Genomic DNA, 55458 nt, shown 5'->3' on the forward strand with positions numbered 1-55458 from the left:
CGGGTGTCGACCGGACGCGGACGCTCGGCCAGGGCGACGATCTTGGGGTGGATCTGGTCGCCTAGGCTTTTCAGGAACTCGGCCTCGGTCGGCAGGCTCTCAGGATCGGGCGCGTCGGGGCGTTCGAACTGGTGCTCGAAGCCGTCTTCCGGCGTCTGGAACGAGGCGGCCAGGTTGAAGATCTGCTCGCCATGCTGGATGGCGGCCACCCGGCGGGTGGTGAAGGTGCCGCCGTCGCGGGCCCGCTCGACCTCGTAGAGCACGGGGGCGTTCACGTCGCCGGGGCGGATGAAATAGGCGTGCAGCGAGTGGCAGACCCGGTCGGGCACGGTCTTGTAGGCCGCCAGCAGGGCCTGGGCGATCACCAGCCCGCCGAAGATGCGCGGGAAGCCGTCGTTCGGGCTGACGCCGCGGAACAGGTTCACCTCGATCGGTTCGAGGTCGAGGATGTCGGACAGGGTCTCGGTCGTCTGCATGGTGCAGTGCGATAGGCCTGTCGGGGCGGGCCTGCAAGTCGTCACCTTGCGTCAGGCGAGCCGGCTCCCCATCGTGGGGCGATGTCGCTTTCTCCGCCCGTGATCCACCACCCTGCGTTCCGCGCCGAGATGCCGGCCGGGCATCGCTTCCCGATGGATAAGTTCTCGCGCCTAGCCAGCGTGCTGGAGGCCGAGGGCGTTCCGGGGTCGGAGGGGTTCGTGAAGCCGGAATTCATCGACGTCGAGACCCTGAAGCTGGCCCACACCGAGGACTATGTCCGGGGCGTGATCGAGCTGTCGCTGCCCGCCGATGTGATCCGGCGGATCGGCATGCCCAATACCGACAGTGTCGCGACCCGCGCCAGGGCGGCGACCGGCGGCACCTTGCTGGCGGCGCGGCTGGCGCTGGAGCACGGGATCGCCTGCAACACGGCCGGCGGCAGCCATCACGCCTCGGCCGAGAGCGGCGCGGGGTTCTGTGTGTTCAACGACGTGGCGGTGGCGGCGCGCCGGCTCTTGGCTGAAGGGGCGATCGGCCAGGCCCTGGTCGTCGATCTCGACGTCCACCAGGGCGACGGCACGGCGCGGATCTTCGAGGGGGATCCCAGCGTCTTCACGTTCTCGATGCACGCCGAGAAGAACTTCCCGCATCGTAAGGCGGTCAGCGACCTGGACGTCGAGCTGGCCGACGGGACCGGTGATCAGGCTTATCTGGAAAAGCTGGAAGAGATCCTGCCGGCGCTGCTGGGCAGCGTCCGGCCGGACATCGTCTTCTTCAATGCGGGGGTGGATCCGCATGCGGACGACAAGCTGGGCCGTCTGTCGCTGACCGATGATGGTCTGGCGCGACGAGAGGCCTATGTCCTGGGCGCTTGTCTTTCTCTTGAGATCCCCGTGGTCGGGGTCATCGGTGGCGGCTACGACGCGGATATCGACCGCTTGGCTGCGCGCCACGCCATCCTGCATCGGACGGCCAAGTCTTTGTATTCTCGTTAGGTCTTGTTCGCCATCTCCGTCGAAGCGGCCCCGAAAGGGCGGCCCGACGGAGTTTACGCGGCGATCACTTACAGGCTCGAAGCGAGCGAACCGGCGATGACGACGAGCGGCAGAACCGCGAGAACGAGCGAGGCGAGGCCGGCGACGGCGTTGGTCTTCATGGTCATGGTCTTGATCCCTGTTTTTGTTGCCCGGCGCCCTCTCGGCGTCCGGTGATCAGGGATATAGGCGCTGACTCCGGTTAATGCACGTTACTCATGCTTCATGACGCCGATTTAAGAAACTTTGTCGCACCTAATCGGCATTACAGAGGATTAATGTCGTCGCCAAATTTAGTTTCCTGGGAAACTTTATCCTTTGAGACGATTGTTCCGGGTCCGGACCGTTAATCCTCGCTGGGCGCCACCAAAAAGAGTCCACGCATCGTCGCGATGGGGGCCGATCGTGTCTCCTGCCAGGCCTCGACATGGACGTTGGCGATGCGGCGACCCAGCTTCTTGATGCTAGCGCGGGCGTAGGTGGTCAGCGGCCGGCCCGAGCGCAGATATTCGATCGAGACATCGATGGTGCGCGGCTGGCGCTTCATCGGCGCGGCCACCGACAGCTGGGCCAGGGCGGTCATCTCCATGAAGGCTCCCAGCACCCCGCCGTGGATAGCGGGCAGCATCGGATTGCCGACGATGTGGTGGGCGAAGGGCAGGATGGCGGTCATCTCGTCGCCAGCCAGCTCGGCCTTGATCCCCAGGAAGCGGGCATAGGGGATGGCGTCCAGCATCGAGACCAGGCGGGTGTCGGCGTCGCTCATTGGTCGGCGCTCCCGGTCTTGGCGCGCCGTTCGCGCGGCGGCTTGAGGTTGGCGCCCGGCTTCTTGCCGGCGCTGCTATCCAGCATGAAGGTCGCCTGGGCGGTGGCCACGGGGTCTTCCGGGTCGCGGTCATAGGCCACCGCGCGAACAAAGGCGACCGAGCGGGTCAGCTTGTAGCAGTGGGCGCGGGCTAGCACGTCCAGGCCCGGCTCGGCGGCGCGCATATAGTCGATGCGCAGGTCGAGCGTGGCGATCGAGGTCCAGGTCTCCATCGACGCATGCACGGCCTGGCCGCTGGCGTGGTCCAGCAGGGTGGTGACCACGCCGCCGGCGATGACCCCGGTCTCGGGATCGCCGATGATCTCGGGCCGGTAGGGGACCTTCAGGATCGCGACGCTGTCGCCGATCTCCAGGGTGGTGAAGCCCAGGGCCTTGGCCTGCGGACTGCCCTCGTTCATCGCCGTGGCGATCATGCGGCTCTGTTCGTTGTCGCTCATGCCTGCTCCTCGTCGGGGATAGGCTTAGCGTCTTCCGCGTTGTCATATCCAGCCGTGATCAAGCCCGAAGACCTTCTGTGTCCCCGGCCGGATGGCCTCTACTGCCCGCCGGGAGACTTCTATATCGACCCTGTCCGCCCCGTGGACCGGGCCGTGATCACCCACGGCCATGCCGACCATGCCCGCGCCGGGCACGGGACGGTCGCCGCCACGCCCGAGACTCTGGCGATCATGGCCACGCGTTATGGCGAGGATTTCACCGGGCGCCGGCAGGCTGTCCCCTACGGCGAGACCATCACCCACAACGGTGTCGAGGTGACCCTGGTCCCGGCCGGCCACGTGCTGGGCTCGGCCCAGGCGGTGGTGCGCTGGAAGGGCCTGACCATGGTGGTCTCGGGCGACTACAAGCGCCGCCGCGACCCGACCTGCACGCGGTTCGAGCCCGTGCCGTGCGATGTCTTCATCACCGAGGCGACCTTCGGCCTGCCGGTCTTCCGCCATCCCGACGACGCGGGCGAGATCCGGAGCCTGCTGGCCTCGGTCGAGCAGTTCCCCGAGCGTTGCCACATCGTCGGGGCCTATGCCCTGGGCAAGGCGCAACGGGTGATCAAGCTGTTGCGGGAGGCGGGGTGGGGAAAGCCTATCTTCGTGCATGGGGCGCTGGAGAGGCTGAACGCTCTGTACGAAGCCCACGGCGTGGAGCTCGGGCCGCTGGCGCCGGCCACCGCCTCGGGACCCAAGGAAGCCTTCGCCGGCCAGATCGTCATCGCCCCGCCCAGCGCCGTGGCCGACCGCTGGTCGCGGCGGTTTCCGGATCCGGTCGACTGCTTCGCTTCGGGCTGGATGCGGGTGCGGGCGAGGGCGAGACAGCGTGGTGTCGAGTTGCCGCTGATCCTGTCCGATCACGCGGATTGGGATGAGCTGACCGCGACCCTCTCGGAGCTGCGTCCCGGCGAGGTCTGGATCACCCACGGCCGCGAGGAGGCCCTGGAGCGGTGGTGCGAACTGGAAGGCTTGCCGGCGCGGGCGCTGCGGCTGGTCGGCTACGACGAGGAGGAGGGCGAGTAGCCTTCCGGGGCGACGCCGACATACCGCGCTCGGGGCCGGATCAGCCGCCCCGTCTGCAGCTGCTCGATCGCATGTGCGGCCCAGCCCGCGCTCCTGGCCGTGGCGAACAGGATGAACGGCGCGTCGGGCGGCAGTTTTAGGGTTCGCGCCAGGGTGACCAAGGCGAAGTCGATATTGGGCGCGAGGCCCGTAGCCGTCTCGGTCGCCGTGCGCAGTTCGGCCAGCAGGGGCGGGGCCTCGAAGGCCGCCAGCAGCGCTGCGGCGCGGGGATCGCCGTCGGGGTAGAGCGGATGGTCGAAGCCCGGCATCGACGCGCCTCGGGCCAGTCTCGCGGAGACGGCATGGACGGCGTCGCGGCGTTCGGCCTCCTCGACAAAGGCCTCGACCCGCGCGGCCATGCCGCCGTGCAGGGGGCCGGACAGCGCCGATAGCCCCGCCAGGCAGGCCGCCGACAGCGACGCGCCGGTCGAGGCCGCCACTCGCGCGGCGAAGGTCGAGGCGTTCAGCTCATGGTCGGCCAGCAACACCAGGGTTCGGCGGACGAGATCGGCGCCGGCGGTGTCCAAGCCCCAGGCGGCGGCGAAGCGGGCGTGGGCCGGGCCTTCGCCGGCCTGGCCTGTCGCGGCGTCGACGACGGCCTCCAGCAGGTCGGCGGCTTCCATGGCGAGCGCCAGCGGCGCGCGGCCTCGGGCGGGGGGCTCGCGGCCGGCGCGGGCCGCCAGGGTCAGGAACAGGCGAGCTCTGGCGCTGTCGGCGACCGGTGGCTCGGGACGGCGCGAGGACTTCAACGCCGCGCCATGACCGCCGCGTAGAAGGCGGCCGACGTTCTCAAGCGTCAGGCCTTGCTCGGCCAGCTCCACGGCGTCGCGGCCTCGGTACCAGAGCCTGCCGCCAGCCACGGTGGTGATCGCCGAGGGCAGCACCGGTTCACCCCAGGCGATGGCCTCCGCGGCCACGTCGGCGGCGCGGCGACCTCGGGCCTTCTTCTGGGCCAGGGCGGCGACGTCCGAGGCACGATAGAGGCTGCGGCGCGGGTCGTGCGGATGGGCGGCGGCCTCGATCCGGCCCCGGCTGACATAGGCGTAGAGCGTCTGCGGCCTGATCCCCAGCCGTTCCAGAACCTGATCCGCGTCGAGCCAATCCGCCATATAGATTGATTATATTGATCAAGATTGACGATCAAGGCTCGCAGGCGCTTTTCATCGGGCGATGAAAGGAGACCTCACATGTTCGATGGTCTTGAGGGCGTCATCGCCGCCCGCACCGTTCTGTCCGATGTCGACGGGGCCAAGGGCCGCCTGGTGATCCGGGGCTACGCCGTCGAGGACCTCTCGGGCCGCACCCGCTACGAGGAGGCCGCTCACCTGCTGTTCGACGGCTTCTTCGAGGATGCGCCCAGCGATCTGGCCCCCGCGTTGGGCGAGGCCCGCGTCCGCGCCTTCGCCGAGGTCGCCGCCCTTGACGAAGCCCTGGCCCGCCGCGATCCGGTCGAGGCCATGCGCGCCCTGCTGGCCCGCCTGCCCGACGGCGACGACCTGCCGACCGCCCTGCTGCTGATCGCCGCCCCGGCCGTGTTCACGCCCGCCGTGCTGCGCGTGGCCAAGGGCGAGAGCCCCGTCGCGCCCGATCCCGCCCTATCGCACGCCGCCGACATCCTGCGCATGACCCGCGGCGCGCCCGCCACCGACGCCGAGGCCGCCGCGCTGGACGCCTACCTCGTCACGGTCTGCGACCACGGCCTCAACGCCTCGACCTTCGCCGCCCGGGTGGTCGCCTCGACCCGTGCGGGTCTGACCTCGGCGGTGCTGGCCGGGCTGTCGGCGCTGAAAGGCCCGCTGCACGGCGGCGCGCCAGGGCCGGTGATCGAGATGCTGGACGCGATCGGCACGCCCGAGAACGCTCGTCCGTGGCTGGAGAAGGCCCTGGCGCGCGGCGATCGGCTGATGGGTTTCGGCCACCGCATCTACCGTGTCCGCGATCCGCGCGCCGACGCCCTGAAGGCGGCTGTGCGCAAGTTGTCGGCGGCCTCGCCCAGCCTGCCGGGCCGCGTGGCCTTCGCCGAGGCCGTCGAGCAGGCGGCGCTGGAGATCCTGCGTGAGCACAAGCCCGACCGGCCGCTGGACACCAATGTCGAGTTCTACACGGCGCTGCTACTGGAGGCCCTGGGCCTGCCGCCGTCCAGCTTCACCTGCGTCTTCGCCATGGGCCGCGTCGCCGGCTGGCTGGCTCACGCCCGCGAGCAGTTGGCCGGCGGGCGGCTGATCCGGCCGCAGTCGGTCTATGTCGGACCCGAGGTGCGCGCGGCGGCTTAGGTTTCCGGGTGGGTTGCGGTAGATAGGGCTCATGTCCCTGTCCGCCGCCGCCGACCCGAAGGCCACCCGCAACGTCGCCCTGCTGTCCGTGGCGACGGCGACCGTTCTGATCATCGTCAAGGCGATCGCCTGGCGGGCCAGCGACAGCGTGGCGATCCTGGCCTCGCTGTCGGACTCGGCCCTGGACCTGGTGGCCTCTCTGGTGACGCTGTTCGCGGTCCGCTACGCCGCCGCCCCGCCGGACGCCGAGCACCGTTTCGGCCACGGCAAGGCCGAGGCCTTCTCCAGTCTGATGCAGGGCGGTCTGGTGTTCGCGTCCGGGGCGCTGATCGGGCGCGAGGCTTTCCACGCTTTTTTCAATCCGCGTCCGGTCGAGCACGGCCTGGCGGGGGTGATCGTGATGATCATCTCGATCGTCCTGACCCTGGGTTTGATCACCGCCCAGACGCGGGTGCTGAAGGCCAGCGGCTCGATCGCCATCGCCGGGGACCGCGCCCACTACGCCGCCGACCTGGGTTCGAACGCCGTGGCCCTGGTCGGGGTGGCGGCCGCTTCGTGGCTGGGCCTGTCCTGGGTCGACGCAGCGGCCGGCCTAGTCGTGGCGCTGTGGCTGATCTGGGGCGCGATCGGCGTCTTCCGCGAGGCCTCGGGCCAGCTGATGGACACCGAGCTGCCGGAGGAAGACCGCGCCAAGATCCTGGCCCTGGCCACGGCGGATCCGCGCATCTTAGGGATTCACCAGCTGCGCACCCGCGCTTCGGGACCTTACGTTCACATGCAGATGCATGCGGATCTGGCCGCCGACATCTCGCTGGCCGAGGCGCACACCATCATGGTCGACGCCGAGAACCGGTTGCTGGCGGCCTTCCCGGCGGCGGATATCCTGATCCACCCGGACCCGCGCGGTAAGGCCGAGCCCCACGGCGGCCTTTTCGCCCAGAGCGTCGAGGGTTGAGTTTTCGGGGCGTGAGGGTACGGAACTGCGCATGAACGACGCCCTCTCCCATCTCCCCCGCGCCTTCGCCGGCAAGACCGTGCTGGTCCTTGGCGACGTGATGCTGGACCGCTTCATCTATGGCGCGGTCGACCGCATCTCGCCCGAGGCGCCGGTGCCGGTGATCGCGGTCGAGAAGGAGACGGCCATGCTGGGCGGGGCGGGCAATGTCGCCCGCAATGTCGCGGCCCTGGGCGCCAAGGCGGTGCTGATCGGCCTGGCTGGCCAGGACGACGCCGGCGCGGCCCTGCGCGGCATGATCGACGCCGAGCATGGTCTGGAAGCGGAGCTGGTCACCGACGCCAAGCGCCGCACGACCGAGAAGGTTCGCTATATCTCCGGCTCGCACCAGATGTTGCGCGTCGACCGTGAGGATCGTGGCCCCGGCGACGCCCCTACGCTGCTCGCCGCCTTTAAGGCGCGCCTGGCCTCGGCCGACGTCGTGGTGCTGTCCGACTACGCCAAGGGCGTGCTGACGCCCGAGGTTGTGCGCGGCGCCATCGACGCGGCCCGCGCCGCCGGCAAGCCGGTGATCGTCGACCCCAAGAGCCGCGACTTCGCCCGTTATGACGGAGCCACCCTGATCAAGCCCAACCGTAAGGAGGCCGCCGAGGCCACGGGCATCACCGAAAACTCCGACGAGGCCTCGGAAGACGCCGGCGCGGCGATCTTGGCCATGGCCCCGGGCCTGGAAGCCGCCCTGATCACCCGCGGCGGCGCTGGGATGACCCTGTCGGTGCGTGGCCAGCCGCATGTCCATCTGCCGGCCACCGCCATCGAGGTGTTCGACGTCTCGGGCGCCGGCGACACCGTGGCCGCCACCCTGGCCCTGGCCGTCGCGGCCGGCGCGAGCCTCCCCGACGCTGCGCACCTGGCCAACCTTGCCGGCGGGCTGGTGGTGGCCAAGCTGGGCACCGACGTCGTCACCGCCGCCGAACTGACCGCCGTCGCGGCGTCCGCCCAGGGCGAGCCGGGCGAGATCAAAATCGCCGACCGCGAGCAGGCGAAGGCGATCGTCGAAGGCTGGCGCGCGCGGGGCTTGAAGGTTGGCTTCACCAACGGCTGCTTCGATCTCCTGCACCCCGGCCATGTCTCGCTGCTCAGCCAGGCCAAGGCCGCCTGCGACAGGCTGATCGTCGGCCTCAACACCGACGCCTCGGTCTCCAAGCTGAAGGGTCCGACCCGGCCGGTGCAGAAGGAGACGGGCCGCGCCACGGTGCTGGCCTCGCTGTCGTCGGTCGACTTGGTGGTGCTGTTTGGCGAAGACACCCCGCTGGAGCTGATCAAGGCCTTCCGCCCCGACGTGCTGGTCAAGGGCGCCGACTACACGGTCGAGACGGTGGTCGGGTCGGACGTGGTGCTGGGCTATGGCGGCAAGGTCGTCTTGGCCGAGTTGAAGCAGGGCCAGAGCACGACCAACCTGATTGCGCGGATGAACAGCTAAGCGAGCGCGTCAGGCGAAGTGTGGACGGTTCGCCGCCCGGACGCGCGTCCAAGGACAATGAGTCAAAGCGCCGCACAAAGGCCTGCTTTTCTTGGATAAACCCCGTTCGGCAACTTCTTGTTAAGCAAAGCGGCGCATCGCTCTTTCGATGCAGCCTGAGCGCACCTGGGCATGAGCGTCGAACGCACCCTTCACCACTTCCCCCTCGACCCCGCCTCGCGACAAGTGCGTCTGGCGCTGGGCGAGAAGCGGCTTCCGTTCGTCGAGATTCAGGTCCGCTATTGGGAGATGCCGCCGGAGTTCACCTCGCTGAACCCGTCGGGCATGCCGCCGGTGCTGGTCGAGACCCGCAACCAGCGCAACCTGGTGGTCTGCGAGACGCGGGCCATTCTCGAACATATCGAGGAGACGGAGAGCGAGCCGCCGCTGCTGGGCCGCGACGCCGGCGAGCGCGCCGAGGCCCGCCGCCTGCTGCAGTGGTTCGACCGCAAGTTCGACAACGAGGTCAACGGCTTCCTGCTGCACGAGAAGATGGAAAAGCGCCTGCTGCGCATGGGCGCACCGGACCTGGCCGCCCTGCGCCAGGGCCGCGAGGCGCTGCGCCATCACCTCGGTTATATCGACGGCCTGCTGCAGACCCGCGACTGGTTGGCTGGTCGCCGCATGAGCCTGGCCGACTTCGCCGCCGCCGCGCACCTGTCGGTGATCGACTATTTCGGCGACGTGCCGTGGAAGGACTTCACCACGGCCAAGACCTGGTACATGAAGCTGAAGTCGAGGCCGGCCTTCCGTCCGATCCTGGCCGACCGCTGGCCCGGCCTCGCGCCGGCCGCGCACTATGACGACCTCGATTTCTGAGCTTAGCCCTCAAGCCATCAAGGACGAGATCCGCGCCGAGGCCCTGAAGCTGGGGTTCTCGGCCTGCGGCTTCGCGGATGCGGCGGCCGGCTGGCCGAACGGCGAGTGGCTGAAGGCCTTCGTCGACGCGCAGCGTCACGGCGACATGGGCTGGATGGAAGAGACGCTGGAACGGCGCTCGCACCCCACGGCCATGTGGACCGACGCCAAGTCGGCGGTGGTGCTGGGGGTCAACTACGGCCCTGACATCGACCCGCTGGAGCAGCTCAAGTCCACGAGCGACGCGGCGATCTCGGTCTACGCCCAGGGCGACGACTATCACGACGTCATCAAGAAGCGCCTGAAGGTGCTGGCCGGCTGGATGCACCGCCGCTTCGGCAATGACGTGAAGGTCTTCGTCGACACCGCGCCCCTGATGGAAAAGCCCCTGGCCCAGCGCGCCGGCCTGGGCTGGCAGGGCAAGCACACCAACCTAGTCTCGCGCCAGTTCGGCTCATGGCTGTTCCTGGGCAGCGTGCTGACCACGCTCGATTTGCCGCCCGACGAGGCCGAGGTTGATCACTGCGGCCGGTGCAGCGCCTGCCTGGACATCTGCCCGACGCAGGCCTTCCCGGCCCCGCGCCAGCTGGATGCGCGGCGGTGCATCTCGTACCTGACCATCGAGCTGGCCGGCCCGATCCCAGCGGAGTTCCGGCCCGCGATGGGCAACCGGATCTATGGCTGCGACGACTGCCTGGCGATCTGCCCGTGGAACAAGTTCGCATCGCTGTCGAGCGAGGCGAAGCTGCGGGCCCGCGAGGCGCTGAAGCAGCCGTCACTCGCCGAGCTGGCGGTGCTGGACGATGCTGAGTTCCGGACGCTGTTCTCGAAGAACCCGATCAAGCGCATCGGCCGCGACCGCTTCGTGCGCAACGTGCTCTACGCGATCGGCAACAGCGGCGACGCCAGCCTGATGGCGGTGGTAGAGCCGTTGCTGGCTGACCCCGCGCCAGTCGTGCGCGGCGCGGCGGTCTGGGCTGCCCGCCGACTTGTCGGCGAGGCCGCGGCGGCCTTCAGGGCGGCGGAGGACGACGAGGCCGTCCTCGCCGAGTGGACTTAGGCGGGCTTGTTCGGCAGCAGTTTGCGGACGCCCAGCCAGAGGCCCGCGCCGAGGGCCGACATCCCGGCATTCATGACGAGAAACACGGCCAGCAGGAAGATCAGGACGCCGACGGCCTGAACCGGATTGTTGGCCGCCTCGCCGTTCATCTTGAAGATCCCAGGCGCCATGAACGCGGCGATCAGGCCAAACAGGGTCAGAGCCACCTGACAGCTGGCCGCCACCGTGAACGTCACGCCAAACAGGCCGCCGAAAGAGGCGGTTTTCAGATACTGCATCGGATCCCCCAACTGGACGGCGCCAGATTGTCGGCGCCGCCCAAGGTTGTCGAGAGGATTTCCCGGTCTCGCAGGTGGCGCCTAGGCCTTCAACGCCGCTTCCACGGCCGCGCGGGCCGCGGCGCCCAGGTCCGAACGCTTCAGGGCCAGGGCGACGTTCGCCTTCAAGAGGCCGATCTTGTCGCCGCAGTCGTGGGTGACGCCTTCGTAGACATAGGCGTGGAAGTCCTGGGCCTTCATCAGCTTGGCCATCGAGTCCGTCAGTTGGATCTCGTTGCCCGCGCCCTTTTCCTGCTCGGCCAGCAGGTCGAAGATCTCGGGCTGCAGGATGTAGCGGCCGGCGATCGACCAGTTCGAGGGGGCGGTGCCCTGGGCGGGCTTTTCGACCATGCCGGTCATGGTGGCCAGGCGACCGTTCACTTCGCCCGGGGCGACGATGCCGTACTTGTGGGTCTCGCTGGCGGGGACTTCCTCGACGCCGATGACGTTGCCGCCGCCGACCTTGTCATAGACCTCGATCAGCTGGCCCAGCGCCGACGGATCGGCGTCGACGATGACGTCGGGCAGCATGACGGCGAACGGCTCGTCGCCGATGATATCGCGGGCGCACCACACCGCGTGGCCCAGACCCAGCGGAGCCATCTGGCGCACGAAGCTCATTTCGCCCGGCTTGGGCAGCTCGTCGCGCAGTTGCTTGAGGATATCGAGCTTGCCCTTGGCTTCCAGCTGCGCTTCCAGTTCGACCTGGTGGTCGAAATAGTCCTCGATCGCGCCCTTGCTGCGGCCGGTGACGAAGACGAAGTGCTCGATGCCGGCCTTGCGGCCTTCTTCGACGATGTACGACAGGATCGGCCGGTCGACGACGTTCAGCAGCTCCTTCGGGGTCGTCTTGGTGCCCGGCAGAACGCGGGTGCCCAGGCCAGCGACGGGAAGGACGGCTTTACGGACGGGTTTCATGAGCAGCTCGTCTGAATATTGGGACGCTGTTTCTAGAAAAGCTCGACGACGAAAGCCACCACTGTTCCGTGAAAAGTATGCATCAGCCGGTCGGTGTTCATCCGGAGATGGATTCCGGGGCTCTTCGTGCTAGCTGAACGGCCTGATTGTTCGAGGTTCTTCATGCATCGTCGCGCCCTGCTTCTCACCCTGGCCGCCGCCGGCCTGACCCTGGCCGCCTGCGGTCCCAGCAAGAAGGCCCAGGAGAACCTGGCGACGGCCGAGGCCTTCATGGCCAAGAATGCCAAGGAGCCTGGCGTCGTCACCCTGCCGGAAGGCCTGCAATACAAGGTGGTGCGCGAAGGCGCGAACGGCGGCATGCACCCGACCAAGGCCGACGAGGTCAAGGTCCACTACGAAGGCAAGCTGATCGACGGCACGATCTTCGACAGCAGCTACGAGCGCGGCGTGCCGGCGGTGTTCCCGCTGGACGGCCTGGTGCCGGCCTGGATCATCGCCCTGCAGCGCATGAAGGCGGGCGACGAGTGGATGCTCTACGTGCCGCCGGCCCTGGGCTATGGCGCGCAGGACAAGGGTCCGATCCCGGCCAACAGCGTGATGATCTTCCGCATCGAACTGCTGGACGTGAACCGGATCGGGCCGGGCAAACCCAAGCAATAACGCCTTAGACGACGCGCGGCGGGTAACCCTTGTCGCGCAGGGCGTTCATCACCTCCTGGGTGTGCTGGGCGTCGCGGGTTTCGATGGTGATGTCGAACTCCGCGCCCTTGGCCGGCACGTCCAGGGCCAGGCGATTGTGGTTCACCTCGATGATGTTGGCGCCCATGGTCCCGATCACGCTGGCCACGGTCGACAGCAGGCCCGGACGGTCGTCGCCGATGATGCGCAGGGACACCAGGCGCTGGGCGCGGACCAGTTCACGGGTGAGCACCGAGGCCAGCAGGCGGGTGTCGATATTGCCGCCGCACAGGATCAGGCCGCACTTCTTGCCCCGGAAGCGTTCCGGATAGGCCAGCAGCGCCGCCAGCGAGGCCGCGCCGGCGCCCTCGGCGATGGTCTTCTCGACATTGCAGTACAGGGCCACGGCCTGCTCGATATAGGGCTCTTCCAGCAGCAGCACGTCGTCGATCAGCGGACGGACGACGCTGTAGGTCAGCTCGCCGACCTGCTTGACCGCGACGCCCTCGGCAATCGTCTGGCCGCCGCAGTGGGCCGCGACGCCGCGCATCTTGGCGGTGAAGGACGGATACATGGCCGGTTCGCAGCCGATGATGTGGATGTCGTTCTTCAGCGCCTTGGCCGCCGTGGCCACGCCGCTGATCAGGCCGCCGCCGCCGATCGGCACGGGCAGGACTTCCAGGTCCGGCACGTCCTCCAGCATTTCCAGGGCGATCGTGCCCTGGCCGGCCATGATGTCGTAATCGTCGAACGGGTGGACGAAGGTCAGGCCCTGCTCTTCGCGCAGCTTGCGGGCGTGGGCGTTGGCGTCGTCATAGGTCTCGCCCTCGATGACCACGTTGGCGCCGAAGTCGCGGGTGTGCTGCACCTTCACGAACGGCGTGGTCTTGGGCATGACGATGGTGACAGGCACGCCCAGGCGGGCGCCGTGATAGGCCAAGCCCTGAGCGTGGTTGCCGGCGCTGGCGGCGATGACGCCCTTGGCCTTCTCGGCTTCCGAGAGAAGCATGAGTTTGTTCAGCGCGCCGCGCTCCTTGTAGGCGGCGGTGAACTGCAGGTTCTCGAACTTCACCCAGACTTCGGCGCCGGTAATCTTCGACAGCGTCTTGGAGTGGCGGCACGGCGTGCGCTCGATCTGACCCTTCAGGCGGCCGGCGGCGGCTTGGATGGCGGCGAGGTCGAGGGTCATGGGCGCTCCAGCACGAGAACTGCCGGGGCTCTAACACGGCCAAGCCGTCCGGGCACACCCTTTAGGGCGCGGTCTCCAGCAGGTTTTCTATTCCCGCCCAAGCTTCTGGTTCAGTCAGCATCGGCGCGTGGCCGACGCCGGGGACCTCTGCATAGGCCATGTGGGGCGCGGCGGCCCGCATGCGCTCGGCGATGGCGGGGTCGATCAGGTCGGAGATCCCGCCGCGAACCAGCAGCAGTGGGCGGTCCTTCGCCAGGGCCCGGAACAGCGGGTACATGTCGGGCGGGGCCAGCGCCGCGCCGCCTTCGGCCTGGGATTTGGCCGCGGCTTCCGCAGCGGCCTTGATCGGGGCCGAGATGTCGGGGTCGTAGGCCAGGACGTAGGCGCCGTCGTTCTCGTCGAACAGCCGGCGGGCGAAGACATCCCAATCCTCGGCCGTGTAGGCGGGGAAGGCGGCTTCGTTGATCGCCTTGGCGTAGGCGACGGCCGCGTCCCAGGTCTCGAAGCGGCTGGCCATACCGGTATAGCCGGCGATGCGGGCGAGACCCACGGGCGATAGCTCGGGGCCGACATCGTTCAGCACCGCCGCCGCGATGGCCTGGGGCATGATCGAGGTCAGCACCATGGTGATCAGCCCGCCCATGCTGGTGCCGACGAACACCGCCTTGTCGATCGCGGCCGCCTGGAGCAGCGAGACGATGTCGGCGGCGTAGGTCCCCGGATGATAGTTCATCGGGTTCGGATCGCGGGCCGACAGGCCCCGGCCGCGCACGTCGACCGCCAGCGCCCGGCGGCCTGTGGCGGCGATGCGCGGCGCCAGGTCCTCGAAGTCACGGGCGTTACGGGTCAGGCCGTGGATGCAGATCACCGGCAGCTTTCCAGTCTCGCTGGCCGGCGCGTAGTCGCGAGCGTGCAGCGGCAGGCCTTCGTGCGAGGTCCAGAAGAAGTCGGTGAAAGTCATCGCTAACTCCGTCTCCCCGGCGAAAGCCGGGGTCCAGATCGAACCCACCAGACTTGGCGGGGGTGGTCGAGGCTGATGGCGCGAAAACCCCAAACTCTCGGGATGAATCTGGGCCCCGGCTTTCGCCGGGGAAACGGGGTTTTGTGGTTAGTAGGTGAACGGCGACTCGATCTCGCTCAGCAGCGGCGCGGCGTTGTCGCGGTCGTTGGCGGTGATCTCGGCGACCGGGATCGGCCAGTCGATGCAGACCGCCGGATCGCTCCAGCGCACCGCGCCCTCGGCCTGTGGCGCATAGTAGTCAGTGACCTTGTAGAGCACCTCGCAGGCGTCGGTCAGAGTGACGTAGCCGTGGGCGAAACCCTTGGGCACCAGCAGTTGCTGGCGGTTCTCGGCCGACAGCTCGGCCCCCACCCACTGGCCATAGGTCGGCGAGCCTTTGCGGATATCGACCGCGACGTCGAAGATCGATCCGACCACGCAGCGCAGCAGCTTGTCCTGGGCGTGCGGCGGTTTCTGGTAGTGCAGGCCACGCTGGATGCCGCGCGTCGTGGAGCGCACATGGTTGTCCTGGACGAAAGTGGCCTTAAATCCAGCCTCCTCCAGCGCCGCCTGGCGGAAGGTCTCGGAAAACCACCCCCGCTCATCGCCATGGCGCGCGGGCGTGATAAGCAGCACTTCGGGGATCGCCAGCGGCGTGATCTTCATGACGCGTACCTAGAGAAACGAATTTCGCCACCGATGCCGCCTGAAGCGACCGAAAACAAGCCCGCCCCAGCGGTGAGCGTGATCATCGTCTCCTACCAGAGCGGCTCGACCCTGGCGCCGTGCCTGGAACGGCTGGCGGCCCAGACCTTCCGCGACTTCGAGACGATCCTGATCGACAACGCCTCGACCGACGGAGCGCCACAGGCGGCGGCCAAGGCCCATCCGTGGGTCGATTTCGTCGAGGCGGGCGCCAATCTGGGCTTCGCTGCCGGCAACAACTTCGCCGCCCGGCGCGCCAAGGGCCGCTGGCTGGTCCTGCTGAACCCCGACGCCTACGCCGAGCCCGAATGGCTGGCCGAGCTGATGGCCGGCGTCGAGCGTCATCCGACCGTGAAGAGCTTCGCCTCGCTGCAGTTGTCGGCCGATCGACCCGGCCTGCTGGACGGGGCCGGCGACAATGTCACCAGCGCGGGCATACCGTTCCGGGGCGGGTATGGACGCAAGGAACCGGCGGTCCTGCCCGAGGGCGAAGTGTTCTCGGCCTGCGGCGCGGCCATGCTGATCGACCGTGACCTGTTCCTCGAGATCGGCGGCTTCGACGAGCGTTATTTCTGCTACTGCGAGGATGTCGACCTGGGTTACCGACTGCGCCTCTACGGCCAACCGACCCTGCTTTTGCCGAAAGCCAAGGTCGCCCACGTCGGTTCGGCCAGCACCGGGGTGCGCTCGGACTTCGCGATCTTCCACGGCTCGCGCAACCGGATCTGGACCTTCCTGAAGAACACGCCCGGCTGGCTGTTTCCGGTGACCCTGCCGCTGCATGTGGCGGTGACGTCGGGCCTGCTGCTGCTGCACTGGCGTCGCGGCGACGTCGAACCGGCGATCCGGGGCATCAAGGCGGCGCTGAAGAAGGAAGACCTCGACCAGGTCTGGGCTGACCGCCGCGCGATCCAGGCCAAGCGCAAGGCTTCGCCCGGCGCGATCCTGCGGGTGATGTCGTTCGATCCGGCCGCCTTCATCGGCCGCCGGTTCATCATCCGGAAGTGGCGAGGCGCCTAACCCCAACACCGATCTTCCCGGCGAAAGCCGGGACCCAGATCTCGGAGCGCTTGGCTGACTGGAAGGGCGCTGAGCTCATAGCGTCAGCCCCGGCGTCCTTCCATCTGGGCCCCGGCTTTCGCCGGGGAAACGGACTAGACCGATAGGTCCTCAATCAACCTTCTCATGAAGGCCGCGCCGCGCTGCATTTGGCTGATCTCGACAAACTCGTCGGGCTGGTGGGCCTGGTCGATCGAGCCGGGACCGCAGATCACGGTCGAGAAGCCCGCCCCCTGGAACTGCCCGGCCTCGGCGGCGTAGGGCACGACCCGCGCGGGCCCATTGTCGCCGGCCAGTTTGCGGGCGAAGGCCTCGGCGACGCCGTTCTCTTCAGGCGCGAAGGCCGGGGTCAGCGAGCGACGCTCGACCTTGACGCCGCCTTCAGGGGCCCTGGTCTTGATATCAACGTCCATCGCGTCGCAGACGGCGAAGAACTCGGCCAAGATCGCCATCGGGTCCATGCCGGCCGGGGTGCGCAGGTCGAACAGGAACTTGCACTCGCGGGCCAGGATATTGCCCGCCGTACCGCCGTTGACCATGCCCACCGTCAGGGTCGCGCCCTTGGGCGTGAACGGCGAGTTAGGGTCAGCCTCGCGCTCCAGTTTTTCAGAGAGTTCGACCAGCATAGCCATCAGCTTGATCGCCATGGTGTTGGCCGAGACGCCCAGGTGGGTCAGGCTGGAATGGGCCTCGCGGCCAGTGACGGTGACCGTGAAGGTGGCGATGCCCTTGTGGCCGCGTACGGCGACCATGTCGGTGGGCTCGCCGACCACGACCAGGGCTGGGCGGGGGAGATCGGCAGCGATGACCTCGATCATGTCGGGCGCGCCCAGGCAGCCGACTTCCTCATCATACGAGAAGGCCAAGTGCACCGGCCGTGACAGGGTCGCCTGAGCCAGGTCCGGCGCGGCGGCCAGCGCCAGGGCCAGGAAGCCCTTCATGTCGCAGGTTCCGCGGCCATAGAGCCGCCCGTCGCGCTCGGTCAGCACCCACGGATCGCTGGACCAGGGCTGGCCGTCGACCGGCACCACGTCGGTATGGCCGGAGAGCACCACCCCGCCCTCGACCGCCGGACCGATGGTGGCCATCAGGTTCGACTTGGTCCCGTCGGCGTTCGGCACGCGACGCGTCGGCACGTCCAGCTCGGCCAGATAGCCCTCGACCCACCGGATCAGCTCCAGGTTCGAGCGCCGCGAGGTGGTGTCGAACGCCACCAGCTTGGCCAGGAGGTCGATCGCACGATCGGACAAGACTTCGGAGGAAGAAACCATGCATTGAACCTAGACCCGTTCGAGCGACCCGCGCGAGACAAGATCGCGGCGCTGTGCGTTGTTGATCTCAAACTATGCAGGGAGCCGCCCGTGATCGACCTCTACACCTGGACCACGCCCAACGGCCGTAAGGCCTCGATCATGCTGGAGGAGGTTGGGCTGCCCTATCGGGTCAAGCCGGTGAACATCGGCAAGGACGAACAGTTCGACCCGCATTTCCTGGCCATCTCGCCCAACAACAAGATCCCGGCCATCGTCGATCATGACGCCCCTGGTGGTCCCCAGAAGGTGTTCGAGAGCGGCGCGATCCTGGTCTATCTGGCGGAAAAGACCGGGAAATTCCTGGCCCCGGAAGGCCCGGAGCGCTGGGCCGCCCTGGAATGGACCTTCTGGCAGGTCGGCGGCCTGGGGCCGATGGCTGGCCAATACAACTACTTCGCCGTCCGGGCGGAGGAGAAGCTGCCTCTGGCCGTCGGCCGCTTCGGCGATGAGGTCACACGCCTGCTGGGCGTCATGGATCGGCGGCTGAACGACCATCCCTGGCTGGCGGGCGAGCACGTCTCGATCGCCGATATCGCCAGCTATGCCTGGACCAAGGCCATTCTCGCCGCCCTGGCCAAGGCCGAGCCCGGCCACGAGCCCGGCGTTCCTGCCGTCGAGGCCTGGCTGCAGGCGATGGGCGACCGTCCCGCCGTACAGCGGGGCATGGCCGTGCCGCAGGTTTAGGAAAACTCCCCGCGCCAGGGGAAAATCGGCCTCGCCTGACACGTTCAGCCGCTTTTCTTCGGCGATACAGTTCTCTAGAGGGAGCGGACCATGATCCTGACCCTCTCCTGCCCCGACCAGCGCGGCATCGTCGCCAAGGTGTCCGCCTTCCTCTTCGAGCGCGGCTGTAACATCCTGGACGCCCAGCAGTTCGACGACCAGGAGACCGGTCAGTTCTTCATGCGGGTGGTGTTCGACGCCGATGGCGCCGATCGCGCGGCGGTGCGCGGCGAGTTCGGCGCGCTGGCCGACGGCCTGAAGATGAAGTGGTCCCTGCGTGATCGCGCCGAGCGCTATCGCGTGCTGCTGCTGGCCAGTAAGTTCGACCACTGCCTGGCCGATCTCGTCTATCGCTGGCGGATCGGCGAGCTGCCGATGGACATCACCGGCGTGGTCTCCAACCACCCGGCCGAGACCTACGAACACATTGACCTGTCGGGCCTGCCCTTCCATCACCTGCCGGTGACCAAGGAAACCAAGTTCGAGCAGGAAGCCGAGCTTTGGAAGCTGATCCAGGAGACCAAGACCGACATCGTCGTCCTCGCCCGCTACATGCAGGTGCTGTCGGACGGCCTGTCGGCCAAGCTGCAGGGTCGCTGCATCAACATCCACCACTCGTTCCTGCCGGGCTTCAAGGGCGCCAAGCCCTATCACCAGGCCCATGCGCGCGGCGTGAAGCTGATCGGCGCCTCTGCCCACTACGTGACCGGTGATCTCGACGAGGGCCCGATCATCGAGCAGGACGTCGAGCGCATCAGCCACCGCGACACGCCCGAGGATCTGGTCCGCAAGGGCCGCGACATCGAACGCCGCGTCCTGGCCCGCGCCCTGCGTTATCGCCTGGAAGACCGCGTGCTGCTGAACGGTCGCAAGACGGTGGTCTTCACCGACTAAGTTGCGCGTACACTAAAAACTGGATACGGGGCTCTCCTTCTAGAAGCCCGAGGCTAGCCAGCGCATGTCGCAGCAGAATCTCCGCGTGATGGTGACCGGCGGGTCGGGCTTTATCGGCTCGGCCGTATGCCGCCACCTGGCCGGCCAGAACGATGTGGCGATCCTCAACTTCGACAAGCTGACCTATGCCGCCTCTCCCGCCAGCCTGGCGATGCTGGCGGGCAAGGCCGATTACCAGTTCGTGCAGGGCGACGTCGCCGACGCGGCGGCCGTCACGGCGACGATCAAGGCTTTCCGTCCCAACGTGGTCATGCACCTGGCCGCCGAGAGCCATGTCGACCGCTCGATCACCGGCCCCGGCGACTTCGTCCAGACCAACATCGTCGGCACATACGTGATGTTGCAGGCGGCGCTGGAGCACTGGCGCACGCTGGAGGGGGCCGAGAAGGACGCCTTCCGCTTCCACCACATCTCGACCGACGAGGTGTTCGGCAGCCTGGGCGCCGAGGGCCTGTTCAGCGAGACCACGCCCTACGATCCGCGCTCGCCCTATTCGGCCTCGAAAGCCTCGTCCGACCATCTGGCCCGCGCCTGGCATCACACCTACGGTCTGCCGGTCGTCGTTTCGAACTGCTCCAACAACTACGGCCCCTATCATTTCCCCGAGAAGCTGATCCCGCTGGTCACGCTCAATGCTCTCGAGGGCAAGCCGTTGCCGGTCTACGGCAAGGGCGACAACGTCCGCGACTGGCTGCATGTCGAGGACCACGCCCGCGCCCTGCACCTGATCGCCACGAAGGGCGTGCCCGGCGAGAGCTACAATGTCGGCGGCCGCAACGAGCGTACCAACCTCCAGGTCGTCGAGGCGATCTGCGACGTGCTGGACGCGCTGCGCCCGATCGCCGGCCAGAGCCGCCGCGACCTGATCACCTTCGTCACCGACCGCCCGGGCCACGACGCCCGCTACGCCATCGACGCCACCAAGCTGGAGACCGAACTGGGTTGGAAGGCGCAGGAGACCTTCGACACTGGCCTGCGCAAGACCATCCAGTGGTACCTGGACAACGAGGCCTGGTGGGCGCCGCTGCGCGAACGTTACGACGGGCAGCGCCTGGGCCTGAAGTAGCCGTCTACGACCTCGACGCCCTTGGCAAATGGACGCGCGGCAAGCAACAGTCCGACAAAAGCGTTGGGGAGCTCCCGTGTCCGTGTCCAAGAAGATCATCCTCGCCGCCGTCGCGGCGACGCTGCTGGCCGTGCCGGCCGCTCCTGCCTTCGCGCGTGCTGCGCCCGCCGCTTCGGCGCCCGCCCCGGTCAAGATCGACAAGCAGCGCATCGACACGGCCCTGAAGGCCATGGTCGACAGCGGCCGCGCCGTCGGGGTCTCGGCGGTGGTCTGGAAGGACGGTCAGGAGCGCTACTTCGGGACCGCCGGCATGGCCGACCGCGAGAGCGGCAAGCCGATGCGCCGCGACACCCTGGTGCAGATCTTCTCGATGACCAAGCCGGTCACCGGCGTGGCGCTGATGCAGCTGTGGGAGCAGGGCAAGTTCGGCCTGGACGACCCGCTGTCGCGCTACCTGCCCGAGTTCGCCGACATGAAGGTAATGGACGCCCAGGGCCAGACCCGTCCGGCGGCGCGTCCGATCCTGATCCGCGACATCCTGCGCCACACCGCCGGCTTCTCGTACGGCGGGACCGCCACGCCGGCCGACGCGGCGTTCTCGGCGCTGGATCCGATGAACATCAACAACGACCTGACCGAGTTCGGCCACCGCATCGCCAAGGCGCCGCTGCTGTTCGATCCGGGCGAGGAATGGAGCTACAGCGCCGCCGTCGACGTCCAGGCCCTGCTGGTCGAGAAGCTGACCGGTCAGCCGTTCGAGGCCTATGTGAAGGCCCACATCCTGCAGCCGCTGGGCATGAAGGAAGCGGCCTGGACCCAGCCCGAGGCCGCTTTCGCCCGCCTGGCCGCCACCTATAACAAGGGACCCGACGGCAAGCTGGCCCGCCAGGACGACGCCGAGACCCGCCGCCTGAATTTCGATCCGTCGCGCCGCCTGACCATGGGCGGGGCCGGCATCGTCGCGCCGATCGACGACTACCTCCGCTTCTCGCGCATGCTGCTGAACGAGGGCGAGCTGGACGGGGTGCGGATCCTCAAGCCCTCGACCGTGCGCCTGATGGCGACCGACCACCTCGACACGCGCGTCACCCAGCGCCGCTGGCTGCCCAGCAAGGGGACGGTGGGCTTCGGCTTCGACTTCACGGTCCGCAAGAGCCAGCCCCAGACGGCGGCCGAAAACCGCGGCGCGGTCGGCGAATTCTTCTGGGACGGCCGCGAGACGACGCTGTTCTGGGTCGACCCGGTCAACCATCTGACGGCGGTGTTCTTCGTCCAGACCTATCCGTTCGACGGCACCCTGCACCACGATTTCCGCGAAGCCGTGTACGGCAAGGACTACCTGGGTCCGAAAGGCGACTAGGGTTTCGGCTGGGCCGCCAGGTCCTGGGTCTTCGAGGCGCAGCCCTTGAGGGTTTTACCGTCGATCCAGACCTCGGCCAGGTAGCCGTAGCGGCGATCGGACATGCCGTCCGAGCATTCGCCGGGGGTCAGGCGCAGGACGAGCCGGGTCTCGCTGGCGGTGGTGTCGAACACGCCCTGCTCGCCGTCGATGCGCACGCCGGAATTGCCGGTGACGACATCGGGATGGTCCGGACGAGACAGTGTCATGCCGTCCGCGCGCACCTTCACGTTCCAAAACGGCTCGGTCCCGACCGCGTCGAAATCGCCCGAATAGTCCGGCCCGACGGTGATCGGCGCGTCGGCCGGCGGCGGGGCCTCCTCGGCCGAGCCCATGGGCGACTGCCCGCAGGCCGTTATCAACAGGGCGGCGGCGATCAGGACGACGGTACGCATGTCTTTGACTATCCCCTCCAGGTCCGGTGAGGCTAGACTCTGCGGCGATGAATCGGAACGCTTCTCCCTCCTTCCTTGAGTTCTTCGCCGGCGGCGGCATGGCCCGCATCGGCCTGGGAGACGGCTGGACCTGCGCGTTCGCCAACGACTTCGACGCGGTGAAGGCCGACGTCTATCGCGCCAATTTCGCCGACGCGGCTGAGCACTTCCACACTGGTGACGTCTTTGCCCTCAAGGCGGACGAGATCCCGACCGCGGATCTGGCCTGGGCCTCCAGCCCCTGCCAGGACTTCAGCCTGGCCGGGGCCCGCGCGGGCCTGGCCGGCGGCAAGTCGTCGGCCTTCTTCGGCTTCTGGACCCTGATGAAGACGATGTCGGCGCAGGATCGCGCCCCGCCGGTGATCGTCATCGAGAACGTCGTCGGCCTGCTGACCTCGCACCACGGCGACGACTTCACCGCCCTGTGCGGCGCGCTGTCGGAAGAGGGCTACCGCTTCGGGGCCCTGGAGATCGACGCCAGCGCTTTCGTCCCGCAGTCGCGGCCCCGCGTGTTCGTGGTCGCCACCCGCCTGCCGACCGACGGTCTGGAGGGGACCAGCGGCTTCCACAGCCGCGCCGTGCGCGAGGCCGCCGCTCGTCTGCCCGACGATCTGAAGGAACGCTGGATCTGGTGGGGCGCGCCCTCGCCGCCGGCCCGAAACACCGATCTGGCCGTCGTGCTCGAGCCCGACGACGCCGTGACCTGGAACCCACAGGAGCGCACCGACGCCCTGCTGGCCCTGATGGCCGACAGCCACCGCGAGGCGGTCGAGCGCCGGGTGAAGTCGGGCGAGCGCGCGGTCGGGGCCGTGTTCCGCCGGATGCGCGGGGGCGACCAGCGGGCCGAGGTGCGCTTCGACGGCGTCGCCGGATGCCTGCGCACCCCGCGTGGCGGTTCCTCGCGTCAGACCCTCTTGGTCATCCAGAACGGCCAGGTTCGCTCGCGCCTGGTCACGCCGCGCGAAGGCGCGCGCCTGATGGGCCTGCCCGACAGCTATCTGCTGCCCGGCTCGCAGACGGCCGGCCTGCAGGTGATCGGCGACGGCGTGGCGGTTCCGGCCGTGCGCTGGCTGGCCCAAACCCTGCTGGAGCCCTTGCTCGATAGCAAAACTGCAAGCCTCGCCGCCGAATGACCCCCTGACAGCTGGGGTTTGGAGGTCTAAGTTGCGCGCCGCTTCCCGCAACCCTAGGGCCTCCGAGGTATCCGATGGACGACGCTTCCTCCCTCTATGACGCCGCCCGCTTCAAGCGCGCCGGTCGCGGCAAGATCTACGACTCGATCATCGACACGATCGGCGACACCCCGATCGTCCGCCTGCCGCGCCTGATGGCCGAGCTGAAGCCCAAGGGCGAGGTCGTCGCCAAGCTCGAGTTCTTCAACCCGATCGCCTCGGTCAAGGACCGCATCGGCGTGGCCATGATCGAGTCGCTGGAGGCGCAGGGCGTCCTGAAGCCCGGCGCGACGATCATCGAGCCGACCTCGGGCAATACCGGCATCGCCCTGGCCTTCGTGGCCGCCGCCAAGGGCTACAAGCTGATCCTGGTCATGCCGGAAAGCATGTCGATCGAGCGCCGCAAGATGCTGCTGCTACTGGGCGCCAAGCTGGAGCTGACCCCGGCCGAAAAGGGCATGCGCGGCGCGGTCTCGCGCGCCCAGGAACTGATCGACGCCACGCCGGGCGCTGTGATGCCGCAACAGTTCGAGAACGGCGCCAACCCGCTGATCCACCGCGTCTCGACCGCCGAGGAGATCTGGAACGACACGGCCGGCGCCGTGGACGCCGTGGTCTCGGGCGTCGGTACGGGCGGCACCATCACCGGCGTCGGCCAGGTGCTGAAGGCCCGCAAGCCGTCGCTGAAGATGGTCGCCGTCGAGCCCGAGGCCTCGCCGGTCTTGTCGGGCGGCGCGCCCGGTCCGCACAAGATCCAGGGCATCGGCGCCGGCTTCGTGCCGGGCATCCTGGACCGCGCGGTGATTGACGAGATCGTCCAGGTCGGCAACGACGACAGCTTCGCCATGGCCCGCCGTGCGGCGGCCACCGAAGGCCTGCCGGTCGGCATCAGCTCGGGCGCGGCCCTGACGGCCGCCTTCGACCTGGCCCTGCGCGACGAATATGCCGGCAAGCTGATCGTGGTGATCATCCCCAGCTTCGCCGAGCGCTACCTGTCCACGGCGCTGTTCGAGGGCCTCTGAGCCCCCTTCGCGTAGGCGTCGTCGGGTGCGGCGTCGGCGGCATGGCCGCCGCGCTGGCCCTGGCGCGCCGTGGGCACAGGGTCACCCTACTGGAAGCCTTCGCGGCCCCGCGTCCGCTGGGCTCGGGGCTGCTGCTGCAACCGACGGGTCTTGCGGCCCTGCGTGCGTTGCAACTCGACGAAGCGATCCGTGAAGCCGGCGCCCGTGTCGACCGGCTGGAAGGCAAGGACACGCGCGGCCGGCGGGTCATGGACCTGGGCTACGGCGACTGGCGGCCCGGCGCGCATGGCGTCGGCATTCATCGGGCCGTGCTGTTCGACACCTTGCACGACCAGCTGGCCCCGGCCGGGGTCGAGGTCGTCACTGACGCGCGGATCGTGCGGATCGAGAATCCGGCCAGGCCCGTCCTTCACGACCAGCAGGGCCGGAGCTTTGGCCCGTTCGACCTGGCCATCATTGGCGACGGCTCGGCCTCGAGCCTGCGGACGGCGATCCGACCGGGCGCGCGGGCGCCGGTCTATCCGTGGGGCGCGGTCTGGACAAATGCCAGCGATCCGGAAGGGCGCTTCGCTGGCGCCCTGCGGCAGGTCTATCACCGCGCCGAGGTGATGAGCGGCGTCCTACCCGTTGGGCGCGGGGCCAAAGGCGAGACGAACCAGGTCAGCCTCTTCTGGTCCGTGCCGGTCAAGGACCTGGACGCCTTCCTGGCCGGCGACTTCGAGACCTGGCGGCGTGAACGGCTGGGCGCGCTGTGGCCCGAAGCCGCCGCCCTGCTGGAAGGTCGCGAGGCCTGGGAAGGCTTCTCCCGCGCCCTCTATCGCGATGTCTCGGTGGGGCGCTGGAACCGCGACGCCTGCGTGCTGATCGGCGACGCGGCCCACGGCACCAGCCCGCAACTGGGCCAGGGCGCAAACCTGGCCTTGGTCGACGCCGTCGAGCTGGCCGCGCGCCTGGACCGTGACCATCGCCCGACCGCCGTCGCCGTCCGCGCCTGGCAGGACGACCGCCGGCGGCACACCGGCATCTACCAGCTGGTCTCCAAGGCCCTGACGCCGCTCTTTCAGGCGCATGGCGCGTTCTGGCCATGCATGAGGGATTGGTTCTTCACCCCAATGTCGCGCTGGCCGGGCCTGAAGCAGCTGGGCGTGCTGCTGCTGACCGGAACCCTGCGCCTGGGCCGTTTCCCGCCGGAGACGAAGCCGTGAGCACGGATGTCTACGACCAGGCCAAGCGCTCGGCCGTCATGGCCCGCGTGAAGAGCAAGGACACCACGCCTGAGAAAACCCTGCGCCGGATCCTGACCGGCCTGGGCGCCCGCTACCGCCTGCATCGCAAGGACCTGCCGGGCAACCCGGACCTGGTCATGCCGGGGCGCAAGCTGGCCGTCTTCGTCCACGGCTGCTTCTGGCACGGTCACGACTGCGCCCGCGGCTCGCGGGTGCCCAAGACCAACCGCGACTACTGGCTGGCCAAGGTGGCCCGCAACGTCGCCCGCGATGAGCGCTCACAGGCCGCGCTGGAGGCCGCGGGCTGGCGGGTCGAGGTGGTCTGGGAGTGCGCCATGAAGGACGAGACAGCCCTGACAGAGCGTCTAAAGACGGTGCTGGATCAGGCCGCGTCGGTGACGGCTTCGACGGTCCCGCCCGCCAGCACCTGAGCCAGGGCTCCGAAAAGCTCCACGGGATCGATCGGCTTGGCCACATGTCCGTTCATGCCGGCGGCCATGCAGGCGTCCCAGTCCTTAGGGGTGGCCGAGGCGGTGACGGCGATCACCGGGGTCTCGCGGTTGGGGCCTGAGCCGGCGCGCAGGATCCGCGTGGCCTCGCGGCCGTCCATGCCGGGCATGTAGACGTCCATCAGTACCGCGTCGAAGACCTCGGCGTTCAGCAGTTCAAGGGCTTCTTCGCCGGACTCGGCCAAGGTCGCGTCGACGCCGAAGGGCTGGAGCACCAGCTCGATGGCCCGGCGGTTGACCACGTGGTCGTCGACCACCAGCACCCGCAGGCCGGTGATCGAGCGGCCTTCGTCTTCGGCGCGCGGGGCCTCGGCGGTCTCGAACACCGTGGTCAGGGTGAAGTGAGCGCCATGGCCGGGCGCGCTGGACGCCGTCAGGTCGCCGCCCATCAGCCGGGCCAGCTCGCGGCTGATCGCCAGGCCCAGGCCCGAGCCGCCGTGCTGGCGCACGACGGCGGCGTTCAGCTGGTCGAAGGGCGTGAACAGGCGCGGCAGGGCGGCTTCGGGGATGCCGGGGCCGGTGTCGATCACCTCGATCGACAGCAGCACCTGATCGGGTGAGGGCTGGGCGTGCAGGACGACGGTGATCTCGCCGCGCTCGGTGAACTTGATGGCGTTGCTGAGCAGGTTGTTCAGCACCTGCTTCAGGCGCATGGCGTCGCCGGCCACCCAGCGGGGCAGGCTGGCCGCGCCCTTGATCCGCAGCTTCAGGCCCTTGCGGGCGATCTCGGGCCGCCACAGGCGCAAGGTGTCAGACAGCGACTGGCGCAGATTGAAGGCCGACTGCTCGACCGTCATGCGGCCGGCTTCCAGCCGCGAGAAGTCCAAGAGGTCGTTCAGCAGGGTGCGCATCAGCCCGCCGGCGTCGGCGATCAGCTGGGCGTGGATCTTCTGGCCGGCCTCGGGGACCTCGCTGTGCAGGCGGGCGGCACCGGCCAGGATGGCGCTGATCGGGGTGCGCAGTTCGTGGCTGATCATGGCCACGAAGGCGGACTTGGCCGCGACGGCTTCCTCGGCCTCGTGACGGCGGCGCTCGGCCTCGGCCTTGGCGTCGGCCTCGGCCTTCAGGGCGGCGCTGAGCGTGCGGCTGGCGACGGTGACCGACACGATCATCAGGATGGCGCCGAACCACAGCACGTCGGCCAGGTTGGCGCCGGGGTTAGCGGCCTTGGCGATGAATGGCGCGATCAGCAGGTAGAGGGCGTGCGGGGCGGCCGCCATCAGGGTGGCCAGGCGGTTGCCGGCATTGACCACCACCACGTTCAGCAGGGCGCCAGCCAGAAGCATGCCGCCCAGCGTCGGCGCGAAACGGATGTGCGAGGCGAACATCGGGATCGACAGGGCCCCGAACGCCGCCGAGGTGATGAAGGGCGCGACGACGGCGGCCGGCTTCATCCAGGTCGGGGCCGCCTCCCGCGGACGCCGCACCCAGTTCTCGAAGGCGTAGCAGAGCGTATAGGCCAGAGCCCACGCCCACCCCCAGACTGGATGCAGATAGACCTGCAGCAGCACGGCGATGGCCAGGGTGGCGCCGATGCGCAGATAGGTGTTCGCGCGCCGTGAGGCGGCGGCGCGAGCCACGTCCTTTTGCATCCCCATCTCGGTCACGCCCTTGCCCCCTGAGACCCCCCGGTCCCCACCACGGCCAGGCCAGCCGCGATGGCTAGATGGAAGTCAAAGAACGTCGTCTAGTCAATGGGTTGGACCAACTTCGGGTTCGGGCATGATTATGCGTCGGCGGAGGATTGTCCTCCGTTTTCGGCAAGGATTTGCCCTTTATGGTCAAGCTTGAGGGCGGGCGCCGAAGGCCTTGGCCAGGTCGTCGGCGGTGAGGCCGTCCAGCTCCAGCCGCTTGAGCCGGGCGGTGTCGCCAGCCGCCAGACGGACAGCCGAGCGCGGGATCTTCAGGGTCTTGGCCAGGAAGGCCAGCAGGGCCGCATTGGCCGCGCCGTCGACCGGCGGGCTGGCCACGCGGACCTTCAGATAGGGGCGGCCGTCCGCGTCGCTGGCCCAGCCGTCGACCGCATCGCGACCGCCGCGGGGCGTCAGGCGGACGGCCAGGACCTCAGCCAAGGATGTTCAGCAGCGTGCCTTGCAGCGCCGGCAGGATGTAGATCTGTAGGCCTTGCAGCAGCAGCAGCACGATGATTGGGCTGATGTCGACGCCGCCCAGCGACGGAATAATGCGGCGGAATGGCGCGAGAACCGGGTCGGTGACGCGGTCCAGGAAGGTGGCGATGTTGTAGACGGCTTGGTTGTGGCGATTGATCACGTTGAACGCGAACAGCCAGCTTAGCACCGCCGTGATGATGATGGCCCACCACAGCAGGCTCAGCAGCGCATTGAGGATAAAGAAGACGAGATTGATGATCGGGGCCATGAGTTTCCATCCGGGAACTCAAGCTTCTTGCCGCGCCCGGGGGTTGCTGGCAAGGCGGGTTAAGAACCCCGCTTGACGTACGCGCCCAAGGGCCGTATCTCCGCCGCTCCTTGGGGCCGTAGCTCAGATGGTAGAGCGCCTCGTTCGCAATGAGGAGGTCAGGGGTTCGATTCCCCTCGGCTCCACCAAGGACCTTCCCGACATGTGCAAATGAACGTTTCGCCCAGCGCGAGCTTGACCATGCACGTTCATGCCCTTTCCGCGCGCGTCAGCGTCATCTCGCCGCAGCGGGCGGAAATCGCCGTTTTTGCGTCCTGGCTGCGACGACGCGCCACAGCCACGGTTTACCGGATGGCGCCTCGCCCTGCGTGAGGTTGCCCCACGCCCGATCGAATGTCGGGCCAGCGGGGGCTAGAATGCGCCAAATCAAGACCAACCAGATCGCCTATCGCCTGGCGGCGGGATCGTTCCTTATCGCCGCGGCGCTGCTGGCGGCCGACGCCGCCTCCGCCGAAGAGGGCTCGGCCCTCAAGCTGGGTGGCAGCTATACGGCGGACGTGACCGGCACGGTCAGCGGCGGCCTGGCCAAGCGCGGCCGGGTGCTGGACGATTTCCAGATCTCCGCCGATCTCGACCTGGACAAGGCCTTCGGCTGGAAGGGCGCGACCGCCCACGCCCTGTTCCTGAACAACAGCGGCGCCATGCCCAACGAGGACGCCGGCACCCTGCAGGGCGTCGACAATATCGAGGTCAGCCGCCAGCGCGCCCGCCTGTTCGAGGCCTGGGTCGAGCAGGGCTTCGGCAAGGGCTCGATCCGCGCCGGCCTCTATGACCTCAACAGCGAGTTCTATTCCAACGACAGCGCCGGCATGCTGCTGGCGCCGGCCTTCGGCATTGGCTCGGAGCTGGCCGCGACGGGACCCAACGGTCCGTCGATCTTCCCGTCCACGGCGCTCGCCGTCCGCGCGCGCTGGACGCCCAATGAGCACGTCTACGCCCAGGCGGCGGTGTTGAACGCCAATGCCGGCGTGCTGGGCGATCCCGGCGGCGTCCACACCTCGTTCGACAATGGCGTGCTGGCCATCGCCGAGGCCGGCTGGCAAGGGCGCGGCAAGGTGGCCTTCGGGACCTGGCGCTATAGCGACAAGCAGGATGACATCCGCAGCGTGACGCCGGCCGGCGATCCGGTGCACGCCACCGCCCAGGGCGCCTATGTCCTGCTGGAGCGGCAACTGACCGGCGAGGGCGAAGACGCGGTACGCAAGACCACGGCTTTTGCCCGCCTGGGCGTCTCGGACGGCGACACCACCGCCTTCAAGGGCGGCTGGCAGGCCGGCGTGCTGGTGCAGCATGTCTTCGAGAGCCGCCCCGACAGCGCCTTCTCGATGGGGGTCAACCAGGCCTATCTGTCGGGCAAGTTCCGCGACAACGCCTTCGATGCGGGCCAGCGCCTGCAACGCGCGGAGAGCGCCGTCGAGGTGACCTATTCGGACAAGATCGGACCGGTGACGATCCAGCCCGACCTGCAATATGTGAAGGACCCGGGCGCCGACGGCGGCGTCGGCCACGCCCTGGTGGCGATCCTGCGGGTGGGCGTGGAGTTCTAGTCCGTAAAAGCTGTCATCCCGGCCAAGCGCGTAGCGCGCCGAGCCGGGACCACAACAAGCGCCGAGTTTCCGGCGGTCCCGGGTCGCGCAAGCGCGCCCGGGATGACCGTTTTTATTGAGCCGCTTCCGCGACGGCTTCGGCGGTGATGCCGAATTCCTTGTAGAGGCGCTCGAACGGGGCCGAGGCGCCGAAGCTCTTCATGCCGACGAACTTGCCGTCCTCGCCGATGAAGCGCTCCCAGCCCATGCGGATGCCGGCTTCCACCGCCACGCGCACCGGCGCCGAGCCGATAACCGAGGCCTGGTAGGCGGCGTCCTGCTTGTCGAACAGTTCCCAGCAGGGGGTCGAGACGACGCGGGTTGGCTTGCCCTTGGCCTGCAGGATGTCGCGGGCGGCGACGGCGACGCCGACTTCCGTGCCCGAGGCGAAGATCGTCACCTGGGCTTCACCACCCTCGGCCGCTAGCAGCTCGTAGGCGCCCTTGGCCGACAGATCGCCGCCGGTCGTGCGCACGTGCGGGGTCTTCTGGCGCGACAGGGTCATCACCGACGGGGTGCGCTGGTGCTGCAGGGCGACCTTCCAGCACTCGGCGGCTTCCACCGCGTCGGCCGGGCGGAAGACCAGCAGGTTCGGAATGGCGCGCAGGGAGGCGACCTGTTCCACCGGCTGGTGGGTCGGGCCGTCTTCGCCCAGGCCGATGGAGTCGTGGGTCATCACGTGGATGACGCGCGCTTCCATCAGGGCGCCCAGGCGGATCGCGGCGCGGCTGTAGTCGGCGAAGGCCAGGAAGGTGCCCGAATACGGGATGATCCCGCCGTGCAGGGCCATGCCGTTCATGGCTGCGGCCATGCCGAACTCACGCACGCCGTAGTGGACGTAGCGGCCCGTGTATTCGGGGGCGTCGAACGCGCCCATGCCCTTGACCAGGGTGTTGTTCGAGCCGGTCAGGTCGGCCGAACCGCCGATCATTTCCGGGATGGCCGGGATCAGCTGGTCCAGGGCCGAGCCCGAGTGGACGCGGGTGGCGTTGACCGGCTTGCTCTCCACCGCCTTGGCGATGTGGGCGTCGACGGCCTCGAAGGCGGTCGCGGGCAGTTCGCCAGCCATGACGCGCTTGAAGTCCGACGCGTGGATCGAGGCGGCCAGCTTGGCTTCCCAAGCCTTGCGGACCTTGGCGCCGCGACGGCCGACGCTCTTCCAGGCCGTGGCGATGTCGCCCGGCACGGTGAACGGCTCGGCGTCCCAGCCCATGGCGACGCGGGCGTCGCGGATCTGGTCGTCGAACAGGGTGTAGCCGTGGCTGTGGGGGTCGCCTTCTTTCGGACCCGCGCCCTTCGAGATCAGCGTCTTGCACGCGATCATGGTCGGGCGGTCCTGCTTGGTGGCCCAGCGCAGGGCGGCGGCGATCTTGCCGTGGTCGTGGCCGTCGACGACCTTCACCGCCCAGCCGGCGGCCTTGAAGCGGGCGACCTGATCGCCGGTCTCGGCGATGGTGGCCTCGCCGTCGATGGTGGTGTTGTTGTCATCGAACAGGACGGTAAGCTTCGAGAGCTTCAGGCGGCCGGCGATGCTGATGGCTTCGTGGCTGACGCCTTCCATCAGGCAGCCGTCGCCGGCGATCACCCAGGTGCGGTGGTCGACGAGGTCGGAGCCGAAGCGGGCGGCGAGGTGGGCTTCGGCCATCGCCATGCCGACGGCGGTGGCCAGGCCCTGGCCCAGCGGACCGGTCGTGGTCTCGACGCCGGGGGTGTGGTGCACTTCCGGGTGGCCGGGGGTCAGCGACCCCCACTGACGGAAGTTCTCGATCTCCTTCATCGTTACGGCCTTGAAGCCGGTCAGGTGAAGCAGGGAATAGAGCAGCATCGAGCCGTGGCCGGCCGACAGCACGAAGCGGTCGCGGTCGTGCCAGTTGGGCTGGCTGGCGTCGAACTTCAGGAACTTGCCCCACAGGACGGTGGCCACGTCGGCCATGCCCATCGGCATGCCTTGGTGACCGGACTTAGCCTTGTGCACGGCGTCCATGGAAAGGACGCGGATCGCGTCGGCCATCTTGATGGGCGAAACGGGCATATGGGCTTCCGTCTTTTCTATGTTTTGCGGGGCTGCGCGAGGGGCGCACTCGCATGCGAGGCCCCGGGGGTCAACCCGCGTGGACACGCTTCTTGACCGCTATGCAACATCGTCCGCAGGCGCTATAGCTGGATATCGACTTATGCTCATTTTCAGCATAACCCTGAAAGGCCGGTTCCTTGGGTAGTCCGTCGTTCTTCTCGCCCTATCGTCATGGCTTCGTCCGTGTCGCGACCGCCGTTCCCAAGGTGAAGCTGGCCGATCCGGCGGCCAATGCTCAGAGCGTTCTGGCCATGGCCAGCGAGGCGCATGAAGCCGGCGTAGCGGTGATCGTGTTCCCGGAGCTGGGTCTGACCGGCTACACCATCGACGACCTGCTGCAGCAGGAGGTCCTGCTGGACGCTGTCGAGGCGGCGCTCGCGACCCTGGCCGAGAGCAGCGCCAAGCTGGCCCCGATGATCGTGGTCGGCGCGCCTTTGCGCGACGGCGGCCGGCTCTACAACACCGCCGTGGCGATCCATGCGGGCAAGGTGCTGGGCGTCACGCCTAAGAGCTTCCTGCCCAATTACCGCGAATTCTACGAGCGCCGCTGGTTCACGCCGGGCGCGGGGGTGACGGGAAAGACGCTGACCCTGGCCGGTCAGGTCGTTCCGTTCGGGACCGACGTGCTCTTCCGCGCCGACGCGCCGACGCCGTTCACCGTCGGCGTCGAGATCTGCGAGGACGTCTGGACCCCTACGCCGCCCAGCACCGCCCAGGCCATGGCAGGGGCCGAGATCCTGCTGAACCTGTCGGCCAGCAACATCACCATCGGCAAGTCCGAGACCCGCCGGATGCTGTGCGCCAGCCAGTCGTCGCGGATGGTGGCGGCCTATGTCTACGCCGCCGCGGGGGCGGGCGAGAGCTCGACGGACCTGGCCTGGGACGGCCATGTCGACATCCACGAGATGGGCGCGCTGCTGGCAGAGAGCCCACGTTTCTCGACCGGCCCGGCCTGGACCTATGCCGACATCGACGTCGAGCGGATCCGCCAGGAGCGCATGCGCGTGGGCAGCTTCGGCGACGCCATGGCGCTGTCGCCGCCCAAGGTCCCGTTCCGCGTGGTTCCGTTCAAGTTCGAAGCGCCGGCCGGCGACCTGGCCTTGCATCGCCTGATCGAGCGGTTCCCGTTCACGCCCTCGGACCCCGCCAAGCTGCGCGAGAACTGCTACGAGGCCTATAATATCCAGGTCCAGGGCCTGGCGCGTCGCCTGGAAGCCTCGGGCCTCAAGAAGCTGGTCATCGGTATCTCGGGCGGCCTGGACTCGACCCAAGCGCTGCTGGTGGCGGCCAAGGCCATGGATCAGCTCTCCCTGCCGCGCACCAACATCCTGGCCTACACCCTGCCGGGCTTCGCCACCTCGGATCGCACCAAGGACAATGCCTGGGCCCTCATGCGGGCCATGGGCGCGACCGCCGCCGAGCTCGACATCCGCCCGGCCGCGACCCAAATGCTGAAGGACCTTGACCACCCGTTCGGGCGCGGCGAGCCGGTCTATGACGTGACGTTCGAGAACGTCCAGGCGGGTCTGCGCACCGACTACCTGTTCCGCTTGGCCAATCACAACGCCGCCCTGGTCGTCGGCACCGGCGACCTGTCGGAGCTGGCGCTCGGCTGGTGCACCTACGGCGTCGGCGACCACATGAGCCATTACAACCCCAATTGCGGGGCGCCCAAGACGTTGATCCAGCACCTGATCCGCTTCGTGGCCCATTCCGGCGACGTCGACGCGAGCACGACGGCGCTGCTGGAGGACATCCTGGCCACCGAGATCTCGCCGGAGCTGGTGCCGGGCGAGCAGACCCAGGCGACCGAGAGCTTCGTCGGCCCCTACGCCCTGCAGGACTTCAACCTCTACTACATGACCCGCTACGGCATGGCGCCGTCCAAGATCGCCTTCCTGGCCTGGAGCGCCTGGCACGACGCGGAGGCGGGCGGCTGGCCGGTTGGGTTGCCGCAGACCGGCCGTCGCGCCTACGACCTGGCCGAGATCAGGAAGTGGTTGGAGCTGTTCCTCAAGCGCTTCTTCGCCAACCAGTTCAAGCGCTCGGCCGTGCCGAACGGGCCCAAGATCTCGTCGGGCGGGGCGCTGTCGCCACGCGGCGACTGGCGGATGCCGTCGGACGCCACGACTGACACCTGGCTGGCCGAGTTGAAGGCGAACGTTCCGGGTTAAAAGCGCTTCGCCTCGCGCGCGCTTCGCGATATCCCCGGACCCAAGCAGGGGTGCTTGTCAGTCTGGGGTTACTCTTGGCCGCGATCTATCCGGTTATCCTTTGCGGCGGTTCGGGCACGCGCCTGTGGCCCGCCTCGCGCAGCGATCAGCCCAAACAGTTCCTGAAGCTGGTCGGCGACCGTTCGTCGTTCCAGGAAACCGTGCTGCGGGTGAAGGACATCCCCGGCGTCGCCGAGATCGTCGTGGTTACCGGCGAGGCCATGGTCGGCTTCGTCGCCGAGCAGACCGCCGAGATCGAGACCTGGGCCACCATATTGGTCGAGCCCGAGGCGCGCGACAGCGCCCCCGCCGTCGCCGCGGCCGCCGCCTATGTCCAGACGCTCGACCCCGACGGCGTAGTGCTGATGCTGGCCGCCGACCACCACGTGGCCGATCCGCAGGTGTTCCAGGACGCCGCCGTCACAGCCGCCAAGGCCGCCGAGCACGACCTGATCGTCACCTTCGGCGTCCAGCCCACCGTGCCCGCGACGGGCTTTGGCTATATCCGCCCCGGCGCGCCGCTGCTGGATGGCTCGGTGCGCGAAGTCGCCGCCTTTGTCGAGAAGCCCAACCAGGAGACCGCCGAGCGCTACCTGCTGGAAGGCTATCTCTGGAACAGCGGCAATTTCGCCTTCAAGGCCGCCACCCTGCTGGGCGAGTTCGAGGCGTTCGAGCCCTCGGTGGCCGCCGCCGCCAAGGCCGTCGCTGAGGCGCTGGAATTCGAAGCCGGCATCGGCCGCCTGGACCGCGAGGCCTTCGCCGGCGCGGCCAAGATCAGCCTGGACTATGCGGTGATGGAACGGACGGCCAAGGCCGCCGTGGTCCCGGCGACCTTCGCCTGGTCGGACCTGGGCGCCTGGGACGCGATCTGGGAGGCCTCGACCCGCGACGATGACGGCAATGCGCGCGACGGCGATGTCGACCTGCACGAGGCCACCAACGTCTTGGTGCGCTCGACCGGTCCCTATGTCGGTGTGATCGGGGTCAGCGACATCGTGGTGGTGGCCGAGCCGGACGCGGTGCTGGTCTGCCATCGTAAGGACAGCCAGGCCGTGAAGACCCTGGTCGATGGCCTCAAGGCCAAGGGCCGCTCGATCGCCTCGCGCAAGAGCGCCTCGCCGGGCGGGTCCGAGACCCTGGTCAGCACCGACGGCTTCGACGTCGAGCTGCGCCGCGCTCCGGCCGGCGAGACCGTGGTCCTGCCGGTCTCGACCGTGCAACTGCTGGAAGGCGTGCTGGAGATCGATGGCGACGTCTATGCCGCCGGCGCGATCATTCCCGTGGAAGCCGAAGTTCGCGCGCGGGCGATCGGCGCCGCCACCCTGCTGCTTACGAAGCCGCGCTGACCGCCCGGTCCATCTCCAAGATCGACAGCACGATATGGTAGAACGAGCTGGCCGGGGCCGGCTCGTCCACGAAGGTCTCGTCGGGCTGGTACTTGTCGCGCCATAGGCCCGAGATCGGGGTGCGCAGATAGGTCATCAGCCCCTCGGCGCCGGCGGCGGCCATGTCCCAGTACTTGGACTCACCGGTGACCTCGGCGGCCAGGACGGCGGCCTTGATGCGCTCGGTCTGCGGCCACAGGCGCGCGCCGTTGTCGTGGATGGAGAAGTCGTCCAGCAGGGCGTTGATCGCCACGCCGCGCGCCAGGTCGGTCCCATGGGCCTCGGCGTCGTCGATCATGCGCAGGGCGGCGGTCGTGGCGTCCGGACGGTTCGCCAGCTTGCCCCACCGCAGCAGCAGCCAACCCCATTCGAACTGGTGGCCCGGCTCGCAGATCCGGCCCTCGACACCCGGCGCGGCATTCCAGTCGAGGTCGAAGAACTCGCGCAGCTGGCCGCTCTCGGGCTGGATGAACTTACTGAGCGCCAGCTGCGCGATCTCGTCCGCCAGGGCGCGCCAGGGCGGGTCGCCGTCGATTTCGTTCCAGGCCAGCATGGCCTCGAACAGGTGCATGTGCGGGTTGGATTGCAGCGGCGCGGTCGGCGGGTTGAAGTTGTGGAAGCCGGCGACGGGATGCTTGCGCTCGGCGATCAGCTTTTCGCGCACGGCGGTCGCGATTTGCTTAGCCTCCTCGGCGCGGGCCGGCAGCACCTTGGCGACCGCCGCCAGGGCGAACATGGCGAAGGCCTGGTCATAGAGGTCGGCGGTCTCGTCCAGGCTCTCGCCGTTCGGGCCGACCAGGGTGCGAAACAGGCCATCCGGGCGGCGATAGCGGTCGAGATAGAAGGCGAGGCCATGCTCGACCGCCGCCTGCCACGGACCGGTCCAGCCCAGCTCGCCGGCGATGGCGTAGGAATAGATCTGACGTGGCAGCACCCGGCCGCGACGCGGACCGTCGACGGGGACGGCTTCCAGGTCCAGCTTCTCGAAGAAGCCGCCCTTCACGTGGTCGGCGCCCGTTTCCCACCACAGCGGATAGGCCGCCTCCGTCGCCCAGGTCTTGAGGCGGTCACGCAGGCGGGCGGCGTCGGCGAGGGCGTTGGTCATGGGCGGCATTTCTAGGGAGCTTAGGCGACGAGGCCAAGACGCGGGCCGTGGTATTTCGCGGCGGCTCAGGTTAGTGCTCGGGCCATGACCGACGCTGCCGCTCTTCCTCCCCTGAAGGCCGTGTTTCTCGATCGAGACGGCGTGCTCAACATCGACCATGGCTATGTGTCCGATCCGGCCAAGCTGAACTGGATCGAGGGCGCCCGCGAGGCGGTGGCGGCGATGACGGCGGCGGGGCTGAAGGTCCTGGTGGTCACCAACCAGTCGGGCATCGGTCGAGGCTATTTCGACGAAGCGGCGATGGACCGTTTTCATGACGCCATGCTGGAGCAGCTGGCGCCGTTGGGCGGGCGCATCGACGCCTTCTACCACTGCCCCTTCCACGAGCTGGCGACGGCTGCGGCCTACCGCGTCGCCGACCATCCAGACCGCAAGCCCAATCCCGGCATGGTCCTGCGTGGCCTGGCCGAGTGGAACCTGACGCCGGAAGAGGCCGTGATCATCGGCGACCGCCATATCGACGTCGAGGCCGGCAACCGCGCGGGCCTGCCGGGCTATCTGTTCAAGGGCGGCAATCTGCGGGCCTTTGTCGGCCAGGTGCTGGGCGATCGCGTTCCCGCGCTCAAATGAAGATCCTGCAGTTCGGCAAGACCGGTCAGGTCGCCACCGCCGTCCAGGCCGCCGTGCGGGATGGCGTCGAGGTCATTGCTCTGTCGCGGGCCGATTGCGACCTGGAGAACCCGGAAGCCATCCGCGCCGCCGTCCTGGCCGCCGATTGCGACCTGGTGCTCAACACCGCCGCCTTCACCCATGTCGACCCGGCCGAGGCGCGGCCCGACGAGGCCTTCGCGGTCAACGCCACGGCGCCGGGCGCGATGGCCGCAGCCTGCGCCGAGCGCGGCCTGCCGTTCGTGCACCTGTCGACCGACGCGGTGTTCGACGGCCTGACCGATCGTCCTTATGTCGAGACCGACGAGGCGCGGCCGATCAACGTCTATGGCCGCTCCAAGCTGGCCGGCGAGCAGGCGGTGCTGGCCCATCCCAAGGCGGTGGTGCTGCGCATCTCGTGGGTCTTTTCCCGCTACGGCCGCAACTATGTCAGCTTCATGCTGAAGCTGGCCCGCGAGCGCGAGGTGCTGAAGGTGGTGGCCGACCAGTTCGGCACCCCGACCGACGGCGAGGCCCTGGCCGCTTTCCTGGTCGCGACCGCCCCGCGCTGGGCCGCCGCACCGGTTGGCGACCCGGTCTTCGGCCTCTTCCACTTCGCCAATGCCGGCGAGACCAGCCGTTTCGACTTCGCCAAGGCCGCGATCGATCGTGATCCCCAGACCAAGGCCCGCCTCGAGCCCACGACCCAGGCCGCCTTCGCCGAGCCGGCCCCGCGCCCGCCGCGCACGCCGCTGGATACGAGCAAACTCCAGAGCGTATTCGGTTTCACGCCTGAACCCTGGCGCTTAGCCGTCGAGCGAACCGCTGAACGACTGGTATGACGAGTCTGGCGCGCCGCCGCCGCTCGGGCTAAACCGACGCCAACTCCCGACATAACAAGCAGCGCGAGCGACCATGCAGATTTTCCTCGACAGCACCGACACCAAGGTCATCGCCGACCTGGCCAGCACCGGCCTGATCGACGGCGTCACCACCAACCCGACCCTGATCGCCAAGTCGGGCCGTCCGATGCTCGAGGTCATCGCCGAGATCTGCGACATCGTCCCGGGTCCGATCAGCGCCGAAGTGGCCGCCACCACGGCCGACGCCATGATCGCCGAGGGCCAGAAGCTGGCCAAGATCGCCCCGAACGTGGTCGTGAAGATCCCGCTGACCCGCGACGGCCTGATCGCCTGCGCCGCCTTCGCCGACGAAGAGATCAAGACCAACGTCACCCTGTGCTTCTCGCCGACCCAGGCCCTGCTGGCCGCCAAGGCCGGCGCGACCTACATCTCGCCGTTCATCGGCCGCCTGGACGACTACGGCTTCGATGGCATGGACCTGATCCGCGACATCCGCGCGATCTATGACAACTACGGCTACGAGACCGAGATCCTGGCCGCTTCGGTGCGCAACGCCGCCCACGTCAAGGAAGCCGCCATCGTCGGCGCCGACGTCGTCACCATCCCGCCGGCCGTGTTCAGCGAGCTCTACAAGCACCCGCTGACCGACAAGGGCCTGGAACAGTTCCTGAAGGACTGGGCCTCGACGGGCCAGTCGATCCTGTAAGGCATTGCGTGCTCTCAGGCGGGCAATCGCTCGCCTGAGACGCGAACAAGTGATCACAGTTTATTTCGCATTGGCGAAGCTGGTTCGCAAATGCGAGTTCATGCGTTAAGTCTTGGTCCGTCCACAGAGGGCCACGCACATGGCTTTGACGACCGCTGAGACAGAAGTCCGACTGGCCGGCCCCGAAGAGGCCGACCGCTTCTCGCGATTCCTGCACGGTTTCCTGTCGGCCAACGGTTTCCCGTTCGTGATCGTCCACGATACGCCCGAGCTTCTGGGCCAGCTGCGCAAGGTGGTGTTCGAGGACGTCTGCCTCAGCCGCAAGTTCGCCGCCGAATGGTCGGTGATGACGGGAACCGCCTAACCTCTTTCCTTATTCCCCAAAGCGTACCTACCTAGAGGAAATCGTTTCCTCCTCTGGCGGAGCTGCGCCATGAACGACCCCAAATCCGGCCTCCCTGGGGTGGCCGGCTCTGCTCTCGACCTCATCGGCCGTACGCCCATGATGGAGGTCAAGAACCTCGACACCGGCCTTTGCCGCCTCTTCCTCAAGCTTGAAAACCAGAACCCCGGCGGCTCGATCAAGGACCGCGTCGCCCGCGCCATGATCGAGGCGGCGGAAGCCGACGGCCGGCTCAAGCCTGGCGGCACGATCATTGAGGCCACGGCCGGCAATACCGGTCTGGGCCTGGCCCAGGTGGCCAGCCTCAAGGGCTACAAGCTGATCCTGATCGTCCCCGACAAGATGGCGCGGGAAAAGATCCTGCACCTGCGGGCCATGGGCGTGGACGTGCGCCTGACCCGCAGCGATGTCGGCAAGGGTCATCCGGAATACTACCAGGACATGGCCCAGAGCCTGGCCCAGTCGATCCCCGGCGCGCTGTACGCGAACCAGTTCGAGAACCCGGCCAACCCCTACGCCCACGAGACCACGACCGGTCCCGAGATCCTGGCCCAGATGGACGGCGACATCGACGCCATCGTCGTCGGCGTCGGCTCGGGCGGCACCCTGACTGGCGTCGGTCGCTACATGAAGGCCAATTCGCCCAAGACCCAGATGGTGCTGGCCGACCCGGAAGGCTCCATCCTGCGCGACTATGTCGAGACCGGGACGTTCGGTGAGGCCGGATCCTGGATCGTCGAAGGCATCGGCGAGGACTTCATCCCCGACAACGCCCAGATGGATTTGGTCTCCAAGGCCTACTCCATCAGCGACCGCGAGAGCGTCGACACCGCCCGCCAGCTCCTGAAGAAGGAAGGCATCCTGGCCGGCTCATCCTCTGGCTGCCTACTGGCGGCGGCCTTGCGGTATTGCCGCGAGCAAACCGAGCCGAAGCGGGTTGTGACGCTGGTGTGCGACACGGGCTCGAAATACCTGACCAAGATGTTCAACGACTTCTGGCTGGCTGCCCACGGCTTCGATGGGCGCGAGCTGCACGGCGACCTGCGCGACCTGATCGCCAAGCGCTACGCCGAGGGCGGGGTGATCGCCATCGGTCCGGAAGACACCCTGCTGACCGCCTACAACCGCATGCGCTCGTCCGACATCAGCCAGCTGCCGGTGGTCGATCGCGGCCGGCTGGTCGGCATCCTCGACGAGAGCGACCTGCTGGCCGCGGTCGAGGCCGGCGACGAGGCGCCCCGCTTCAAGACCCTGGTCGGCGCGGCCATGACCAAGGCCGTCAACACCTTGCAGGCCCATCAGAGCGTCGACGCCCTGCCCGACGTGTTCGATCGCGACGAGGTGGCCCTTGTCTGCGACGGGGAGGAGTTCCTAGGTGTCATCACCCGGGTTGATCTGATCAACCACCTGCGCCTCAGCGCCTAGAAGGATCCGCATGACCGACATCCCCGGCAAGAACCGCCTGGACTTCGCCACGCGGACCATCCACGGCGGCCAGTATCCCGACCCCACGACGGGCGCCGTCATGGTCCCGATCTACGCCACCTCGACCTACGCCCAGGCCAGCCCCGGCGAGCACAAGGGTTTCGAGTACAGCCGCAGCCACAACCCGACCCGCTTCGCCTTCGAGCGCTGCATTGCCGATCTTGAGAGCGGCACGGCGGGCTTCGCCTTCGCCTCGGGCCTGGCGGCGGCCTCGACCATCTTGGAGACGCTGGACAGCGGCGCGCATGTCATTGCCAGCGACGACCTCTATGGCGGCTCGTTCCGGCTGTTCGACAAGGTGAGGAAGCGCTCGGCGGGCCTGACCTTCAGCTTCGTCGACATGGCCGATCTCGCGGCCCTCGAGGCGGCGATCACCCCGGCCACGCGGATGATCTGGGTGGAGACGCCGACCAACCCGATGCTGCGCCTGGCGGACCTGGCGGCCATCGCGGCGCTCGCCAAGAAGCACGGCCTGGTCACCGTCGCCGACAACACCTTCGCCAGCCCTTATATCCAGCGGCCGCTGGAGCTGGGCTTCGACGTCGTCATGCACTCGGCGACCAAGTACCTGAACGGCCACTCCGACGTGGTCGCCGGTGTGGCGGTGGTGGGCGACAACGCCGCCCTCGCCGACCAGATGAAGTTCCTGCAGAACGCCGTCGGCGGAGTGCTGGGACCGTTCGACAGCTTCCTGGCGCTGCGCGGTGTGAAGACCCTAGCCCTGCGCATGCAGCGCGCCTGCGACAGCGCGCTGGAGATCGCCCGTTACCTGGAAAAGCATCCGGCCATCGAGCGGGTGATCTATCCGGGCCTGGAAAGCCATCCGCAGCACGACTTGGCCAAGCGCCAGATGACCGGCGGTTTCGGCGGCATCATCTCGGCCGACGTGAAGGGCGGCCTGGCGCCGGCCCGCAAGATGCTGGAGCGCACGCGCCTGTTCACGCTGGCGGAAAGCCTGGGCGGGGTCGAGAGCCTGATCGAGCATCCGGCGATCATGACCCACGCCTCTATTCCCGCCGATCAACGGGCGGCGCTGGGCATCACCGACGGCCTTATTCGGCTTTCGGTCGGGATTGAGTCTTGCCGGGACCTGATTTCCGACCTCGACGCGGCTTTATCAGGCTGAGCAGGTGATGGTGTTCGCCCTCGCCCGGCATGACGGGCGAGGGATCGACCGCCTTCGAGGGGCGCGGCGGCGGCAGGTCGGCGCGGGCCGGGTCCTCGGCCAGCAGGTGGGCGATCAGCATCAGGTCGGTCTTGACCGGACCGTAGTCGGCCGATGAGGTCCAGGCGCGGATGGCGGCCTGGGCGTAGGCTTCCGACAGGTCGGTGACCTCGATCATCACGGCCGGGTCCTTGCGGATGCGGGGATCGTTCTCGGCCCGCTCGCGCAGGCGTTTCAGCACCGCGACCAGGTCGGTCTTCAGCGGCACCTTGAACAGCACGTCGGCCCGCCGGGTGCGGTGGGTCGAGTAGTTCAGGATGACGTCGCCGAACACCTTGCTGTTGGGGATCATCACCTTGACGTTGTCGGGCGTGGCGATCTCGGTGAACAGCAGGTCCAGCGACTTTACCGTGCCGTTGCGGGTCGAGGTCTCGATGACGTCGCCGACCTTGTAGGGTCTAAACAGCAGGATCATCACGCCCGCCGCCACGTTCGACAGGGCGCCTTGCAGAGCCAGACCAATGGCCAGCGAGGCCGCGCCCAGCACCGCGATGATCGAGGTCGCCTGCACGCCCAGCGTCTGCAGCACCGCCACCAGGCCGACGGCGATGATGGCATAGCGGGCCAGGGAGGCGCTGAAGCTCTCAAGTGTCGGGTCGGGATTGTTCCGGTGCACGCGCATCAGGGTGCGGCGCATGAACTTGGCGGCCCAGCCCGCGATCCAGAAGGTCACCAGCAGGGTCAGGGCGGCGACCACGAGGTTTATCGCCACCTTGCCGGCCCAATCGAGGAAGTGTCCGAACATGGTCTCGTCGGCCTTCATGTTGGCGAGCGACGGCAGGGACGTGTCCGCCGGGATGATGCTGGGTTTGGTCTGCATGAAGGTCTCGATAGGCGCCCCCGCCGTGTTCGGTCAACGACAAGTCGAGCCAACGGTTCCGCTTGAGCTGGGAAACAGTCGGTTACACCAATTGGCTCGAAATCGTCACGAACCCGGCATAAGAGCCCGCGCCATGAGCATGCCTTTCATCGACCTCGCCGCGCAGCAGCGCCGGATCCGCGACAAGATCGACGCCGCGATCGCCAAGGTGCTGGACAGCGGCGCCTATGTCATGGGCCCGCAGGTCCGCGAGTTCGAAGCCAAGCTGGCGGAATTCGGCCAGGCCAAGCTCGCTCTCTCGTGCGCCAACGGCACCGACGCCATCGCCCTGCCGCTGATGGCCTGGGGCGTGGGCAAGGGCGACGCGGTGTTCTGCCCATCCTTCACCTTCGCCGCGACGCCGGAAGTCGTGCCGTGGGTCGATGCGACGCCGGTGTTCGTCGACGTGCTGCCCGACACCTACAACCTGGATCCGGCCAAGCTGGAAGCCGCCATCGCCGGCGTGAAGGCCGAGGGCAAGCTAACCCCGAAGGTGGTCATCGCCGTCGACCTGTTCGGCCAGCCCGCCGACTATCCGGCCATCAAGGCCATCTGCGACCGCGAAGGCCTGAAGCTGATCTCCGACAGCGCCCAGGGTTTTGGCTGCACGCTGAACGGCCAGCACCCGCTGCACTGGGCCGATGTCGCCACCACCAGCTTCTTCCCGGCCAAGCCGCTGGGCTGCTACGGCGACGGCGGGGCGGTGCTGACCAATGACGCCACCCTGTGGGACCTGATGGACAGCTACCGCGTCCACGGCAAGGCGGTGGGACCGGACCTGGAAGGCAAGACCTTCGACCACGACCCGAAATATCTGAACACCCGCATCGGCATGAACTCGCGCCTGGATACGATCCAGGCGGCGATCCTGATCGAGAAGCTGGCGATCTTCGCCGAGGAGATCGCCCTGCGTCAGGTCGTGGCCGACCGCTACGCCCAGGGCCTGAAGGGCGCTGTGCTGTCGACCCCGGGCGTGATCGACGGCGGCGTCTCGGTCTGGGCCCAGTACGTGATCGAGCACGAGAACCGTGACGGCCTGGCCGCGCACCTGAAGACACAAGGCGTCCCGACGGCGGTCTACTACCCCGTCCCGATGCACGTGCAGGCGCCCTACGCCCACTTCCCGCGCGGCGAGGGCGGTCTGCCGGTAACGGAAGCCAAGGCCGAGACCGTACTGGCCCTGCCGATGCACCCCTATCTGGGCGAAGCCGACCAGCAGAAGATCATCGACGCGATCCGCGCCTTCAACGGCTAGACCGCTGCGAGGCGACGGCGACGCAGCAGGTTCACCGCTTGCAACGCTGTCGCCGAAGCGGCCAGCGTTACGCCCATGGCGCAGACGCCGGTCCAGCCCATCGACTTCCACAGCATCACCGCGACGGCCGAACCGGCCGCGCCGCCCACGAACATGCCGCCCATGAAGACGGTGTTCAGCCGGGCGCGCGCCTCGGGCCGCAGGGCGTAGACGATGTGCTGGTTGGAGACGAGGACGCTCTGGATCGCGAAATCCAGCAGGATCACGCCGACGATCAGCCCCGGCACGCCCGGCCAGAAGCCCAGGATCAGCCACGAGACCAGGGCCAGGGCCGCGCCGGCGGCGATGATCGGGCGGGGGCCACGCTTGTCGGCGATGCGGCCGGCCAGGGGCGCGGCCAGGATGCCGACGGCCCCGATCACCCCGAACAGCCCGGCGATGTCCGCGCCCAGGTGGTAGCTCTGCAGATGCAGGGCCAGGATCGTCCAGAACGACGTGAAGGTCGCGAACAGCAGGGCCTGGGTGGCCACGGCCAGACGCAGCGAGCCGAACTCGCTCCACAGCCGGCCTAGAGAGATCATCAGGGTCACGTACGAGAGACCGCCCGCGGGATGGCTGCGGGGCAGCTTGGCGTACATCCAGCCGCCGGCCGCCAGGGCCACCGGCGCGGCCAACCAGAACATGGCCCGCCAGCCGGCATGGGCGGCGACGAAGCCGGCCAGGGTGCGGGACAGCAGGATCCCGCACAACAGGCCGGCCATCACCGTCCCCACCGTCGCGCCGCGCTTCTCGGGCGAGGCCAGGTGGGCGGCGAACGGCACGATCTGCTGGGCCACGGTCGCGGCGGCGCCCAAAAGCAATGAGCTGACGATCATCAGGCCCGGCGTCGGGGCCAGGGCGGTGGCGATCAAGGCCAGGGACAGCGCCACGAACTGGAAGACGATCAGCTTTCGCCGCTCGATCAGGTCGCCCAGCGGCACGATCAGGAACAGGCCCGCCGCATAGCCGGCCTGGGTCGCGGTCGGGATCAGGGCCGTGGCACCGCCGGGCATGTCGCGCAGCATCAGGCCCAGGGTCGGCTGGCTGTAATAGATGTTGGCGACAGCGATGCCGGTGGCGGCGGCCATCGCCAGGGTCAGGCCTCGGTTCAACGCACCGGGCGGGGTACTGTGGGTCATGGGGCGGCTATATAGGCGTTTCCGACCCAGAAGCGATCACCCTGAGGTTGGCGGGTTGTCGCACTGGCCCTATATGGCCCGCGTACGCGTCTCGTGGCTGGGGCGTCCAGACCACGAGAAGCAACCATGTCCGACACCAAGCCGTCGCCGCATCCCGGCATGGGCTTTGGCCAGTTCGTCGCCCTGATCGCGGCGATGATGGCGACCAATGCGCTGGCCATCGACTCGATGTTGCCGGCCCTGCCGCATATCGGCGAGGCCTTGGGCGTGCACGATCCCAACGCTCGCCAGTGGGTGATCACCGCGTACCTGCTCGGCTTCGGCGTCGCTCAGCTGGCCTATGGCTCGTTGGCCGACCGGTATGGTCGCAAGCCGGTGCTGATGGTCGGGCTAACGCTGTACACGATCTTCGCCGCCCTCTGCGCCTTCTCGACCTCGTTCGAGACCCTGCTGATCGCGCGGTTCCTGACCGGCCTGGGCGCGGCCTCGACGCGGGTGCTGTCGGTGTCGATCGTCCGCGACTGCTATGCCGGCCGCCAGATGGCGCGGGTGATGTCGCTGGCCTTCATCGTCTTTCTGGCCACCCCGATCATCGCCCCGTCGCTGGGCATGGCGATCATGATGGTCGCCTCGTGGCGCTGGATCTTCGGCATTCTGTCGATCTTCGGCCTGATCGTCATCGCCTGGGCGGCGATCAAGCTGCCCGAGACCCAGCATCCGGAGGACCGCATCCCGATCTCGGTCAAGGGCGTCAGCTCGGCCTTCAAGACCGCCCTGACCGACCGCATCGCCATGGGCTACACCCTGGCCGCGACCCTGGTGCTGGCTGGCCTGTTCGGGTTCCTCAATTCGGCCCAGCAGGTGTTCGCCGAGGTGCTGCACGCTGGCGACATCTTCCCGCTGATCTTCGCCGGCATCGCCGGGACCATGGCGGTTTCGTCGCTGCTGAACGCCCGGATCGTCGACAAGCTGGGCATGCGCAAGGTTTCGCACTGGGCGCTGATCGGCTTCATCGTCGTGGCCGCCCTGCACGCGGCAATCGCGGTCACGGGTCACGAGACCCTGCTGAGCTTTGCCCTGATGCAGGCGGCGATGATGTTCTGCTTTGGCCTGGTGATGTCGAACTTCGGGGCCATCGCCATGGAGCCGCTGGGCCACGTGGCCGGCGCCGCCGCCTCGATCCAGGGCTTCATCACCACGGTGGGCGGGGCGCTGTTCGGCTTCCTGATCGGCCAGCTCTATGACGGCACGACCATCCCGCTGACCATCGGCTTCACCGGCTTTGGCCTGGCGGGCCTCTTGATGGTGCTGGCCACCGAGAAGGGCAAGCTGTTCCAGACCGGCGCGTCGTCGCCCGCTCCGGCGGCCGCGCACTAATCCAGCATCGCCTCCAGGGTCGCAAGCTCGTCCGCCTCGCGGGCGGGCTTGTCCCAGCGGATGCGGTTGATGCGTGGGAAGCGCATGGCCACGCCCGACTTGTGCCGGCTGGAGCGCTGTAGCCCCTCGAAGGCGACCTCGAACACCAGGCCGAACTCCAGGTCGGCGCGCACCGAGCGCACCGGGCCGAAGCGCTCGATCGTGTGGTCGCGGACGAACTTGTCGATCAGCTTCAGCTCCTCGTCGGTGAAGCCGAAATAGGCCTTGCCGACGGGGGTCAGCGATCGTTTGCCTGCTTCGTCCTCGCGCCAGACGCCGAAGGTGTAGTCGGAATAGAAGCTGGACCGCTTGCCATGGCCGCGCTGGGCGTACATCAGCACCGCGTCGATTAGGTGCGGGTCACGCTTCCACTTGAACCACGGCCCCTTGGGACGGCCGGGTTCGTAGACGCTGTCCCGGCGCTTGAGCATCAAACCTTCGGAGAGCCGGGCGTCGCCCTCGGGCGGATCCAGGCGCAGGGCGGCCAGTTCCTCCCAGGTCTCGAAGGGTTGGAGTGGGGAGAGGTCGATGCGGGTTGTGTTCAGCCGCGCGACGAACGCCTCCAGTCGCGCGCGCCGCTCGACGAAGGGCAGGCCGCGCACGTCCTCCTCACCGTCCATCATCAGGTCGTAGGCGCGGATGCCGGCCGGGAAGCTCGCCAGCTGCTTGCCGTCGACCGTCTTGCGGTTCAGCCGCTGTTGCAGGTCGCCGAACGGGGCCAGGGCGCCGTCGCGAAGCACCAGCAGCTCGCCATCGATCGCGCCCTCGAAGTCCAGCGCCTCGACCACGTCCGGAAAGGCTGCCGAGATGTCGTCGCCGGTGCGGGTGTAGAGCCGCCGCTCGCCGCGTTCCGAAACCGCCTGGACGCGAATGCCGTCCCACTTCCATTCGGCGACATAGGCTGCGGGATCCAGCTTGGCGAAGTCGACCGCTTCGTCGATCGGCTGGGCCAGCATCACCGGCCTGAAACGACCCGGCGCATCGGGCGAAGGCCGTTCGGAGCGGCCTTCCAGCCAAGCGAAGAGATCGCCATAGGGCGGCTCCATCGCATGCCAGACCTCTTCGATCTCGCCGATCTCGACGCCGCCGAAATTGGCGCAGGCCTGCTTGGCCAGGCGCGAGGACACACCGACCCGCAGGCCGCCGGTCATCAGCTTTAGGAGCGCCCAGCGACCGTCGGGGTCGAGGGCATCGAGCCAGCCCTCGATCAGCCGCTGGACCTCGGCCCGCGAAGCCGAGTGCAGGGCCTCGATCACTTCGGAGAGCTCGGGCGGCCGGTTAGCGCCAGGCTTGGCCGGCCAGACCAGGGCGACGGTCTCGGCCAGGTCGCCGACATAGTCGTAGGACCACGCGAACAGCTGGGCGTCCATCCGCGCCTCGACCGCCTTGCGGATGAAGGCGGGCTTGGCGGCGTTGAACGACAGCGCGCCCGTCAGGGCCGCCAGGGCGTAGCCGCGATCGGGGTCGGGCGTCTGCCGCAAATGGTCCTGGATCAGGGTCAGCTTGGCGTTGCGCGAGCTGGTCAGGGACAGCCGGTCGAGCAGGTGGGCGAAGGCGCGCATGGACATGGAATGTCGAGCGGCCTCCGTTCGTTCAGCCGAAGCCATAACGAAGTCGTCCGAGCCTCTCGCGCAAGAGGGCGGACGATGTTAGATTAAAACGATCGTTTGAATTCTCGCGAGGCGACCATGGACGCGATTCCCGACGGCTTCTCCCCGCATGTCCGCAAGAGTCCGCTGACCGATCCGTGGGAGCCGCTCTATGCCCGCAAGGCCGAGGATCGGCTGGTGCTGGGCGTGCGGGTGCGCGAGGTCCACTGCAATTCACGCAACATGCCGCACGGCGGCTTTCTGGCGGCGCTGGCCGACAACGCCATGGGCCTGTCGCTAGGCGTGGCCCTGGCGGCCGCGCGGCAACCAGCCGGCGGTCTCGTCACCGTGTCCCTGACCCTGGACTATCTGGGCTCGGCCAAGCTTGGGCAGTGGCTCGAATTCGACACCGACTTCGTCAAGCTGGGCCGGTCGATCTGTTTCGCCGAGGCGACGGTGCGCGCGGACGGGGTTCCCGTCGCGCGCGCCCGTGCAACCTTCAAGCTGCTGGAGGCGAAAGCCGCCGCTTAGGCGACGGCTTGCTCGGCCGCCAGCGGCTGGGGCAGACGGCTGACCATCTCCTTCGGGCAGACCTGCCAGAACTGATCCCGCACGCGGTCCCAGTCGCGCAGCAGGGTGGCCGCGAACACCGAGTCCGTCTCGCGAGCGTGTTCGGCGATCAGCGAGCGCAGCACGCCTTCCCAATAGGGCGAGGCCAGGCGCTGCACGACGATGCTGTCGGGGTTGATGTTGTCCTGGAAGCGGTCGTGCTGGTCGAGCACGAAGGCCATGCCGCCGGTCATGCCTGCGCCGAAGTTGCCGCCGGTCGGGCCCAGGATCACCACCTGGCCGCCGGTCATGTACTCGCAGCCGTTGGCGCCGCAGCCCTCGACCACCGTGGTGGCGCCCGAGTTGCGGACCGCGAAGCGCTCACCCGCCTGGCCCGCCGCGAACAGCCGGCCCGAGGTTGCGCCGAACAGCACCGTGTTGCCGATCAGGGCGTTGGTCTCCGGGGCGGCCAGGCCGCGCGCCGGTTTGATCACGATGGTCGCGCCCGACAGGCCCTTGCCGACATAGTCGTTGGCCTCGCCGGTCAGCTCGATACGCAGGCCTTGGACCGCGAAGGCGCCCAGGCTCTGGCCGGCCGAGCCCTTCAGCTGGACGGTCAGGTGGCCCGAGGGCAGGCCCTTCATGCCGAACTTGCGGACGATGTGGCTGGACGTGCGGGTGCCAATGGTGCGGGCGGTGCTGCGGACCGTGTAGGTCAGCTGCATCTTCTCGCCACGCTCCAGCAGCGGCGCGGCGTCGCGGACGATCTGGGCGTCCAGGGTGTCGGGCACCGCGTTGCGGCCGACGACCGTGTTGTACGGCTTGTTCGCGCCCGGATCGGCACGGACCAGCAGCGGGTTCAGGTCGAGGTCGTCCAAGTGCTCGCCGCCGCGGCTGACCTGCGCCAGCAGGTCGGTGCGGCCGACGATTTCCTGCAGGCTCTTGAAGCCCAGGCCGGCCAGGATCTCGCGCACTTCTTCAGCCACGAAGGTGAAGAGGTTGATGACCTTGTCCGGCGTGCCGGTGAACTTGGCGCGCAGGGCCTCGTCCTGGGTGCAGACGCCGACGGGGCAGGTGTTGGAGTGACACTGGCGCACCATGATGCAGCCCATAGCCACCAGCGAGGCGGTGCCGATGCCGAACTCCTCGGCGCCCATCATCGCGGCGATGACCACGTCACGGCCCGTGCGCATGCCGCCGTCGGCCCGCAGGACCACGGAGTGGCGCAGGTTGTTCAGGGTCAGAACCTGGTTGGCCTCCGACAGGCCCATCTCCCACGGACCGCCGGCGTACTTGACCGAGGTCTGGGGCGAGGCGCCCGTGCCGCCGACGCCGCCGGCGACCAGGATCACGTCCGCCTTGGCCTTGGCCACGCCAGCAGCGATGGCGCCGATGCCGGTGGCGGCGACCAGCTTCACCGTGACGCGCGCGACCGGGTTGATCTGCTTCAGGTCATAGATGAGCTGGGCCAGGTCCTCGATCGAGTAGATGTCGTGGTGCGGCGGCGGGCTGATCAGCATCACTCCAGGGGTGGAGTGACGCAGGCGGGCGATCATTTCCGTGACCTTGAAGCCGGGCAGCTGGCCGCCCTCGCCGGGCTTGGCGCCCTGGGCGACCTTGATCTCCAGCTCGACGCATTGGTTCAGATATTCGGCGGTGACGCCGAAGCGGCCCGAGGCGACCTGCTTGATGGCGCTGTTGGGGTTGTCGCCGTTGGGCAGCGGCTTGTAGCGCGCGCTGTCTTCGCCGCCCTCGCCCGAGACCGAGCGGGCGCCGATGCGGTTCATGGCGATGTTCAGGGCGCCGTGGGCCTCGGGGGACAGCGCCCCCAGGCTCATGCCGGGCGTCACGAAGCGCTTGCGGATCTCGTTGACGCTCTCGACGTCGTCGGTGGCGATCGGGTTGCGGTCCGAGCGCCAGTCCAAGAGGTCGCGCAGCTGGATCGGCTTCTGCGTACGCAGACCGTTGCTCCAGCGGCGATAGAGCTCGTAGTCGCCGGTGTCGCACGCGCTTTGCAGGGTGTGCATCAGGCGCGCCTCGAAGGCGTGGGCCTCGCCCGAGCGGCGCGACTTGTACAGGCCGCCGACCGGCAGGGTCACGGCCGTCAGATTCCAGGCCTTGCGATGCAGCTCGACCGTCTTGCTCTCGATACCGGCCAGGCCGATCCCCGAGATGCGCGAGGGCATGCCGGGGAAGAACTCGGCGGCCAGCGCGCGCGACAGGCCGACGGCTTCGAAGTTGTAGCCGCCGCGATACGAGGAGATGACGCTGATGCCCATCTTGGAGATGATCTTCAGCAGGCCGCCCTCGATGGACGTCTTGAAGTTGATGCAGACGTCACGCAGCGTCTTGTCGCCCAGCAGGCCGCGCTCCAGGCGATCCTGGAAGCTTTCCTGGGCCAGGTAGGCGTTGACCGCCGTGGCGCCGACGCCGACCAGCACCGCGAAATAGTGCGTGTCCAGGCACTCGGCCGAGCGGACGATGATCGACACGTAGCTGCGCAGGCCCTTGGCGACCAGGTGGGCGTGGACGCCGCCGGTGGCCAGGATCATCGGCAGGCCGACGCGGTCTTCGGCCGAAGCCTCGTCGGTCAGCACGATGGCGCCGCAGCCGCGCAGCACGGCGTCCTCGGCCTCGGCGCGGATGCGGTCCAGGTTGGCGCGCAGGGCGTCGCCGCCGCGGGCTTCCTCGGCCGGCAGGGGCATGGTGCAGTCGATGACCGCGACGTTCTTCTCGCCCAGCAGGTTGTGGACGCGCTCGTACATGCCGGTGGTCAGCACCGGGCTTTCCAGCACGTAGACGTCGGCCTGCGCCGCGTCCTGGGCCAGGATGTTGCCCAGGTTCTTGAAGCGGGTCTTCAGGCTCATCACGCCGGTTTCCCGCAGGGGGTCGATCGGCGGGTTGGTCACCTGGCTGAAGTTCTGGCGGAAGTAGTGGCTGAGCGGGCGATACTTCTCCGACAGCACCGCCAGCGGGGTGTCGTCGCCCATCGAGCCGACGGCTTCCTTGCCGTCCTCGACCATGGGGGCGAGGATCATTTCCAGGTCTTCCAGCGAATAGCCGGCGGCGGCCTGGCGGCGGGTCAGCTCTTCACGGCCGTACTTGCGCGGCTCGGGACCGGGGCCGATCTCCTTTTCCAGGTCGACCATGTTGCCCAGCCATTCCGTATAGGGATGGCGGTCGGCCAGTTCGTCGATGATCTCGTCCTCGCCGTACAGGCGCCCCTCGGCCAGATCGATGGCCAGCATGCGGCCGGGCGAGATGGCCAGCTTGCGGGTGATGCGGCTTTCCTCGACGCCGCACATGCCCGCTTCCGAGCCCATGATCACCAGGCCGTCATCGGTATAGGCCACGCGCAGCGGGCGCAGGCCCGAGCGGTCCTTGCCGGCCACGACCCAGCGGCCGTCGGTGGCGCACAGGGCGGCCGGACCGTCCCAGGGCTCCATCACGGCGTTGCAGTACGAATAGAGCGCCTTGTGCGACTCCTTCATCTTCGGATTGGCGGCTTCCGGCACCAGCAGGGCCTTGGCCATCGGCGCGTCACGGCCGGCGCGCACCAGCACCTCGAAGGTGTTGTCGAGGTTGGCGCTGTCCGAGGCGCCTGGCTGGATCACCGGTTTGACGTCATCCCCGAACTCGCCGAAGGCCTGGGCGGCCATCTTGATCTCGTGGGACTTCATCCAGTTGATGTTGCCCTTGATCGTGTTGATCTCGCCGTTGTGGGCGAGCATCCGGAAGGGCTGGGCCAGGCGCCACTGCGGGAAGGTGTTGGTCGAATAGCGCTGGTGGAAGATCGCCACCGCGGCGGTGAAGCGCTCGTCCTTCAGGTCGGGATAGAACTCGTCGATCGCCTCGGCCAGGAACATGCCCTTGTAGATCAGCGAGCGGGCCGACAGCGAGCAGATGTAGAAGTCGCTGATGTTCTGGGCGTGGACGCGCTTTTCGATGCGCTTGCGGCACAGGAACAGGGCGCGTTCCAGCGCCTCGCCTTCCAGGCCGGCCGCCGGGGCCAGCATGATCTGCTCGATTTCCGGACGGGTGGCGTTGGCCTTCTCGCCGATCACCGAGGTGTCGACCGGCACCTGACGCCAGCCATAGATGTAGAAGCCGAAACGCAGGGCTTCCGCCTCGACGATCGTGCGGCAGGTCTCCTGGGCGCCCAGGTCGGTGCGCGGCAGGAAGATCTGGCCGACGGCGATCGGGCCCGAGCGCAGGGCGTGGCCGGTGCGGCGCACCTGGTCGACGAAGAAGTCCTGCGGAACGCTGACCAGCACGCCGGCGCCGTCACCGGTCTTGCCGTCGGCGTCGACCGCGCCCCGGTGCCACAGGGCCTTCAGGGCCTTGATCGCCAGTTCGACGACTTCGCGGCGCGGCTGGCCGTCGATGGCGCAGACCAGGCCGACGCCGCAGGCGTCGCGCTCGGTGGTCGGGTCATAGGCGTGACCGTCGATCAGCGCCTGGCGGTTCTTCAGATAGAGGTCCATCTCGCTCATGGTTCTGGTGTCCTCTTCTTATTCCGCCGCGATCAGCGCGGGGCTGACCTTGGCCTGCAGGTAACGGTGGATGGCGTCGGCGGCGTCGCGGCCGTCCTTGATCGCCCAGACGACCAGCGAGGCGCCGCGCACGATGTCGCCGGCGGCGAACACGCCGTCCAGATTGGTCATCTGGTTGCGGACGTCGGCCTTGACGGTGCCCCAGCGGGTCGTCTTCAGGTCCGGAGCCGACCAGGCTTCCGGCAGGTTCTCGGGCTCGAAGCCCAGGGCCTTGACCACCAGCTGGGCCGGACGGTCGAAGTCGCCGCCGGGGATCTCCTCGGGGCTCTGACGGCCCGAGGCGTCCGGCGCGCCCAGGCGCATGCGGATGGCGCGGACGCCGGTGACGGCCTCGGCTTCACCCGACAGGGCGCGCGGGGCGGCCAGCCATTCGAAGGTGACGCCTTCTTCTTCAGCGTTGGCCACTTCGCGCATCGAGCCGGGCATGTTGGCCTTGTCGCGGCGATAGAGGCAGGTGACGGAGCTGGCGCCCTGGCGGATGGCCGTGCGCACGCAGTCCATGGCGGTGTCGCCGCCGCCGACCACGACGACGTCCTTACCTTCGGCGTTCAGTTCGCCCGACTCGATCTCGGCGACAGTGTCGCCCAGGTCCTGGCGGTTGGAGGCGATCAGGTAGCTCAGCGCGGGCACCACGCCCTTGCTGCCGCCCCCCGGCACGGTCAGGTCGCGCGCGGCATAGACGCCGACGGCGATCAGCACCGCGTCGTGCTTGGCGCGCAGGTCTTCCAGGGTGGCGTCCTTGCCGACCTCGAAGCCCAGCTTGAACGCGACGCCGCCATCGGCCAGGCGCTGGGTGCGGCGCTCGACGACGTCCTTCTCCAGCTTGAAGCCGGGAATGCCGTAGATCAGCAGGCCGCCGGCGCGGTCGTGGCGGTCATAGACGGTGACGTCGTAGCCGGCTTCGCGCAGCTTCTCGGCGGCGGCCAGGCCGGCCGGACCCGCGCCGACGACGCCGACCGACTGGCCACGGGCCGGACCGGCGGCCAGCGGCTTCACCCAGCCCTGTTCCCAGGCCTTGTCGGTCAGGTAGCGCTCGACCGAACCGATCGTCACGGTCCCGTGACCCGATTGCTCGATAACGCAGTTGCCTTCGCACAGGCGATCCTGGGGGCAGATCCTGCCGCAGACTTCCGGCATGGAATTGGTCGCCTGCGACAGGGCGTAGGCTTCTTCCAGGCGGCCCTCGGCCGTCATCCGCAACCAGTCGGGGATGTTGTTGTGCAGCGGGCAGTGGGTCTGACAGAACGGCACGCCGCACTGCGAGCAACGCGAGGCTTGCTCGTTGGCCTTGGCGTCGATGAAGTCGGCATAGATCTCGTGGAAGTCGCCCGAACGCTCGGCGGCCGCACGCTTTTCAGGCGTCTTGCGGGCCACCGTCGTGAATTTCAGCATGCGCTCGGCCATGCGACTTCCCCGTGCTCTCCCGAAGGAGAAAAATTGCTCTCGCGGGCCTCATACGGACTCTTTGGGGCAAGAAGAATGTGTTGGTCAAAATAGTAGACGGTTATATCCCTGTTTCGAGCGTGGTCTTTGAGATCGACTCGCAAGACAGGGTTAAATTAGTCCACTTTGTGGATTTACGACCTATTTACCGTGTCGGGCGCACGCCAGGACTGGGTTTGGAGCGGAAAAATGCCTGACTGGTTGAGCGCCATCATTCTGGGTCTGGTCGAGGGGCTGACGGAGTTCATTCC

At 68.1% G+C, this 55458-nt stretch carries 52 protein-coding genes and 1 tRNA gene (2 of these 53 only partly in view); 31 read left to right on the top strand and 22 right to left on the bottom strand.

The genetic code is table 11. The features are described 5' to 3' along the window. On the bottom strand, nucleotides 1-476 hold the 5' portion of the coding sequence (locus J7528_RS16730; RefSeq protein ID WP_291876655.1) for an acyl-CoA thioesterase II. 379 nt of this gene lie to the left of the window's left edge; only the first 476 of its 855 coding nucleotides appear in the window; it begins with the start codon at nucleotides 474-476; the stop codon falls past the left edge of the window. Nucleotides 477-557: 81 nt separating this feature from the next. Here J7528_RS16730 and J7528_RS16735 point away from each other — a divergent pair, with 81 nt between their 5' ends. Further along, nucleotides 558-1472, top strand: a complete 915-nt coding sequence (locus tag J7528_RS16735; RefSeq protein ID WP_291876658.1) for a histone deacetylase — start codon at nucleotides 558-560, stop codon at nucleotides 1470-1472. Between the two features lie 68 nt (nucleotides 1473-1540). Here J7528_RS16735 and J7528_RS16740 read toward each other — a convergent pair whose 3' ends face one another. The 3 genes from J7528_RS16740 to J7528_RS16750 all read right to left on the bottom strand — a co-directional run bounded on the left by J7528_RS16740 (nucleotide 1541) and on the right by J7528_RS16750 (nucleotide 2774). After that, nucleotides 1541-1639 (bottom strand): hypothetical protein, encoded by a 99-nt coding sequence (locus J7528_RS16740; protein ID WP_004617191.1) that lies wholly within the window; start codon nucleotides 1637-1639, stop codon nucleotides 1541-1543. A gap of 218 nt (nucleotides 1640-1857) precedes the next feature. Continuing rightward, nucleotides 1858-2277, bottom strand: coding sequence for a PaaI family thioesterase (locus tag J7528_RS16745; protein ID WP_291876661.1), 420 nt, complete (start codon nucleotides 2275-2277; stop codon nucleotides 1858-1860). Beyond that, on the bottom strand, nucleotides 2274-2774 hold the full coding sequence (locus J7528_RS16750) for a PaaI family thioesterase (protein ID WP_291876663.1): 501 nt from the start codon (nucleotides 2772-2774) through the stop codon (nucleotides 2274-2276). Before J7528_RS16750 ends, J7528_RS16745 begins: the two co-directional genes overlap by 4 nt. A 39-nt stretch (nucleotides 2775-2813) precedes the next feature. On the opposite strand from J7528_RS16750, the gene J7528_RS16755 reads away from it, so the two are divergent. Beyond that, nucleotides 2814-3842 (top strand): ligase-associated DNA damage response exonuclease, encoded by a 1029-nt coding sequence (locus J7528_RS16755; RefSeq protein WP_291876666.1) that lies wholly within the window; start codon nucleotides 2814-2816, stop codon nucleotides 3840-3842. Here the strand turns inward: J7528_RS16755 and J7528_RS16760 are convergent. Continuing rightward, entirely contained in the window at nucleotides 3818-4990 is a 1173-nt protein-coding gene (locus J7528_RS16760; protein WP_291876669.1) for a citrate synthase family protein, read from the bottom strand. The genes J7528_RS16755 and J7528_RS16760 overlap by 25 nt on opposite strands. A gap of 78 nt (nucleotides 4991-5068) precedes the next feature. Between J7528_RS16760 and J7528_RS16765 the strand changes: the two genes are divergently transcribed. From J7528_RS16765 to queG, 5 genes are all read left to right on the top strand, one after another. Further along, complete coding sequence (locus J7528_RS16765) at nucleotides 5069-6154, top strand: citrate synthase/methylcitrate synthase (RefSeq protein ID WP_291876672.1); 1086 nt, start codon at nucleotides 5069-5071, stop codon at nucleotides 6152-6154. Between the two features lie 31 nt (nucleotides 6155-6185). Continuing rightward, nucleotides 6186-7109 carry a cation diffusion facilitator family transporter gene (locus J7528_RS16770; protein ID WP_291876675.1) on the top strand — a complete coding sequence of 308 codons (924 nt, stop codon included), beginning with the start codon at nucleotides 6186-6188 and terminating at the stop codon, nucleotides 7107-7109. A 31-nt stretch (nucleotides 7110-7140) separates the two neighbouring features. Continuing rightward, nucleotides 7141-8592, top strand: a complete 1452-nt coding sequence (gene rfaE1 / locus J7528_RS16775) for a D-glycero-beta-D-manno-heptose-7-phosphate kinase (RefSeq protein WP_291876677.1) — start codon at nucleotides 7141-7143, stop codon at nucleotides 8590-8592. 171 nt (nucleotides 8593-8763) lie between these two features. Next, complete coding sequence (gene fzlA / locus J7528_RS16780; RefSeq protein WP_291876679.1) at nucleotides 8764-9450, top strand: FtsZ-binding protein FzlA; 687 nt, start codon at nucleotides 8764-8766, stop codon at nucleotides 9448-9450. Then, a complete protein-coding gene (gene queG, locus J7528_RS16785; protein WP_291876682.1) occupies nucleotides 9431-10549 on the top strand; it encodes a tRNA epoxyqueuosine(34) reductase QueG in 1119 nt (372 codons plus the stop codon). The genes fzlA and queG overlap by 20 nt, the downstream gene beginning before the upstream one ends. Here the strand turns inward: queG and J7528_RS16790 are convergent. Together J7528_RS16790 and J7528_RS16795 are read right to left on the bottom strand one after the other, a co-directional pair. Beyond that, entirely contained in the window at nucleotides 10546-10827 is a 282-nt protein-coding gene (locus J7528_RS16790) for a hypothetical protein (RefSeq protein WP_291876686.1), read from the bottom strand. The two genes, queG and J7528_RS16790, sit on opposite strands and share 4 nt — an antisense overlap. A gap of 81 nt (nucleotides 10828-10908) precedes the next feature. After that, nucleotides 10909-11784, bottom strand: a complete 876-nt coding sequence (locus tag J7528_RS16795; protein WP_291876689.1) for a UTP--glucose-1-phosphate uridylyltransferase — start codon at nucleotides 11782-11784, stop codon at nucleotides 10909-10911. Nucleotides 11785-11946: 162 nt separating this feature from the next. Here J7528_RS16795 and J7528_RS16800 point away from each other — a divergent pair, with 162 nt between their 5' ends. Then, nucleotides 11947-12444 (top strand): FKBP-type peptidyl-prolyl cis-trans isomerase, encoded by a 498-nt coding sequence (locus tag J7528_RS16800; RefSeq protein WP_291876692.1) that lies wholly within the window; start codon nucleotides 11947-11949, stop codon nucleotides 12442-12444. A 4-nt stretch (nucleotides 12445-12448) separates the two neighbouring features. Here the strand turns inward: J7528_RS16800 and J7528_RS16805 are convergent, their stop codons facing one another. From J7528_RS16805 to rfbC, 3 genes are all read right to left on the bottom strand, one after another. Beyond that, entirely contained in the window at nucleotides 12449-13651 is a 1203-nt protein-coding gene (locus tag J7528_RS16805) for a threonine ammonia-lyase (protein WP_291876695.1), read from the bottom strand. A 61-nt stretch (nucleotides 13652-13712) separates the two neighbouring features. Then, entirely contained in the window at nucleotides 13713-14612 is a 900-nt protein-coding gene (locus J7528_RS16810; protein ID WP_291876697.1) for an alpha/beta hydrolase, read from the bottom strand. A gap of 147 nt (nucleotides 14613-14759) precedes the next feature. After that, nucleotides 14760-15317, bottom strand: a complete 558-nt coding sequence (rfbC, locus tag J7528_RS16815; RefSeq protein WP_291876699.1) for a dTDP-4-dehydrorhamnose 3,5-epimerase — start codon at nucleotides 15315-15317, stop codon at nucleotides 14760-14762. A 33-nt stretch (nucleotides 15318-15350) separates the two neighbouring features. Between rfbC and J7528_RS16820 the strand changes: the two genes are divergently transcribed. Next, nucleotides 15351-16376 carry a glycosyltransferase family 2 protein gene (locus tag J7528_RS16820; RefSeq protein ID WP_291876700.1) on the top strand — a complete coding sequence of 342 codons (1026 nt, stop codon included), beginning with the start codon at nucleotides 15351-15353 and terminating at the stop codon, nucleotides 16374-16376. A 134-nt stretch (nucleotides 16377-16510) separates the two neighbouring features. On the opposite strand, the gene argE is transcribed toward J7528_RS16820, so the two are convergent. Next, nucleotides 16511-17686 carry an acetylornithine deacetylase gene (gene argE, locus J7528_RS16825; protein WP_291876702.1) on the bottom strand — a complete coding sequence of 392 codons (1176 nt, stop codon included), beginning with the start codon at nucleotides 17684-17686 and terminating at the stop codon, nucleotides 16511-16513. Nucleotides 17687-17776: 90 nt separating this feature from the next. Between argE and J7528_RS16830 the strand changes: the two genes are divergently transcribed. From J7528_RS16830 to J7528_RS16845, 4 genes are all read left to right on the top strand, one after another. Then, nucleotides 17777-18412, top strand: coding sequence for a glutathione S-transferase N-terminal domain-containing protein (locus J7528_RS16830; RefSeq protein WP_291876704.1), 636 nt, complete (start codon nucleotides 17777-17779; stop codon nucleotides 18410-18412). A gap of 90 nt (nucleotides 18413-18502) precedes the next feature. Next, the gene (purU, locus tag J7528_RS16835; RefSeq protein WP_291876706.1) at nucleotides 18503-19345 is read left to right on the top strand and encodes a formyltetrahydrofolate deformylase; all 843 of its coding nucleotides are present in this window, start codon (nucleotides 18503-18505) and stop codon (nucleotides 19343-19345) included. A gap of 64 nt (nucleotides 19346-19409) precedes the next feature. After that, nucleotides 19410-20471 (top strand): dTDP-glucose 4,6-dehydratase, encoded by a 1062-nt coding sequence (gene rfbB, locus J7528_RS16840; protein ID WP_291876708.1) that lies wholly within the window; start codon nucleotides 19410-19412, stop codon nucleotides 20469-20471. An 82-nt stretch (nucleotides 20472-20553) separates the two neighbouring features. Continuing rightward, nucleotides 20554-21831, top strand: coding sequence for a serine hydrolase domain-containing protein (locus J7528_RS16845; RefSeq protein ID WP_291876710.1), 1278 nt, complete (start codon nucleotides 20554-20556; stop codon nucleotides 21829-21831). Here J7528_RS16845 and J7528_RS16850 read toward each other — a convergent pair. Next, nucleotides 21828-22265: a hypothetical protein gene (locus J7528_RS16850; RefSeq protein ID WP_291876712.1), complete on the bottom strand. Its 438-nt coding sequence runs from the start codon at nucleotides 22263-22265 to the stop codon at nucleotides 21828-21830. The two genes, J7528_RS16845 and J7528_RS16850, sit on opposite strands and share 4 nt — an antisense overlap. Nucleotides 22266-22312: 47 nt before the next feature. Between J7528_RS16850 and J7528_RS16855 the strand changes: the two genes are divergently transcribed. From J7528_RS16855 to vsr, 4 genes are all read left to right on the top strand, one after another. Beyond that, nucleotides 22313-23437, top strand: coding sequence for a DNA cytosine methyltransferase (locus J7528_RS16855; protein WP_291876713.1), 1125 nt, complete (start codon nucleotides 22313-22315; stop codon nucleotides 23435-23437). Nucleotides 23438-23511: 74 nt separating this feature from the next. Then, entirely contained in the window at nucleotides 23512-24498 is a 987-nt protein-coding gene (gene cysK, locus J7528_RS16860) for a cysteine synthase A (protein ID WP_291876715.1), read from the top strand. Next, a complete protein-coding gene (locus J7528_RS16865; RefSeq protein ID WP_291876937.1) occupies nucleotides 24495-25703 on the top strand; it encodes an NAD(P)/FAD-dependent oxidoreductase in 1209 nt (402 codons plus the stop codon). Before cysK ends, J7528_RS16865 begins: the two co-directional genes overlap by 4 nt. After that, complete coding sequence (gene vsr / locus J7528_RS16870) at nucleotides 25700-26155, top strand: DNA mismatch endonuclease Vsr (protein WP_291876718.1); 456 nt, start codon at nucleotides 25700-25702, stop codon at nucleotides 26153-26155. Before J7528_RS16865 ends, vsr begins: the two co-directional genes overlap by 4 nt. On the opposite strand, the gene J7528_RS16875 is transcribed toward vsr, so the two are convergent. The 3 genes from J7528_RS16875 to J7528_RS16885 all read right to left on the bottom strand — a co-directional run bounded on the left by J7528_RS16875 (nucleotide 26107) and on the right by J7528_RS16885 (nucleotide 28612). Continuing rightward, on the bottom strand, nucleotides 26107-27825 hold the full coding sequence (locus J7528_RS16875; protein WP_291876720.1) for an ATP-binding protein: 1719 nt from the start codon (nucleotides 27823-27825) through the stop codon (nucleotides 26107-26109). The two genes, vsr and J7528_RS16875, sit on opposite strands and share 49 nt — an antisense overlap. A gap of 189 nt (nucleotides 27826-28014) precedes the next feature. Further along, the gene (locus tag J7528_RS16880; protein ID WP_291876722.1) at nucleotides 28015-28305 is read right to left on the bottom strand and encodes a DUF167 family protein; all 291 of its coding nucleotides are present in this window, start codon (nucleotides 28303-28305) and stop codon (nucleotides 28015-28017) included. Next, nucleotides 28298-28612: a YggT family protein gene (locus J7528_RS16885; RefSeq protein ID WP_291876724.1), complete on the bottom strand. Its 315-nt coding sequence runs from the start codon at nucleotides 28610-28612 to the stop codon at nucleotides 28298-28300. Before J7528_RS16885 ends, J7528_RS16880 begins: the two co-directional genes overlap by 8 nt. A gap of 112 nt (nucleotides 28613-28724) precedes the next feature. On the opposite strand from J7528_RS16885, the gene J7528_RS16890 reads away from it, so the two are divergent. Both J7528_RS16890 and J7528_RS16895 read left to right on the top strand, forming a co-directional pair. Continuing rightward, nucleotides 28725-28800: transfer RNA gene (locus J7528_RS16890), tRNA-Ala, on the top strand. A gap of 228 nt (nucleotides 28801-29028) precedes the next feature. After that, nucleotides 29029-30219 carry a carbohydrate porin gene (locus J7528_RS16895; protein WP_291876726.1) on the top strand — a complete coding sequence of 397 codons (1191 nt, stop codon included), beginning with the start codon at nucleotides 29029-29031 and terminating at the stop codon, nucleotides 30217-30219. A 112-nt stretch (nucleotides 30220-30331) separates the two neighbouring features. Here the strand turns inward: J7528_RS16895 and tkt are convergent, their stop codons facing one another. Beyond that, on the bottom strand, nucleotides 30332-32290 hold the full coding sequence (tkt, locus tag J7528_RS16900) for a transketolase (protein WP_291876728.1): 1959 nt from the start codon (nucleotides 32288-32290) through the stop codon (nucleotides 30332-30334). A gap of 179 nt (nucleotides 32291-32469) precedes the next feature. Between tkt and J7528_RS16905 the strand changes: the two genes are divergently transcribed. Further along, nucleotides 32470-34506: an NAD(+) synthase gene (locus tag J7528_RS16905; protein ID WP_291876730.1), complete on the top strand. Its 2037-nt coding sequence runs from the start codon at nucleotides 32470-32472 to the stop codon at nucleotides 34504-34506. A gap of 74 nt (nucleotides 34507-34580) precedes the next feature. Continuing rightward, nucleotides 34581-35891 (top strand): mannose-1-phosphate guanylyltransferase/mannose-6-phosphate isomerase, encoded by a 1311-nt coding sequence (locus tag J7528_RS16910; RefSeq protein WP_291876732.1) that lies wholly within the window; start codon nucleotides 34581-34583, stop codon nucleotides 35889-35891. Here the strand turns inward: J7528_RS16910 and J7528_RS16915 are convergent. Next, nucleotides 35875-37035: an AGE family epimerase/isomerase gene (locus J7528_RS16915; RefSeq protein ID WP_291876734.1), complete on the bottom strand. Its 1161-nt coding sequence runs from the start codon at nucleotides 37033-37035 to the stop codon at nucleotides 35875-35877. The two genes, J7528_RS16910 and J7528_RS16915, sit on opposite strands and share 17 nt — an antisense overlap. A gap of 84 nt (nucleotides 37036-37119) precedes the next feature. Between J7528_RS16915 and J7528_RS16920 the strand changes: the two genes are divergently transcribed. From J7528_RS16920 to J7528_RS16945, 6 genes are all read left to right on the top strand, one after another. Further along, nucleotides 37120-37665: an HAD family hydrolase gene (locus tag J7528_RS16920; RefSeq protein WP_291876736.1), complete on the top strand. Its 546-nt coding sequence runs from the start codon at nucleotides 37120-37122 to the stop codon at nucleotides 37663-37665. Continuing rightward, nucleotides 37662-38525: a dTDP-4-dehydrorhamnose reductase gene (gene rfbD / locus J7528_RS16925; protein WP_291876738.1), complete on the top strand. Its 864-nt coding sequence runs from the start codon at nucleotides 37662-37664 to the stop codon at nucleotides 38523-38525. Before J7528_RS16920 ends, rfbD begins: the two co-directional genes overlap by 4 nt. 73 nt (nucleotides 38526-38598) lie before the next feature. Next, nucleotides 38599-39252, top strand: a complete 654-nt coding sequence (fsa, locus tag J7528_RS16930) for a fructose-6-phosphate aldolase (protein WP_291876740.1) — start codon at nucleotides 38599-38601, stop codon at nucleotides 39250-39252. A 139-nt stretch (nucleotides 39253-39391) separates the two neighbouring features. After that, nucleotides 39392-39616: a hypothetical protein gene (locus J7528_RS16935; RefSeq protein ID WP_291876741.1), complete on the top strand. Its 225-nt coding sequence runs from the start codon at nucleotides 39392-39394 to the stop codon at nucleotides 39614-39616. 69 nt (nucleotides 39617-39685) lie between these two features. Then, complete coding sequence (locus tag J7528_RS16940) at nucleotides 39686-41080, top strand: cystathionine beta-synthase (protein WP_291876743.1); 1395 nt, start codon at nucleotides 39686-39688, stop codon at nucleotides 41078-41080. A gap of 10 nt (nucleotides 41081-41090) precedes the next feature. Further along, nucleotides 41091-42266 carry a PLP-dependent aspartate aminotransferase family protein gene (locus J7528_RS16945; protein ID WP_291876745.1) on the top strand — a complete coding sequence of 392 codons (1176 nt, stop codon included), beginning with the start codon at nucleotides 41091-41093 and terminating at the stop codon, nucleotides 42264-42266. Here the strand turns inward: J7528_RS16945 and J7528_RS16950 are convergent. Next, nucleotides 42193-43185 (bottom strand): mechanosensitive ion channel family protein, encoded by a 993-nt coding sequence (locus tag J7528_RS16950; RefSeq protein WP_291876746.1) that lies wholly within the window; start codon nucleotides 43183-43185, stop codon nucleotides 42193-42195. The genes J7528_RS16945 and J7528_RS16950 overlap by 74 nt on opposite strands. 133 nt (nucleotides 43186-43318) lie before the next feature. Between J7528_RS16950 and J7528_RS16955 the strand changes: the two genes are divergently transcribed. Further along, the gene (locus J7528_RS16955; RefSeq protein WP_291876748.1) at nucleotides 43319-44479 is read left to right on the top strand and encodes a DegT/DnrJ/EryC1/StrS aminotransferase family protein; all 1161 of its coding nucleotides are present in this window, start codon (nucleotides 43319-43321) and stop codon (nucleotides 44477-44479) included. Here J7528_RS16955 and J7528_RS16960 read toward each other — a convergent pair. Beyond that, a complete protein-coding gene (locus J7528_RS16960) occupies nucleotides 44476-45657 on the bottom strand; it encodes an MFS transporter (protein ID WP_291876750.1) in 1182 nt (393 codons plus the stop codon). The genes J7528_RS16955 and J7528_RS16960 overlap by 4 nt on opposite strands. 126 nt (nucleotides 45658-45783) lie before the next feature. On the opposite strand from J7528_RS16960, the gene J7528_RS16965 reads away from it, so the two are divergent. Beyond that, nucleotides 45784-47034 carry a multidrug effflux MFS transporter gene (locus J7528_RS16965; protein WP_291876751.1) on the top strand — a complete coding sequence of 417 codons (1251 nt, stop codon included), beginning with the start codon at nucleotides 45784-45786 and terminating at the stop codon, nucleotides 47032-47034. On the opposite strand, the gene J7528_RS16970 is transcribed toward J7528_RS16965, so the two are convergent. Next, entirely contained in the window at nucleotides 47031-48641 is a 1611-nt protein-coding gene (locus J7528_RS16970; protein WP_291876753.1) for a cisplatin damage response ATP-dependent DNA ligase, read from the bottom strand. The two genes, J7528_RS16965 and J7528_RS16970, sit on opposite strands and share 4 nt — an antisense overlap. A 120-nt stretch (nucleotides 48642-48761) precedes the next feature. Here J7528_RS16970 and J7528_RS16975 point away from each other — a divergent pair, with 120 nt between their 5' ends. After that, nucleotides 48762-49193 carry a PaaI family thioesterase gene (locus tag J7528_RS16975; RefSeq protein ID WP_291876755.1) on the top strand — a complete coding sequence of 144 codons (432 nt, stop codon included), beginning with the start codon at nucleotides 48762-48764 and terminating at the stop codon, nucleotides 49191-49193. Here J7528_RS16975 and gltB read toward each other — a convergent pair. Then, on the bottom strand, nucleotides 49190-53704 hold the full coding sequence (gene gltB, locus J7528_RS16980; RefSeq protein WP_291876758.1) for a glutamate synthase large subunit: 4515 nt from the start codon (nucleotides 53702-53704) through the stop codon (nucleotides 49190-49192). The two genes, J7528_RS16975 and gltB, sit on opposite strands and share 4 nt — an antisense overlap. 18 nt (nucleotides 53705-53722) lie before the next feature. Then, nucleotides 53723-55168, bottom strand: a complete 1446-nt coding sequence (locus J7528_RS16985; RefSeq protein WP_291876760.1) for an NAD(P)-dependent oxidoreductase — start codon at nucleotides 55166-55168, stop codon at nucleotides 53723-53725. 228 nt (nucleotides 55169-55396) lie between these two features. Here J7528_RS16985 and J7528_RS16990 point away from each other — a divergent pair, with 228 nt between their 5' ends. Next, nucleotides 55397-55458 carry the beginning of an undecaprenyl-diphosphate phosphatase gene (locus J7528_RS16990; protein WP_291876762.1) on the top strand. It continues 742 nt past the right edge of the window, so the window shows 62 of its 804 coding nt (coding positions 1-62); the start codon lies at nucleotides 55397-55399; its stop codon lies off the right edge, out of view.

The organism is Caulobacter sp., assembly GCF_017744445.1.
Lineage (GTDB): Bacteria > Pseudomonadota > Alphaproteobacteria > Caulobacterales > Caulobacteraceae > Caulobacter.

What these genes read in the sequence shown, in the direction of transcription:
- J7528_RS16940 (WP_291876743.1), top strand. Translation starts at nt 39,686, where the DNA reads ATGAACGACCCCAAATCCGGCCTCCCTGGGGTGGCCGGCTCTGCTCTC.
- J7528_RS16920 (WP_291876736.1), top strand. Translation starts at nt 37,120, where the DNA reads ATGACCGACGCTGCCGCTCTTCCTCCCCTGAAGGCCGTGTTTCTCGAT.
- J7528_RS16760 (WP_291876669.1), bottom strand. Translation starts at nt 4,990, where the DNA reads ATGGCGGATTGGCTCGACGCGGATCAGGTTCTGGAACGGCTGGGGATC.
- J7528_RS16770 (WP_291876675.1), top strand. Translation starts at nt 6,186, where the DNA reads ATGTCCCTGTCCGCCGCCGCCGACCCGAAGGCCACCCGCAACGTCGCC.
- queG (WP_291876682.1), top strand. Translation starts at nt 9,431, where the DNA reads ATGACGACCTCGATTTCTGAGCTTAGCCCTCAAGCCATCAAGGACGAG.
- J7528_RS16970 (WP_291876753.1), bottom strand. Translation starts at nt 48,641, where the DNA reads ATGTCCATGCGCGCCTTCGCCCACCTGCTCGACCGGCTGTCCCTGACC.
- rfbC (WP_291876699.1), bottom strand. Translation starts at nt 15,317, where the DNA reads ATGAAGATCACGCCGCTGGCGATCCCCGAAGTGCTGCTTATCACGCCC.
- purU (WP_291876706.1), top strand. Translation starts at nt 18,503, where the DNA reads ATGATCCTGACCCTCTCCTGCCCCGACCAGCGCGGCATCGTCGCCAAG.
- J7528_RS16740 (WP_004617191.1), bottom strand. Translation starts at nt 1,639, where the DNA reads ATGACCATGAAGACCAACGCCGTCGCCGGCCTCGCCTCGCTCGTTCTC.
- J7528_RS16790 (WP_291876686.1), bottom strand. Translation starts at nt 10,827, where the DNA reads ATGCAGTATCTGAAAACCGCCTCTTTCGGCGGCCTGTTTGGCGTGACG.
- J7528_RS16805 (WP_291876695.1), bottom strand. Translation starts at nt 13,651, where the DNA reads ATGACCCTCGACCTCGCCGCCATCCAAGCCGCCGCCGGCCGCCTGAAG.
- argE (WP_291876702.1), bottom strand. Translation starts at nt 17,686, where the DNA reads ATGGTTTCTTCCTCCGAAGTCTTGTCCGATCGTGCGATCGACCTCCTG.
- J7528_RS16810 (WP_291876697.1), bottom strand. Translation starts at nt 14,612, where the DNA reads ATGACTTTCACCGACTTCTTCTGGACCTCGCACGAAGGCCTGCCGCTG.
- rfaE1 (WP_291876677.1), top strand. Translation starts at nt 7,141, where the DNA reads ATGAACGACGCCCTCTCCCATCTCCCCCGCGCCTTCGCCGGCAAGACC.
- J7528_RS16795 (WP_291876689.1), bottom strand. Translation starts at nt 11,784, where the DNA reads ATGAAACCCGTCCGTAAAGCCGTCCTTCCCGTCGCTGGCCTGGGCACC.
- J7528_RS16965 (WP_291876751.1), top strand. Translation starts at nt 45,784, where the DNA reads ATGTCCGACACCAAGCCGTCGCCGCATCCCGGCATGGGCTTTGGCCAG.
- J7528_RS16955 (WP_291876748.1), top strand. Translation starts at nt 43,319, where the DNA reads ATGAGCATGCCTTTCATCGACCTCGCCGCGCAGCAGCGCCGGATCCGC.
- J7528_RS16895 (WP_291876726.1), top strand. Translation starts at nt 29,029, where the DNA reads ATGCGCCAAATCAAGACCAACCAGATCGCCTATCGCCTGGCGGCGGGA.
- J7528_RS16765 (WP_291876672.1), top strand. Translation starts at nt 5,069, where the DNA reads ATGTTCGATGGTCTTGAGGGCGTCATCGCCGCCCGCACCGTTCTGTCC.
- J7528_RS16960 (WP_291876750.1), bottom strand. Translation starts at nt 45,657, where the DNA reads ATGACCCACAGTACCCCGCCCGGTGCGTTGAACCGAGGCCTGACCCTG.
- J7528_RS16985 (WP_291876760.1), bottom strand. Translation starts at nt 55,168, where the DNA reads ATGGCCGAGCGCATGCTGAAATTCACGACGGTGGCCCGCAAGACGCCT.
- cysK (WP_291876715.1), top strand. Translation starts at nt 23,512, where the DNA reads ATGGACGACGCTTCCTCCCTCTATGACGCCGCCCGCTTCAAGCGCGCC.
- J7528_RS16735 (WP_291876658.1), top strand. Translation starts at nt 558, where the DNA reads ATGTCGCTTTCTCCGCCCGTGATCCACCACCCTGCGTTCCGCGCCGAG.
- J7528_RS16850 (WP_291876712.1), bottom strand. Translation starts at nt 22,265, where the DNA reads ATGCGTACCGTCGTCCTGATCGCCGCCGCCCTGTTGATAACGGCCTGC.
- fsa (WP_291876740.1), top strand. Translation starts at nt 38,599, where the DNA reads ATGCAGATTTTCCTCGACAGCACCGACACCAAGGTCATCGCCGACCTG.
- rfbB (WP_291876708.1), top strand. Translation starts at nt 19,410, where the DNA reads ATGTCGCAGCAGAATCTCCGCGTGATGGTGACCGGCGGGTCGGGCTTT.
- J7528_RS16745 (WP_291876661.1), bottom strand. Translation starts at nt 2,277, where the DNA reads ATGAGCGACGCCGACACCCGCCTGGTCTCGATGCTGGACGCCATCCCC.
- rfbD (WP_291876738.1), top strand. Translation starts at nt 37,662, where the DNA reads ATGAAGATCCTGCAGTTCGGCAAGACCGGTCAGGTCGCCACCGCCGTC.
- J7528_RS16975 (WP_291876755.1), top strand. Translation starts at nt 48,762, where the DNA reads ATGGACGCGATTCCCGACGGCTTCTCCCCGCATGTCCGCAAGAGTCCG.
- J7528_RS16875 (WP_291876720.1), bottom strand. Translation starts at nt 27,825, where the DNA reads ATGCAAAAGGACGTGGCTCGCGCCGCCGCCTCACGGCGCGCGAACACC.
- tkt (WP_291876728.1), bottom strand. Translation starts at nt 32,290, where the DNA reads ATGCCCGTTTCGCCCATCAAGATGGCCGACGCGATCCGCGTCCTTTCC.
- J7528_RS16885 (WP_291876724.1), bottom strand. Translation starts at nt 28,612, where the DNA reads ATGGCCCCGATCATCAATCTCGTCTTCTTTATCCTCAATGCGCTGCTG.
- J7528_RS16945 (WP_291876745.1), top strand. Translation starts at nt 41,091, where the DNA reads ATGACCGACATCCCCGGCAAGAACCGCCTGGACTTCGCCACGCGGACC.
- J7528_RS16820 (WP_291876700.1), top strand. Translation starts at nt 15,351, where the DNA reads ATGCCGCCTGAAGCGACCGAAAACAAGCCCGCCCCAGCGGTGAGCGTG.
- J7528_RS16935 (WP_291876741.1), top strand. Translation starts at nt 39,392, where the DNA reads ATGGCTTTGACGACCGCTGAGACAGAAGTCCGACTGGCCGGCCCCGAA.
- J7528_RS16800 (WP_291876692.1), top strand. Translation starts at nt 11,947, where the DNA reads ATGCATCGTCGCGCCCTGCTTCTCACCCTGGCCGCCGCCGGCCTGACC.
- gltB (WP_291876758.1), bottom strand. Translation starts at nt 53,704, where the DNA reads ATGAGCGAGATGGACCTCTATCTGAAGAACCGCCAGGCGCTGATCGAC.
- fzlA (WP_291876679.1), top strand. Translation starts at nt 8,764, where the DNA reads ATGAGCGTCGAACGCACCCTTCACCACTTCCCCCTCGACCCCGCCTCG.
- J7528_RS16750 (WP_291876663.1), bottom strand. Translation starts at nt 2,774, where the DNA reads ATGAGCGACAACGAACAGAGCCGCATGATCGCCACGGCGATGAACGAG.
- J7528_RS16950 (WP_291876746.1), bottom strand. Translation starts at nt 43,185, where the DNA reads ATGCAGACCAAACCCAGCATCATCCCGGCGGACACGTCCCTGCCGTCG.
- J7528_RS16915 (WP_291876734.1), bottom strand. Translation starts at nt 37,035, where the DNA reads ATGACCAACGCCCTCGCCGACGCCGCCCGCCTGCGTGACCGCCTCAAG.
- J7528_RS16855 (WP_291876713.1), top strand. Translation starts at nt 22,313, where the DNA reads ATGAATCGGAACGCTTCTCCCTCCTTCCTTGAGTTCTTCGCCGGCGGC.